A 56,663-nucleotide genomic window follows, 5' to 3' on the forward strand; every position below is an offset into this window, starting at 1 on the left:
CTGTGTTGATGTTCACTATCCTGTTTACAGAAGAATTTGAAAAAAAAACAATCAGGGGGATCTCGGAAGGCGGTCAGACGCGCACTCTCAATTGGTTTGCAGACGATCACTGGCGTTTCGAATCTTATTCGCGTCACTGGACCCCCTGTTTTAATTGGGTAATAACGACCGCCACTGGCGCGCTGCCGAAATATGAAGCACTGGGATATACCCACGCTATAAAAAGCCAATGGGCCTGCAACCACTATCGATACCAGAAGATGGATCTGCCTCTTCTCTATGACGTCACCTTCATCGGCCAGCCCCACGGGACACGCCGAGCCGTTATAGAATCACTCAGACGTGAAGGAATCGATGTGCGGGTCTGGGGAAACGGCTGGCAATCGGGACGCATCACGCAAGAAGAGATGATTCGCGTCTTCAATCAGAGCCGCATAAACCTCAATCTTTCTAATGCCTCAGCTCCTTCGACGGGTTCACTTGCCACGGCCAAGGCCTCTCTTTCGGCTGCTCTGTCGCAAGCGCTTGCAGTATTACCGGGAGGATCCATCGTCAAAAGGGCAGGCAAGAGGATGCTGTCCGTCACATCCCCGACGGGAATGGTGATCCGCGACAATGACAGTGTGCTCTCGGTCCCAGCAAGCGATCAGATCAAGGGGCGGAATTTCGAAGTACCAGGCTGTGGTGGTTTCCTGCTCACAGGCAAAGCGGACAACCTGGAGCAGTACTACCTTCCCGGAAAGGAAGTAGCATGCTTTGACGGAACGCCCGATCTGGTTGATCAAATTCGCTTCTATCTTTCCAACGAGGAGCAGCGAAGAGTCATTGCATCGGCAGGCTTTCGTCGCACTCAAGAGCAACACACGTACGTACATCGTTTTTCAGAAATCTTCGAGACCATGAACCTGCCGAGCCCATCTGTCGAATCACCAGGCACTGAGCACATAAGGCCTGGATTGACGCGAGAGATCACGTGATGGAAACGGAAACAGCCTACGTGAGTGTCATCATGGGCGTGCACAATAGCGAGCCGACGCTTCGCTCTGCCTTGGAGTCGATCCAAAAGCAGACGTTCACGGATTGGGAGTATATCATCTGTGATGATGGCTCGACAGACGCCACGTGGGACGTGCTCAAAGAGACTGCAGCGGTAGACCCCAGGCTCAAGCTGCTGAGGAACAGCACAAATCGCGGGCTGGCGTATACGCTGAACCGCTGTATCGATGCCGCTTCCGGCAGGTACCTGGCAAGACAGGATGCTGATGATACATCGGATCGGAAACGGCTGGGAGAGCTGGCTGCATACCTTGATACGCATCCGGCAGTGGCTGTGGTAGGCACCTACGCGGCACTCGTGGACGATCAAGGGAAGTTTTGGGGCGAGCTGCGACATCCCTTGAACCCTGAGAAACTGGATTGGCTCAAAGGGCCATGCGTGGTTCATCCGTCTGTAATGATGCGAAAGAAAGCCATCATTGAAGCCGGAAAATATGACGAGCATGCTATCAGACTTGAAGATTACGAACTCTGGCTCAGGCTCGTGGGCGGCGGCCACAAAATAGTAAACATTCCAGAGGACCTGTACAATCTCCACTGGGATCGGTCCGATTATTCCAGAAGACGATTCAAGTACCGCTTCGGGGAAATGCGTCTCGTCCTTCGGGCCCTGAACTCGCTTAACGCGCCGCCTTCCTGCTATGGCTATCTTCTAAAACCCTTGTTTGCAGGATTGTTGCCAAAGAGGCTTCTGTTTCAGCACCATGTCCGCAAATTTGGACATCGATAGCCAGGTTCCTCTCTGCCAACACGCACGGTCCCGCATGTCTGATACACCTTTGAGAAGAAACGGATTGTGAATAAGGATGGCCGTCCACCGTAAAGTCCTTCTCGTGTCAAACACCTCCTTCTTCCTTCACAACTTCCTCTTTGGCCTGATGAAGGAGCTCAAGAAAGAGAATTTGGATGTGGTTGCGGCAGCACCCCTTGACGTCTTCAGCGAAAGATTGAGAGAACAGGGGATCCCTCTAATTCCTGTCGCGCGGCTCAACCGAAAGGGTTCGAATCCACTGGAAGACTTTCTGCTTATGATGGAACTGCACAGAATGTATCAGAGAGAGCGACCGGATCTCGTCCTCCATTTTACGATAAAACTGAATGTCTACGGTTCAATCGCAGCGAGGCTTGCCGGTACTAACTCGATCTGCACGGTCACAGGGCTCGGCTGGCTTTTTACGGACAAAGGACTGAAGGCCAGACTTGGCAGTCTGGGTTATAAAGCACTCTATAAGATTGCATTCTCTTTTTCGAGACACGTGGTCTTCCTCAACAAGGACGACAGAGCTTTTTTTCTGAAGAACAGACTGGTTAAGAATGGTGACTCTTCGGTGATCCCGGGTTCCGGGGTAAATACTGAAATCTTCCACCCGGGCTTCTGCGAAAAAAGCACCAATAGCACCGTTCTCCCGGCTGATGCGCCTTCTTCTGTTGCTTCATTTCTGCTAATCGGAAGAATGCTCTCGGATAAAGGCGTGCGGGAGTTTGTAGAAGCTGCCTCTATAGTGAAGAGGAGCCAACCAGACGCGCAATTCTTTCTGCTTGGCCCGATGGACAAAGAAAACCGCTCTGCTATTCCGGAAGAGGTCATTGCCGATTGGCAGCATCAGGGGCTCGTTCGCTACCTTGGCAGAACGGACGATGTGCGCCCTTTCATCTGCGGAAGCAATGTGGTGGTGCTTCCCTCGTACAGGGAAGGGGTACCCAGTTCACTTCTTGAGGCAATGGCCATGGGTAAACCGGTGATCACCACGGATGCACCAGGCTGTCGGGAGGTCGTTGAGGACGGCAGGAACGGGTACCTGGCCCCTGTGAGGGATGCAGCTCGCCTGGCAGATTGCATGCTTCGCTTCGTAGAGCTTCCACACGTCGAAAGAGAAAGAATGGGAAACTATGCAAGGGCAAAGGTCCTTCGTGAATTCGACGAGAAGATTGTCACCGAGGCCTACCTGCAGCTTGTAAAAAACGCATTGCGCGGATAAGACCGCTTTTTATGTCCCTTAAGCGACTGTTCGATATATCTCTCTCCTCGCTGGGATTGATTGTCTCTCTACCCCTCTGGTTGATAATCCCGTTGGCCATCAAGTCTGAAGATGGCGGACCGATCTTTTATTTCCAGGATCGTACGGGGAAGGGTGGGCGCATATTCAAGCTTCTTAAGTTTCGCTCCATGATCGTGGACGCGGAAAAGGAGACTGGAGCAATACAGGCGACCGCTGACGATCCAAGAGTTCTGAAGATAGGCCGACTCCTGCGAGCCACTGCCATGGATGAACTGCCCCAGCTTGTCAACATCCTGAAGGGTGATATGAGCTTCGTAGGACCGCGCGCCCTGAGACCCCACGAACAGGAGGTCTTCGGAAGGAAAGACGTACTGGCCATCGATCAGATCCCCGGGCATGATCGGCGATTGACCGTGACCCCCGGTCTGACCGGCCTCGCACAGGTTTATTTGCCAGCAGATGCGCCGCGCCGCAAGAAATTCCGCGCTGACCTCTTATACATCCGCCGGCAAACGTTTTGTCTCGACCTTAAGCTGATCCTCCTTTCCTTTCTCATTACCTTTCGTGGAAAATGGGAATTTCATGGCAAGAAGGTGTAGCACAAAGCCTTTATAGACCCCCGATCGTCCACCGCAACATTCCTCACTCCACGTCCCCACCAACCGGTTTCCTCAAATAGCTCCTTATCTTTTTCTTAAACGTCTCTGCATCAGTCCGTGAGAGGTACACGCCTTTGCATACAAAACGCACCGAAACAGCTTGACATTTTCATGCAAATATAGTTAAATAGTGGCTCCAAATCCAAAGGAGGTGGTGCCGTTATGCAGTGCCAAACGATTAAACCGGGTATCGAGTGTCTTTTCATGAAGAAAGCAGGCTGTTCTTACAATGGCGGGCAGTGCTACGCTATCGTAGAGAATTGCGAAGGCTGCACGAGAGTTATAGAGGTAGAGGCGGGTAAGTTCTGCGCCAGCTTCCCCTATCCTGCCCAGAAGTGGCAGACCGCAGCGTGCTCCATGGCTACCCACATAAAGAAGGAAGTCAAGACGCAGGAGCAGAAAATAAATCCTCTCAAGGCATCCAAGAGAAACGCTGGCAAGAAGTAAACGTCATTTCGCTTGACTTGACGCCATAACTATATTATTTTTACGCACATAGAGGTTGTTATGGACACTTTTTTTCCGAGCGAGAAGAAACTGGAGAGGAAATGGTTTGTTGTTGATGCCGAGTCGGCGACGCTTGGCAGACTGTCAGCGCGTATTGCCGCTGTGCTGCGCGGAAAGCATAAGCCCACCTACACGCCGCACGCTGATACTGGCGATTTTGTGGTCGTTATCAACGCCGACAAAGTGAAGCTGACGGGGAACAAGCTTGCGGCAAAAACGTACGAGCGGTACAGCGGATACCCCGGAGGCTTGACGGTGCTGAACGCCCGCACATTGCTTGCAGCCAAGCCTGAAGAGTTGATAAGGATCGCTGTCCGGGGAATGCTCCCCAAGACTGCACTGGGACGAAGGATGTTCAAGAAGCTGAAGGTGTACAAGGGAAATGCACACCCTCACCAGGCGCAGAAGCCGGAAACAATGGATGTGAAGGAGGCCAGACGTGCCTGAGAAAAGGTACTATGCAACAGGAAAAAGAAAGACTGCTGTGGCGAGGGTCTGGATGAAACAGGGGTCGGGCCAGTATCTGATCAATGGCCGTACGGTGGAAGATTACTTTCCTCTCGAAGAGCTGCGGCTGATGCTCAATAAACCCTTCATTGTGACGGACAACGCGGAGAAGTTCGACGTGGTGGCGAATATTTACGGTGGCGGAATTGCTGCTCAAGCATGGGCCCTGGGACACGGGATCGCCAAAGCACTGATCGAATTCAACAGCGCGCTGAGAGGCGTCCTCAAGAAACAGGGGCTTGTAACCAGAGATCCGCGCGCAAAAGAAAGAAAGAAGTACGGCCAGAGAGCCGCGCGCGCTCGTTTCCAATTCTCCAAGCGCTAATCAAAAGCATAACGACAACCTAGAGATTAAGATCCATGTGGAAAGTAGGCATCCTGGGGGCGACTGGCTATACCGGCGTGGTCCTGCTTTCGCTGTTGGCAGAGCATCCTCTCGTTGACGTCAACCTCGTTACCTCGAACACGTATCGCGGCAGGAAACTCTCTGACCTTTTCCCGTCCCTCGTGAGTTTCGAGGGAACACTCGAGGCCACCGATGACGATCATCGGGGAAAGTGCGACGTCTACTTCCTCTGTTTGCCCCACGGGACCGCTGCAGCAAAGGCTCGTACGCTTTTTGACGGCAAGGCCTGTATCATCGATCTCAGCGCAGACTTCAGGTTCGAAAATCTTTCCCTGTATGAAAAACATTACGTGAAGCACGGAGCACCCGAGTTGCAGCGCGAGGCTGTGTACGGCCTTCCCGAACTGTACCGGGAACGAATAAGGAATGCGAAGCTCATAGGCAACCCCGGCTGTTATCCGACGAGCGCTATCCTCGCGCTCTACCCTCTCGTGAAGAACGGCCTTGTCGACGGCAATATCTTTGTCGATTCAAAATCCGGGGTAAGTGGCGCAGGCAGAGAGGCCAAGCTGGGCAGTCTCTTTTGTGAAGTGGCCGAGGGCTTCAGGCCTTACAACATCGGTGCCCACCGTCACGAACCTGAAATACAGAAAGAAATCTCCAAGTTTGAAAACAGCACGGTCACGTTCGTGCCCCACCTCCTACCCATCAACAGGGGCATTCTCACAACCGTCTACGGCAGACTGCGGGCAGCAGCCGCTACAGGCGAGCTTCTTGACCTTTATCGAACAACCTACCGGACTGAGCCATTCGTCCAGGTGCTGAAAGAAGGCGTGTATCCGGATACCCGCTTCACGCGATATTCAAATTTCTGCCATGTGGGTCTCAAGGCTTTTGACGACGGAAGGTTTGTAGTCGTGAGCGCTATCGACAACCTTGTTAAAGGGGCCTCGGGGCAAGCCGTGCAGAACATGAACATCGCGCTGGGCACGGATGAGAAGACCGCACTCGACCGGATGGCGCTCTATCCCTAGCCACGTTCCCGTCAAACAACAATTTCCGCACCCTTTATTGGCTATTCATCTCTGGATACTGCTGACCGCGAACGTTGAAGTACGGGCAGTTTACGTGCTTTGCAGATATATCCAGGAGATTGATTGAACAGGGCGGCTGTGATACTGTAATATAGCCTTTTAGCCGACAACTAGAAAAGCAGAGACCCACGTCATCGAATACGCGTGGATTACATAAGGAGGATCTATGACAAGCAGGTTTTGGGCGATCTTCATTGCGATACTGGTATTGCTGGGACTCTATTGGACGCGCTATCAGGTGGTAGAGTTATCCGGCGTGGGCGGCTTTTACAAGATCAATCGCTTTACAGGCCAGGCTACCCTCGTCGCAGGTACTTTTACACAACCGGTGCGTGGAATCGTGGAAACCAGGACAGAGATACAGAGACAGCAGGAGAGCAAAAAAGGAGAACCACCCGCTGCGGAGCCTCAGGTTCAGATCCCGCAAAAGGCGAAATAACGAAAGCAAAACGTTCAGCAACATAAGATGCTCTCGCGTCAATCACCTGTTGACATCTTCTGAACGAGGTCCGATTTTGTCAAGCCAGGACATGAGAAAATGTACGATGTAGCAGTTATCGGCGGCGGACCCGCAGGCTGCTACACAGCGCATGGTCTTGCACGAGAAGGTTTTGACGTCGTCGTTCTCGAGAAAAATGGGACTTGTCGACAGCCTCCGGTCTGCACGGGTGTGGTAGGCGTCGAAGCATTCGAGAAATTCAGTCTGCCGTCTGATTCAATCCTGACGCAGGTCGAGGACATAGAATTCATCTCCCCCTCCGGGAAACTTCTCCCCTACCGGCCCGGGCATGTTCAGGCGCACGTCGTGGACCGGATCAAATTCAACGAGGGGCTGCGCAAACTGGCCCTGGAGAGCGGCTCTTCGTTGCTTCAGGAGACTGCATGCCTCGATATCAGAATCACCCCGGAACATGTTGAACTCAAGACCTCTACGAGCGAAGGCCCGCTGCGGGCTCGCTCGGCAGTGCTGGCTTGCGGCTACAATCCTAAGCTGACGAGAAAACTGCACCTGGGGGACATAGCGTACGTCTACGAAGGTGCGCAGACGGAGATCCGTATGGATGGTCTTTCTGCGACAGAGATATACGTGGGTAGAAATGTCGCACCTTCCTCCTTTGCCTGGGCAGTGAACGTCAAAGACGGGAGGGCCCGCGTCGGTCTTATTACAAAGAAGGGCGCTTCGAAGTTTTTAGAGGCCTTCCTTGATAGCAACTTTCTTAAGGGACGGATAAAAGAAACCGGCACTATTTCGCACAGAACCATTCCGCTCGGCGGCCTGGAAAGGACCTATTCCGACAGACTGCTTGCAGTGGGTGAAGTGGCCGGCCAGGTGAAAACAACCACCCACGGGGGCATTTATTACGGTCTTATAGCGGCCCAGGCTGCTGCAGAAACACTGAGTCGGGCACTTCGCCTCAACGATCTTGGAGCCTCAAGGTTGAAAGATTACGAGAGAAGATGGCGTGCGTTGCTCGATCCAGAACTCTCGAAGGGTCGACTCTTTCGCAGATTCTTCGAGCGCCTCTCAGATACCCATATCGACGGCCTCTTCAGCCTTGCTCTTAAGGACGGCATTCTGGACCTCGTTCACAACAAAGCAATGTTCGACTGGCATGGCGAACTGATCGCGTCGCTGATGAAACACACCCTCATTAAAGGCTTCAGGAGCCTAACTCGTAACAAGATCAGCGGAGAAAAGGGCTCAACGCAAAAGTTGACTTACACATAGTAAACGTGATAAAAATAACAAAATCGAGCGGGAGGGTTTGTTGAAGAAAAACAAGTCGGCCATTAAAAAAGCGCGGCAGGGAGAGAAGAGTCGATTACGCAATGCCCACGTCAAATCCACTATGAAAACCAACATCAAGAAGGTGCTTGTCGCTCTGCAGGGAAAAGATAAGAATGAGCTGCAGCAGGCATTTAAGGAAGCGGTGGTCTGCATAGACAAAGCTGCATCAAAAGGCGTAATTCACAAGAACAACGCAGGGCGCCGGGTCTCGAGGCTTTCGAAGAAAGTAAACCATTCCCTCTCTTGACAGGGATACAGCCTGTCTTTCAGCTTCCAAGCGGTTTTCGAAAAGAGTCGCCCCAGATACTGGGGGTTCGCACACAGGAAGCCCGGGTAAAGTTTCTGCTCTACGTATTTCCGTCAATCTGCGTGCATGCTAAGAAACCGACTCGCCGGCCAAGAGTTGCACCTCCAGGCCGAACCGGGAAACTACTCGCGTGAAAGCAAATTGGTATAATGGTTGATCAGATTGATCGAAATCTCTTCAGGATTGAGGTGCCCCTGCCCCACAATCCTCTCAAATCGGTCAACTCCTATGTCGTGCTGGATGACCACCGAAACCTCGTCGTAGATACAGGGCTCAACCGCAAGGAATGCGAGCAGGTTTTCCTGGCTGGTCTCCATGAACTTCGTGTCGATCCCGAGCGCACGGATTTTTTCATCACCCATCTGCATGCCGATCATCTTGCCCTCGTGACAACCGTTGCGTCCGACGCATCGACAATCTACCTTAATATGCCTGATGCGCAACGTCTCGCCTTATTTTTCAACAGAAAGAATCTGGCCCATTTCGCGCGCCTCGAGGGGTTCCCCGAAAGCCAGATCGATGAAGCGCTCGACAGCCACCCGGCCTTCAAATACGGTATTGCCCAACTTCCTCACTTTGAGCCATGCGGAGAAGGCAACACCATCAGCATCGGCGACTACCGCCTGATATGCATGGAAACACCGGGCCACAGTTTCGGCCACACGTGCCTTTACGAACCCCGAAAAAAATATCTTATCGCCGGAGATCACATTCTCGGCGATATAACGCCCAATATCCAATGCTGGTTCGACGACTGGGATCCCCTGGCGAAATACCTCGAAAGCCTCGATAGAACCTATCAGCTCGAGGTTGAGCTGGTCCTTCCCGGTCACAGGAGCATTTTCAACAACTGCAAAGCGAGAATAGAGGAGCTGAAGCGCCATCACGAGGAAAGAGCCCTGGAAGCGCTGGCCATCCTCAGCGAAGGACCTCAGAATGCCTACCAGGTGGCATCCAGGATGACGTGGGATATTGTCTGCGACTCCTGGGATCTTTTTCCCGTGGCCCAGAAGTGGTTCGCCGTCGGTGAAGCAATTGCTCATCTGAGATACCTCGCGGGTATCGGCCGACTCGTCAGAGAGACCATCAGTGGGAAAGCTGTATATGCAATTGCATATTGACTAGTGTGGCGCCCGTGAACATAGTCAAGCCTACGCCGCAGGATCTAATCGCTGCCCGCGACAAGAGAGTACCGGATCTTATCGCGTTCAATCTGAAAGTACTCTTCTGCGGGATCAATCCGGGGCTTTACTCGGGTGCTGTGGGCCATCATTTTGCGCGGCCGGGCAATCGGTTCTGGCCGGCGCTGTATAAGGCGGGATTCACAGACAGGCTTCTTTCTGCCTTTGAAGAAAAGGAGCTCCTCAAGAGCGACTACGGCATAACGAATATCGTCAGGCGCTCAACAGCCAATGCTTCCGAACTTTCGAGCAGCGAATTGAAGGAAGGCGCCAAGCGCCTGACAAGGACCGTGCTCAAGTACAAACCGCGCATCACTGCCGTACTGGGAGTGGACGCCTACCGCAAGGCGTTCGATCGGCGGGAGGCAGTCCTGGGCCTGCAGAGTGAGCGGATCGGAACATCAGCTCTTTGGATACTGCCTAACCCCAGCGGCATCAACGCCCATTTCCAGTTGAAGGATCTCGCGAAATTATTTAAGGAGCTTAAAGAAGCTTCCGAGAACATGTCGACAGTGTGAGAATGCCCTCGAGTACCGAGAGGCGCTCAACCATACGCTCATACGCAGAATACGACTGCTATGCCGCGATGGAATTTCGATGCATAACGCGAAGACGAGGGGTTGCCGACCGGAGGCGTACCTTGGGGTACGCTGAGGATCGTGCGATCCCCGAAGTCGACAAAGTTAGGCGCGAAAGGCCGTCGCGGCACCTATAACGCCTTCCGGTCGATGTCGGCCAGTATAAGCGCACTAAACCTTCTCGACATCCTCCCGGCGATCCTTATCAGCGCCTGTTTTTTATTGGGATCTTCCAGATTTATGTCCTGAACGTCGTAAGGTTCCGCGTCTATCATCGACCAGTTCTTAATCAACCGACCGTCTTTCTTTGAGAGCGCCAGGCCAAGAGTAACATAGATGGTCTTCTGTATCACCAGCCCTTGCGAACTCATGGCGGTGGGCACAATCCGAGTGGTAACGATGGTGCCTTGCAACGTGTTTGACGAACCCTCTTTGTTGACACCGAAAAGACCGCTGACTATGAGTTCCCTCGTAAACTCCTCGGTGAAAAACTGCGAGATCTGAGGCTCGAAACTTTGATTCTTAAAGACAGGTACATCGAGGGTGACTACCTCCCCCTGAAAAAGACCCTTCTCACCGCTGACGATCGTGTATCCGCAGGAACCCAGCACGAAAAACAAGAGGAGTAGCGAAGCCAGCTTCGCGCACGCACATTTTGTTGAGCCGCCTAACATACTATGTTCACCAGTTTGTTTGGTATGACGATAAACTTTCGAATCTCCCGGTTGTCGATGTGCTTCTGCACTTTCTCAAGAGAGAGCACAAGCTCCTTCAGGGCCGCGCCGTCAAGATCCCGCTCTACCTCGCAGGTGTCTCTCAGTTTCCCATTCACCTGGACTGCCACAGTGACCCTCTCTTCCAGGGTATAGGCCTCGTTGTACGCTGGCCAGGGCTGGTTGATGACGCTCCCTTCTCTTCCGAGGACTTCCCACAACTCTTCTGCAATATGAGGACAGAAGGGTCCGAGCAGGATGATGAGGCGTTCGATCGCCCCTTTAAGAAACCGGAGTTCGCCTTCATTCCGCTCCACTTCTATGAATTTGTAGATGGCATTCACAAGTTCCATGATACTGGCAATAGCCGTATTAAGATGGAACCGCTCTAGATCGTCGGTCACTTTCTTTATCGTTTTGTGCACCGCAAAAAGGAGCCTGGACACATCCTTGTTTTCAGCTCCACCTGCTTCCTTCTCGATGGCCGACGCATTACTGCTAAGGGCATCAGTGCGCTCAATGACAAGCCTCCAGACTCTTTGCAGAAAGCGATAACAGCCCTCAACACCCTTGTCACTCCAGTCGAGATCTTTTTCAGGTGGGGAGGCGAAGAGACAGAAGAGACGCGCCGTATCCGCACCGTAGCGCTCGATCAGGTAGTCCGGGTCGACCACGTTTCCCTTCGACTTGCTCATTTTGGAGCCGTCCTTAATCACCATGCCCTGGGTAAGCAAGTTCTCGAAGGGCTCCCTCACCGAGACGAAGTCCAGTTCGCTCACGACCCTGTTGAAAAATCTTGAATAGAGAAGGTGGAGCACTGCGTGCTCGATGCCACCAATGTACTGATCTACAGGCATCCAGTAGTCGACACGTCTACGGTCAAGCGGCGCCTTATCATAGCCAGGGCATGCGTAGCGGAGGAAATACCAGGAGGACTCGACAAACGTGTCCATCGTATCTGTCTCTCTGCGCGCATCCCGGCCGCACGTAGGGCACTTCACCTTGTAAAACTCCTGGTATTCCGAGAGCGGCGATTTGCCCACAAGCTTAATCTGCAGGTCGAGCGGCAGCTTCACCGGCAGGTCCTCGTAAGGCACAGGCACCACACCGCAACTCTCACAATAAATGATAGGGATCGGCGCACCCCAGTAACGCTGCCTCGATATGCCCCAATCCCTGAGACGGTAGTTTATGGTCCCCTTCCCAAGCCCCTTTTCTTCCAGGTAGGCAATGATCTCGGGTATCGCTTTTCTGTTCTGCCTTCCGTTGAAGGGGCCTGAATTGACCATGGTCCCATCACCCTCATAGGCGCCTTGCATAGAAGCCGGATCAAGGGTTCCGCCATCAGGAGTGATAGTAACGATGATGGGCAAACCATATGCCTTTGCGAATTCAAAGTCGCGCTGATCGTGGGCAGGAACAGACATAATGGCGCCCGTTCCATATTCGGCGAGGACAAAATTACTCACGTATACAGGCACCCGCGCCTTGGTAAGGGGATTTATGGCGTAGGCTCCCGTAAAAACACCTTCCTTACTTCCTGACAGCTCCAGCCTGAAGCTGCGATCCTGGCTGCGCGCTCTCTCAACGAACGAGTGCACCTCTTCTTCATAGGGTGTGCCGTGCGAAAGCTCCGTGGCCAACGCATGCTCCGGAGCAAGCACCATGAATGTCACGCCGTAGAGCGTATCGGGCCGGGTTGTAAATATAGTGAGAAGACCGCCTTTCTCGAGCGGGAAATCAACCTCGACGCCGAAGCTCTTTCCGATCCAATTCTTCTGCATGTTCAGAACCCGTTCGGGCCAGCCGGGCAGCTTGTCCGCATACTCATAGAGCTCGTCGGCATATTTGGTAATAGCGAAGAACCATTGTGTCAGTTCGCTTTGTACCACCTCGTCGCCGCACCGCCAGCAACGGCCCTCCTCCACCTGTTCGTTGGCCAGGACCGTCGAACAAAGCTTGCAGTAATTAACAGGAGCATTTTTGCGGTAGACCAGTCCCTTCTCGTACATCTTCAGGAATATCCACTGCTCCCACCCGTAGTATTCCACATCGCAGGTTGCAAGCTCTCTATCCCAGTCATAACCAAAGCCAAGCCTCTTGAGCTGCGTCTTCATGTAGGCAATATTGTCGTGGGTCCATACCGCGGGCTGTATGCCATGCTGGATTGCGGCATTTTCAGCGGGCATGCCAAATGCGTCCCATCCCATGGGATGGAGTACATTGTATCCTTTCATTCGCTTATAGCGCGCAATCACGTCACCTATAGAATAGTTCCTCACGTGACCCATGTGAATCTTGCCGGAAGGGTACGGGAACATCTCGAGCAGGTAGTATTTTTGCTTTCCTGTCTCTTCCGCAGCACGGAAAGCATTGTTCGCTTCCCAGACCTTCTGCCACTTTTCCTCTATCTCTTTTGGTTCGTACGCTTTCAATTCAGAACTCCCTCAAAAGCCGGCTAAAGGCACGAGGCTCGGGGCTAACGGAAAATCAACCTTCGCCTTTCGGCCTTTAGCCTTTATCCTTTGGCCCTTAGCCGATATCCGGCAGCCTCGTTGCTTCGACCTTTGGCCTGTCCCTACATCCTCTCATTCAGCATCGCTTTGATTCTGAGTCGCAATGCATTGAGCCGTATGAAACCGCTTGCATCCTTCTGGTCGTAAACCGCATCTTTGTCGAAGGTCGCAAAGTCCTTCATATAAAGCGAGCGCTCCGACTTCCTGCCAGCCACGATGCAGTTGCCTTTATAGAGCTTCAGCTTGACGGTTCCAGTGACATTCTTCTGCGTCTCAAGGATGAATGCCCGCAGCGCCTCCATCTCCGGCGAATACCAGAATCCATAATAGATGAGCTCAGAGATTTTGGTAATGAGGCTATCGCGAAGGTGCATCACCTCTCTGTCCATAGTAATCGACTCCATCGCCCTGTGAGCAACGTGCAGCACAGTCACGCCCGGAGTTTCGTACACACCTCTCGACTTCATACCCACAAACCTGTTCTCAACCACATCGATGCGGCCGATGCCATTCTCGCCGGCTATGTGATTAAGAATCATCACTATTTCGTGCGGGGCCATTTTCTTGCCGTCAATAGCAACCGGGGTCCCGTCCACGAAATCGATTTCGATATACCGGGGAGCATCAGGTGCCTTCTCGGGAGAGAGGCTGAGGCGGAACATAGACTCGTCGGGTTCACGCCAGGGATCCTCGAGGATACCCCCCTCGTAGCTTATGTGCATCAGATTCCTGTCCATGCTGTAAGGCTTCTCTTTACTCACCGGGACATCTATTCCATGCTGTTTCGCGTAGTCAATCAACTGTTCCCGAGCCGTGAAGGACCACTCTCTCCAGGGCGCTATCACCCTTATGTGGGGCGCCAGCGCATAGCAGGTCAACTCAAAGCGCACCTGGTCGTTGCCCTTACCTGTCGCACCATGAGCGACAGCATCAGCCTGCTCCTGTTTTGCAATCTCCACCATTCTTTTCGCGATGAGGGGCCGCGCAATGGAGGTACCCATCAGATATGTTCCTTCATACACCGCGTTTGCCTTTAAGGCGAAGAAGACAAAATCCCTCGCAAATTCCTCTCGCAAATCGTCGATGTAAATCTTAGACGCACCGGTCGCAATAGCCTTTTCCCTTAACCCCTCAAGCTCTTCCTCTTGTCCCACGTCCGCGCAGAACGCGATGACCTCGCAGTTATACTGCTCCTTCAGCCACTTCACGAGAATCGAGGTGTCCAGTCCACCGGAATATGCCAGCACTACTTTCTTGACATTGTTCATCTAAACCTCCAGTATTAACCACTCCAAGAGTGCCTTTTGTGCGTGAAGCCGGTTCTCGGCCTGCGTGAAGATGACGTCCTGAAAACGCTCGAAGACAGGCTCGCTTATCTCCTCGTTCCTGTGGGCGGGCAGACAATGCATCACGATAACGTCCTTCTTCGCAACCGCCAGGAGCGCGTCGTCCACGCCGAAACCGGTGAACGCCTTTAGTCTTTCATTCTTCTCTTTTTCCATTCCCATGCTTACCCAGACATCGGTGTTAATGACGTCAGCATTATCAGCTGCTTCTCTGGGATCGTGCGTGAACAGTATATTGGCATTCTTTCGCGCCAATTTCTCAATCACCGGTGCAGGCCTGTATGCTTCTGGAAACGCAACCACAAGATTCAGGCCGAGCAGGGCCGCTGCTTCTATCCATGAATTGGCCACATTATTGGCGTCACCGATATAGGCGATTTTCAATGCACTGAAATCCCCTTTCAGCTCCCGCACCGTAAACAGGTCAGCCAGCATCTGGCAGGGATGGTAGAGGTCGGACAGCCCATTGATCACGGGTACGCTAGAGGCGCGCGCCAGTTCCTCCACAGTTTCCTGTGCGTATGTGCGGATCATGATTGCACTCACGTAGCGGCTGAGCACTTTTCCTGTATCGCCTATGGGTTCCCCTCTGCCGATCTGTGTTTCTGTCGCGCTCAAATACAAGGCGATACCGCCAAGCTCTTTCATACCCAGTTCAAAGGAAACCCTTGTCCTGGTGGAAGCCTTTTCAAAGATCATCGCCAGGCTCTTGCGTCGCAAGGGCTCGTGCTCTCTTCCGTCTTGTCTCATCCGCTTCATGAATGCAGCCCTTTCAACCAAGTGGATGCACTCATCCGCTGTCAGGTCCAGTATCTTTGTCAGATCTCTCTTCACGATTTTTGCCTTTCGAATACTCTCGCTGCTATATCCAGGAAGAGATCAACCTCTTCTTTGTCGATCACGAGGGGCGGCAGCAGTCTCAACACGTTTCCTTTCGTCGCGTAAAGAATGACCCCCTCTTTCAGAAATTCCTGCACGAGCGGCTCGCCGGGAACCGAGAGCTCGACCCCGAGAAGCAGTCCCATGCCGCGCACATCTCTGATCACAGGAAACTTCCGCTTGAGCGACAGCAAGCCTTCAACCAGGACCCTACCCATTTTCTCGCAGTTCGCAATCACACCTTCTCCGAGCAATGTGTTCATTGTAGCCACAATAGCTGAACTGGCGAGCGCATTACCACCGAACGTGGATGCGTGGGTTCCCGGCTCAAACCCCGAGGCCGCTTCTTCTGTCGCGAGAATGGCTCCGACAGGAAAGCCTCCGCCGAGAGCCTTTGCGAGGCTCACTATATCAGGCTTTATGTTGTAATGCTCATAGCCGAAGAGTCTCCCCGTCCTTCCTATTGCTGTCTGAACCTCATCCAGGATGAGAAGAATGTCCCGCTCCCCAGCCAGTTCGCGGATGAACTTTATGTACTCCCGGTCTGCGACGTAGACGCCTCCTTCAGACTGGACCAACTCGAGAATGATGGCGCAGGTCCGCTCTGAAACTGCACTCTTGAGCGCCTCACTATCATTGAAAGGCACAAAAGAAAAACCTTCGAGCAAAGGGCTGAACCCCACGTGAAACTTGGTCTGTCCTGTTGCGGAAAGTGTGGCCATGGTCCTGCCATGAAAAGAATTGTGCATGGCTATGATGTCTGCCCTGCCTTCGCCATGCTTTTTCCAGGAGTACCGCCTCGCAAGTTTTATTGCCGCCTCATTTGCCTCTGCCCCGCTGTTGCAGAAGAAGACCTTGTCGCCGAAAGAATGCTCCACCAAGACCTCTGCAGCCCGGATCTGGATTTCCGTGTAAAAAAGGTTTGATACGTGGAAAAGTCTTTGTGCCTGACCGGATAGACCTTCCGCGACGCTTTTCGGAGCGTGACCGAGATTGCAGACAGCTATTCCAGAAAGAAAGTCTAGATATCTTCTGCCGTCCATATCCCAGAGCCAGCAGCCTTCGCCCTTGGTGACGACTATGGGAAATCTCGTGTATGTATTTGCCAGATACTGCTTTGCTTTCTCAATAAGCTTTTCCTGCATTACTCCCCTCCCGAAATCTGAGTTCCAATCCCCGAATCCGTAAGCACTTCGAGAAGGAGCGCGTGCGCCACCCTGCCGTCAATAATATGTGTCTTCTTGACGCCGCCGTGAAGCGCATCGAGACAGCACTTTGTCTTGGGGATCATGCCGCCCTTTATCGTCCCATTCTTGATAAGGAGAGGCACCTCTTCCTTTTTCAGTATTGATATGGGCTTAAGGTCCTTTCCCAGAACGCCAGGAACATCCGTGAGTAAGATGAGCTTATCCGCCATGAGTTCCTTGGCAATTGCGCCCGCAGCCGTATCGGCATTGACGTTGTAGGTATGCCCGTCGGCGCCTGCAGCAAGAGGCGCCACGACCGGGATATAGCCCAGCTTTGAAATCTCCCTTAGTATCTTCACGTTGGCTTCCACGATGTCGCCCACAAAGCCGATGTCCTTCTCCACTTTCTTCGCAACGATAAGTTTGGCGTCCTTTCCGCTCATGCCCAGGGCCCGGCCGCCGCAATTGTGTATCTCCTGGACAATCTGCTTGTTGATATGGCCGGAGAGCACCATTTCGACTACCTCGAGTGTGGCTTCGTCTGTCACCCTCAGGCCTTCCACAAAACGCGTGGGGATGTCGAGCCTCGTGAGCAGCTTTTCTATCTGTGGGCCTCCGCCATGCACGATCACAGGATCTATGCCCACATACTTCAGAAGAACCACATCTTTGGCAAATTCTTTCGCAAGCTCTTCTTGTTCCATGGCGGCGCCGCCGTACTTGACAACAAAGGTCGCACCGGAGAATTGCTTGATATACGGAAGTGCTTCTAAAAGGATGTCTACTTTTTCCATCATAGGATGTACCTGCTCAAATCTTCTTTTTCCAGGAACTCACCCAGCCTTTCACGGACGTATTTCTTGGTAATCGTAATCTTTTTCTCCTTCGTCTCCGGAGCGGAAAAGGATATATCATCCAGAAGGCGCTCCATGACCGTGTAGAGTCGTCGCGCTCCTATATTTTCCGTCATTTCATTGATACGCTGGGCAATGTCGGCGAGCTCTAAAATGGCCTCTTCATCAAATGAAAGCTCTATCCCTTCAGTGGCAAGCAGCGCCCTGTACTGCTTTATCAGTGCGTTCTCCGGCTCCGTCAGGATCCTGTAAAATTCTTCCTTGTTCAAAGGATCAAGGCCCACCCGGATCGGGAAACGACCTTGCAGCTCCGGTATTAAATCAGAGGGCTTCGACATGTGGAATGCCCCGGCTGCGATGAACAAGACGTGATTCGTTTTCACCATGCCGTATTTTGTCGTAGTAGTCGTTCCTTCGACTATGGGCAGGATATCACGCTGGACGCCTTCCCTTGATACGTCAGGGCCGTGCGTGTGCTCACGGCTCGCTATCTTATCTATTTCATCAAGGAAGATGATGCCGGCCTGTTCCACCCGATCAAGAGCGTCATGCACGACTTTGTCCATGTCGATAAGCTTCTTCGACTCCTCCTGAATTAAATACTCATAGGCCTCCCTTACTTTGACCCTCCTCCTCTTCGTCTTCTTGGGCAGCATGTTGCCGAACATATCCTTAAGCTGCATGTCCATCTCTTCCATGCCCTGAGAGGAGAATATCTCAATGATGGGAAGCGCCTTCTCCGGCACCTCTATCTCAAGAACCTTCTCGTCCAGCTTGCCGTCACGAAACAGGACCCTCAATTTCTCGCGGGTGTTTTCAGGCAGCTCCGCGACCTCTTCCTGGCCGCTCTTGTTTTTCCTGTGGGGGATAAGGAGATCAAGCACCCTTTCCTCCGCAAGCTCCTTGGCCTTTTCCAGAACCCGTTCCTGCTCCTCCTTTTTCACCATGTTCACCGAGAGCTCGGTAAGGTCCCGGATCATCGATTCCACGTCTCTTCCAACGTAACCGACTTCAGTAAATCGCGTGGCCTCTATTTTAAGGAAGGGCGCATTTGCGAGCTTTGCCAGCCGCCTCGCTATTTCAGTCTTCCCGACGCCCGTCGGCCCGATCATGATGATATTCTTGGGAGCGATCTCGTCCCGCAGATCCTCCGGGATCATTTGGCGTCTCCATCTGTTCCGGAGCGCGATTGCAACAGCCCTCTTGGCGTTCTTTTGCCCGACAATGTAGCGGTCCAGTTCTTCCATTATTTCCCTTGGGATCAAGGTCCTCATTTAAAGCTCCTCTATCGTGATCTCCTGGTTTGTGTAGATGCAGATATTCGACGCGATCGCCATTGACTCCCGTGCAATCTCCAGCGCCGACAAATCCGAATGTTTTACCAGTGCCTTGGCCGCAGCTTGCGCATAAGGGCCTCCGGAGCCGATGGCCGCAATGCCGTCGTCAGGTTCTATGACATCACCCGTACCGGACAGGATGAACGTATGCTCCGCATCTGCAACGATCAGGAGCGCCTCCAGCCTTCGCAGGAGTCTGTCCGTTCTCCAGTCCTTTGCAAGCTCCACAGAAGCCCTCGTGATGTTTCCATTGAACTGCTCCAGCTTCTTTTCGAAGCGCTCCAGAAGCGTGAAGGCGTCGGCTGTCGCACCGGAAAATCCGGCCAGACATTTATTCTGGTAAAGTTTCCTCACCTTCTTCGCAGTGTGCTTCATAACCGTGGCGCCGAGAGTGACCTGCCCGTCGCCGGCCAAAACGACTCCGCCTTTGTGTCTGATACACAGTACAGTTGTCCGTCTCATGTTATTACCTTCTCGGGTGGGCTTTATCGTATACCTCCATGATCTTTTCCATGGAGATATGCGTATACTTCTGCGTTGTTGAAAGTTTCGAGTGGCCGAGGAGTTCCTGGATGCTCCTGAGATCGGCCCCCCCGCCCAGCATGTGTGTTGCAAAGGAATGGCGGATCCCATGGAGTGCAAGATCCTTCAACAAACCTGCCCTGAGTTGATGTTTCTTCATGACCTTCAGCAACCCCCGGTAAGAAAGACGCATACCTTGCGCGTTCACAAACAGAGGGCCCTTGCCGGACGCGCTCACAGCCTCATGCCTCGCGTTCAAGTAAGCCTGTATCGCATCTCGCGCCTTTTCCCCGAAGGGAAGAATCCTCTCCTTGCCGCCCTTGCCTTTCACCAGTGCCCATAAACCGTCAAGATGCACGCTCCCCCTGTCCAGCCCGAGAGCCTCGCTTGCCCGCATGCCTGTGGAGTATATCAACTCGAATATCGCACGATTTCGGAGGGACAGCCAGGAGTCTGCCGGCAGCGCATCCAGAAAAAGAAACATCTCATCCACCGTGTAGAATTTCGGGAGATGCTTCTCGACCCTCGGGTTCTTGACGAGCAGGGCCGGGTTATCATCGATGTATCCCTTCCTTTTGAGATACTTGAAATAGGACCGGATCGTTGCCACCTTTCGGGCTAGGGACGATTTCTTGAGTCCCTTATAAATGCTCACTATGTAGGCTCTGATGAGTCTATGATCTATCTGATCACCGGGACTCTTTGCCACGAAGGAGATGAAACTCTCGAGATCCCCTTCATACGCTCTGATGGTATGAGGCGAAACGCCTTTCTCGGTAGCCAGGTACTCGTAAAAGTTTTCTTTGAGGCTTATAAAGGTTTCTTTATCCATTGTGAAACTACTATTTTATAAACTTTTACCAAATAATCAAGTCGATTCCATGATTTTGTGTATCTTGAGCCAATTTAGTTCCCTCGAATAGCTACAAATTTCGGCCGCCAAGTACGTGATATTTGAACATCGTTCTCGGCTCAGGATCCACCCGCGAGAATCTGGCTGGCGACGACGGCCGGGTACCCGCAACTGGAAAGCGGTTGGGAGGGTAGAGGGGGACCGGGTACCCGCGTGCGGGTGTCCCATGGATCGATTGACTTTTCCACACAGGTGTGATAAAAATCGGGCCAACGGTGAGTGTAGCTCAGCTGGTTAGAGCACTGGGCTGTGGACCCAGGTGTCGAGGGTTCAAATCCCTTCACTCACCCCACTCCACCAAGGTATCAGTAGCCTGTCGTCAGCGACGGAACAGGAAGCAACGATTCGGGAGAAACACAGCAGATGGACAAAGCGAAACTCAGCGAAAAAATCAAAGCAGTAAGCAAGAAGGGAAAGATTTCCTGTAACCAGGCATTGAAACTGGCAGAAGAGGAAAAGGTTTCCTCACGAGAGCTTGGCAATCTGCTCAATGAGTTGAAGATAAAGGTGATGGGCTGCCAGTTGGGCTGCTTTCCTTAAGATAGGGCTGCGACAAGACAAATAAAGGCTTTTCTTTCTTGAGTCAGTACAGCCAGAACCTGTTGTGTGGTATCCCGCCCGTTGGCTTGCGTTGGGCAAGCTGTCTTTCGTAGATCGTCTTTGAATAGATGTAGAGTTCGCCCTGATAAGTGACTTCATTATAGTCGAGCGTCATAGCGCTCTGGTCGCCCACCCAGTAGTATCGTTCCACGCGCCAATCAGGTTTATGCCAGAATTCAAATCTTTCAAAGCACATGGCTTTCAGCGCTTCCCAATTTCCGAGGCCTTCGACGCCAAACACCAGAGAGGAGTAAATCCCTCTCCAGAACCCATACCGCACGTACGCGAGCTTCACATCACCCATTTGGAGTACGTCACCGTCATTCGCGTAGTAAAGCTCTGCAGGATTCCGCGGATCGTAGCTTGTCAACCTCATACCCTTCAACTCGCCCAGGTACTGTCCCCATCGAAGGCCATTGAACTGGCCAGGGTCATTCGGGAGGAAGTTCCCGCTGGAGCCAATAAGGCTCCACGCCGCGCACCCTGCAGCAGGTAAGAAAAAGACGGATATGGCCAGAACCGCGGCAATGATCGTAACAAGGCCCGTCCTGCGAGGTATCGTCGGCTTCATGCTGTTCCTCCTCCTTCTGCGAGGCGGTTGTTGATGTCCCTGCCATCGTTGGCAAGCGAGCCTCTCATCTGCAGAAACGCGTCAGATCTTTAGCCTTCCCAGAAGAGACTACTCTGCTCACCCTGCAAACTTAGCAATTATCGTTCCACAATTCGGGATCAGGAACCCCCTCCTTGCTTTTCGACATACCTTCCGATTTTCTTAAGCTCAGCGGGTGAACGAGACATATGCGATCATCCTCGTGTAAAGCTCTTCCTGTGAAGAGACCTTGACAAAAAAACAGGGGCCTGCCCAAATGGTCAGACCCCTGCGCTGTTTGTGCCACAGACTTACGCTTTTACTATCTCAAAGGTGATCTGGCCGTCATCATATTTGAGCGGGCGGGTGGTAACGGCCATGCCCACTTTCACGTCTTCCGGCTTTACATCCTTTGCAAGTCGGGCGAAAAGTTTCAGGCCGTCGCCGAAATCAACTACACCCATCGTGTACGGAGGATCTCCCTCGAAGCCGAACGGTGCATAGTAGGCGGTGGTGAAGGTTTCGAGCGTTCCTTTTTTGGGCATCTCGAACCACTCCATGTTCTTGGAAAAACATTTGGCGCAGTCCGCCCTCGGCGGAAAAAATTTCGCACCGCAATCTTTGCACAAAGTCCCTTCGATCTTTCCCTCACCGAGGAAGTCTACAAACTTTCCGGTTTTCGTCATAGCTGTAAAGCTTTTTCTTCCAAATTTTTCGAATCCCATGGTTCACCTCCCGAATATTGTAACGTTTCCGTAAAGTCCAACGCCGCCCACATTGTGGACAAGGCCGATACCAGGGTCACCGGGTACCTGCATCGGACCCGCCTCGCCACGGAGTTGCAGCACAATGGTGCGCATCTGCGATCCGCCCGTTGCGCCGATAGGGTGGCCCTTCGAGAGGAGCCCGCCATCAACATTAACCGGTATCCTTCCGTCCTTATACGTGGCCTTTTCGCGAATGAGTTGCTTCCCCTCGCCCATTGGAGCAAAACCCAGACCCTCATAGGCCATGATTTCGGCAATGGTGAAACAGTCATGGACCTCTGCTACCTTCACCTCTTTTGCAGTAATGCCTGCCATGTTGTACGCCTGGGCAGCTGCGCCGTAGCCCACGCTGAGGCCTTTTGCGAAATCGGGCCGTGCAGCCATGTTCACCGCTTCAGATGCCGCACCGATGCCAATTATCCAGATGGGCTTCTTTGAAAAGGCTTTCGCTTTCTCCTTGTTGGCGAGAATCAAGCACGAGCTTCCATCCGCATTTGCACAGGCGTCCCCTACCCGCAACGGCCAGGCAACGGGTGCTGCCATCTTTGCTTCAGGATTAGAAGGGTTAAAGTCTTCGGCTTTCACGCCCTTGCGGTAGACGGCTCTTTCGTTGATAACGCCATAGCTCGCCGACTTCAGCCTGACATTCATCAGGTCGTCGTGTGTGAGTCCGTTTTTCGCCATGTACGCCTGGGCATAGAGGGCGTAGTAGGCTGGCATCATGGTGCCGAAAGGCGCCTCCCACTGAATGTCGGCGCCGCGTCCCATTCTCTCCTGGGACTCGGCTGACGTGATCTCAGACATTTTCTGAAACCCGAGCACGCACACGACATCGTGAAGACCCGATTTTATCATGCTGTAGCCTACCTTCACACCCGCGCTGCTCGAGGAGCAGACGGTTTCGATGTAGAACGTTGGCTGCGGAATAAGACCGAGGTACTCCGCCAGCACGCCGGCTGGCGATCTCTGCTTGTCGTACTCCGGCGCTGAACAGAACACAGACGCCCCGACATCTTTCTGGGTAATGCCCGCATCCTTCATCGCCTCCCTGAAGGCCTCAAATGCCAACTCCCTGATCGATCCCTCATACCCCCTCACAAAAAAACTCTGGCCTACACCAATCACTGCTACCTCTTTTTCCATAGAATCGCCTCCTTGTTGCTTATGGTTTCTTCTTCTTATTCTTTTGGTACATGGTCACGAATTGATTGTGCTGGCTGATCTGCCTTGAGAAGACGTGGGTTCCATCATTTCTTGACACAAAGTAGAGCGCGTCGGTGGGCGCCGGGTAAAGCACTGCCATCAGGGAGCTCGTGGACGGGTTACATATCGGCCCTTTTGGCAAACCCCTGAGCCTGTATGTATTGTACGCGGTCGGCTTCTCAAGGTCAGCCCTTGTCAGCGCTTTGGGCGTCATCCCGATACCGTACATGACCGTCGGGTCAGAATCGAGACTCATGCCTTCCCGAAGCCGATTGTGGAAGACGGCAGAAATCATAGGTTTTTCAGGCTCAATCTTCGCCTCTTTCTCGATCATGGAAGCTAGAATCACAACGTCGCCGGGGGTCATGCGGAACTCGGCCATCCGCGCTCTCACATCCTCCCTCTCAAAGAAAACAAAGGTTCTTCGCACAATTCTTTCGAGGAAAGCGTCTACATCCGTTTCCTTGCTATAGAAATAGGTGTCCGGCGCAAGATAGCCTTCGAGGCTGTCGCCCGGAATGGTAAGCTTGTTCAAGAATGCAGTATCTGTGGCCAGCCGGAAAAAAGCATCTTTCTTCATGATACCTGCCTTTTCCATGGCCTCTCCAACGCCGTTAAGATTGTAGCCCTCCACAAGCGTGAGCGTGTAAATTTTCCTCTGCCCTGCTGCCATCTTTGCTGCTATCTGAGCGATGGACATCTGCGTGCTCAATTCATATTCACCCGCTATGATCTTGCCTTTATGCATCACGTATGAGCAGGCCAAGAAAAGCCACTCCGAGCGAATCAGGCCCTCTTCTTCCAGGAGATTTGCCACTTCCTTAAGATGCGTACCTCTCTTGATAACAACTGATTTGACGTTCCTTTTCGTATCCCGAGGGATGCTGGCAAAGATCACCGGCTGGCTCACCAGAAGGAGCGCAACCGCTGCGGCAATGATCCTCTTATCCCTTTTTGTGAGCATCGAGAAATCCCTGAAGGATAATTTGCGCCGCCATCATATCTATGTAGGGTTTGCGTTTCTTGTGTTTGTACTCATGCATGTCAAAGATGCGGTGAGCTTCATCTGTTGAGAATCGCTCATCCCACAGATCGACGGGCACGTGCGTCTTCTCTTCTATCTTTCTGGCAAACTCGACGATCGCTTCTGCTTTCTTCCCGATCGAGCCGTCCAGGTTCTTGGGAAGGCCGCACACGATCCGGGATACGTCGTACTCTCTTACCAATTTCTTCACCTCATCGATGTCCTGTGCCAGCGATCCTCGCTGATACAGCTTGAGAGGCTGGGCTATGCTGGCTTGAGAGTCTGAAATGGCAATGCCTATCCGTTTTTCTCCGACGTCAAGGGAGAGCGTGCGCACGGCACAGAATATCATGGCGGCTGTCGCCTGTTCAAGAACAAAAAGACGCAGACGCTCCAAGAAAACCTGGGTGCAGGATCACTGACCAGCCCGAATGAAACTCTATCATTGTCCTGCTTGCTGCATATCGTCGCGACAACCACTCCCTTTCGGACAACGTCTCTTAATCTCTTGTCTCACATACGCGTCCGGCTTCACAAGCGAAGAACCCTTAAATATCGGTCCTTTTTAGGCTATTTTTGTCTTGACATCGTTTTGCGTTGCGGATAAAATAGGACCAAATTGTAATAATTTTCACAAAATCGCAAGGAGACTATGCCCATGAAACTAGAAGGCAAGAACGCGGTGGTTACAGGGGGAGGACGGGGCGTGGGCAGGGCGATTTGCCTGGACTTCGCTAAGCAGGGCGCGAACGTTGTGGTCAATTACGCCTCCAACGACAAGGCAGCCAAGGAAGTTGTGGGTATGATTGAGGGGATGGGGCGGAAAGCGGTCGCAGTCCAGGGCGATGTCGCCAGAAAGGAGGATGCACAGAAAATCATTGAAACTTGCGTACAGAGCTTTGGCTCGGTTCATATCCTCGTGAATAACGCAGGAGTTTCAAAGCCGTCCATGCTCCACAAAATGTCAGTGGAGACATGGGATGAGGTGGTTAACATTCAGATGAGAGGGCCGTGGCTCTGCATCCAGGCAGCATCCAAGTATTTCATGGAACAGAATTACGGCCGGATTATAAACGTGACATCCGTAGCCGGCGTTGTGGGAACCATAGGTCAGATTAACTACGCGGCTGCAAAGGGAGGCGTAATCTCCTTGACCAAGTCTGCTGCAAGAGAACTGGCAAAGTTCAACGTCACCTGCAATGTCATATCGCTTGGAATTGTCACCACTGAAATGACCCACACGATATCTACCGACGAAAAATTGAAAGAGATTTACACGCGACGGATTTTGCTGGGTCGTTATGCTGAGCCGGAAGATGTATCGCCAGCCTTTACCTTCTTTGCCTCTGACGATGCCCGCTACATCACCGGTCAACTCCTGTGCGTTGACGGCGGTTACGGCATGACGTAAGAACCCGAAGAAGGCGAGTAGGAGATCAGAAGTCCCAATCACACATTTTAAGAAGGAGGTGTTTCAATGGCTGATGTACCGACGACAATAAAGACGTGGCAGATGAAGACGCCATGGGGTAAGAACAAGGAGACCGGAGAGGTCATACAGGGGAAGCTCGAACAGACAGAGATACCTGTGCCGCCCCTGAAAGAGGGTGATGTCCTCGTTCAGGTTGCAGGATGCGGCGTTTGCCATACAGACCTCGGCTATTTCTATGACGGTGTTCCGACGGTGAGCAAGCCCCCGCTGACGCTGGGCCATGAGATCGCGGGGACTGTGGTCGCAGGCGATGCAGCCTGGATCGGCAAAGAGGTGATCGTTCCTGCCGTCATGCCCTGCCGCAAATGCGCTCTTTGCAAGACGGGTCGCGGCAACCGTTGCCTTGCGCAGTTGATGCCGGGTAATTCTCTGGGTATTTACGGCGGCTTCTCCAGCCACATTCCGGTTCCCGCAATCGATCTGTGCCTGGTACAGGATAAGAAAGGTTACGCCCTGGAACAGCTGGCCGTAATTGCGGATGCAGTTACCACTCCATATCAGGCGGCGAAACGAGCAGACCTTCAGCCGGGCGACAACGTGATCGTCATCGGCGCCACCGGCGGCGTGGGCGTGTACGTGGCGCAGACCTTGAGAGCGCTGGGCGCAAAGTCTGTGATCGGTATTGCGAGAAATCCTGACAAACTGAAGAGGGCCCTGGAGTACGGCTGCGACGCCGTTATCAGCACCGTCGACAAGACAAACAAAGATGTCGTCGGCGAATGGAGAAACTATTGCAAAGCGAAGGGCGTGCCCAATACCGGTTGGAAGATTTTCGAAGTTACCGGTACTAAAGCCGGACAGGATCTCGCACTTGATCTGCTCTCCTTCGTGGGGAAACTGATCCTCGTTGGCTTCGGCATGGCCAAGAGCGAGTATATGATGTCCAAGCTGATGGCCTTTGATGCTGAGATCATAGGGACGTGGGGCTGTCTGCCTGAATATTACCCGATCGTCCTTGACATGGTTCTGAACAAGAAGATCGTGATCGACCCGTTCGTCGAAGTGAGACCGATGAGCACGATCGCGGCAACATTCGACGAGATACACAAGGCAGGATCACCTGCAAAAAGAGTTGTGTTGAAGCCAGACTTTTAAGGTTGAAACAATAAACTATCAGGAGGAGAACTATGGGACTTGAATGGATGCCAAGAGAGCACGGAAAGAAAAACCATGATCGTTATGGCACAGAGCACTGGGGGACAGAGGCACCCTGTGTCGTGTACGAGAAGAGACCACTAACGGATCCCAAAGGAAACGTGGTAAAGGGGCTTTACGTTTCGTGGATCAGACTCAACAACCCCAACCAGTACAACTCTTACACAACGGAGATGGTGAAAGGCGTCATCGCTGGTTTTGAGAACTCTTCAACAGACCGCGAAGTCGTCGCAACGGTCTTCACAGGCACAGGCCCGAACGCCTTCTGCACGGGCGGCAACACCAAAGAGTATTCCGAGTATTACAGCATGAGGCCTGAAGAGTATGGTTCCTACATGGAACTCTTCAATAACATGGTCGACTCGATCCTCATGTGCAAAAAGCCGGTCATCTGCCGGGTTAACGGTATGAGGGTTGCGGGCGGCCAGGAAATCGGCACTGCATGCGACCTGACAATCACCTCAGATCTTGCGATTTTCGGCCAGGCGGGTCCGCGCCATGGCTCTGCCCCGGTCGGCGGCGCATCCGATTTTCTGCCTTCCTATCTCAGCATCGAGGATGCGATGTGGAGCTGCGTGAGCTGCGAGATGTGGAGTGCGTACAAGATGGCGTGGAAAGGTCTGCTGACAAAAGTTCTGCCGGTTCTGAAAGACGAAAAGGGCGCCTGGGTACGAAACCCGCAGGTGATCACCGACAAGTTCATCGACAACGGCGAGATCGTGTACGGCGAAAACAAGTCCGGTGATGCGTTCAAACAGGCAAGAGCCTGGGTGAACGACAAACTGAAGAATAACGACTATGACTTTGCCCTCCTCGATGCGGAAGTCAATCGCATCGTCTGGATTTTCGCCAACCTCTTCCCCGGCTGTCTCGCAAAATCCATCGACGGTATCAGACAGAAGAAGAAATTCTTCTGGGATACAATGAAGAACGATCACCGTCACTGGCTGGCCGCCAACATGATGGGCGAGGCGTATCTTGGGTTCGGCGCATTCAACTCGAAGAAGATCACCGGCGTCGACACCATCGACTTCATCAAGTACCGTCAGCTGGTTGCCGAGGGAACACTGGTGGATACCAAGTTCATGGAAGACGTACTGGGCAAACCACAGGGCAAGTAGCGCTTTTGCACGAACACGAAAAAGGGGGCCTAGGCCCCCTTTTTCTTTCAGTTCGCCTGATGAAATGAGAATGTAGCTTTGAAAAAGGAAAATGTGGTAAATGAGAGTAACAGATTCCTTCCAGTCGCAGAAAAGCTGTTAGCCTCTGATTACGATTTGCATTCAAAATGCAGAGCAAGGCGGCAGCGAGGAGTGTTTTAGCCGGGCACCCGTGGGCAACATCTTTCCGGCGAACACAAACAACCAAAACCACGGGTGGCAGAGAAGTGCGACGCAGCGACAACGAAGGTATATGCTTCAAGGCAAATCGGTATCCCAAAGGAGGAAAGATAATGGCCTACCAACTCATTAATTACGAAAAGAAAGACAAGGTTGCCCGCATCACGCTCAACGTACCACCGCTCAACTGGATAACGATTCCCATGATTAAAGAGATCATCGACGCAGTTAAAGATGCAGGCAAGGACGAGACGCTCAAGCTGCTCATTTTCGACCACGCAGGCGAGAAAGCTTTTTCCAGTGGCGTCGATGTCGCGGATCATACCGAGGATAAAGTGGATGAAATGATCAAGACGTTCCACCAGATGTTCAGGGTCATGTACGAGATCGACATTCCTATCGTCGGACTCGTGAATGGCGTTTCCTTGGGCGGCGGCTGCGAGCTTACAAGCTTCTGCGACATCGTGCTGGCATCAGACCGCTCAAGACTTGGCCAGCCTGAGATTGCAGTCGGCGTTTTCCCGCCGGTTGCCGCTGCGTGGTTCAGCAAGATAATCGGCCTCAAGAAAACCTACGAGCTCATCCTCACCGGCAAAATGATTGGCGCACAGGAAGCAAAAGAGATCGGGCTCGTCAACGCAGTCTTCCCTGCCGCATCGTTCAGGGAAGATGTTGACAAATTCCTCGCCGAACTGTTGAACAAGAGCAGACCGATTCTCGTCTGGAGCAAACGTGCAATCAGGGCAAGCCTCGGTGCCAACTTCCCGGATAGCCTGCGTACAGCAGAAGTGCTCTACCTCGACGGGTGCATGAAGGCGGAAGACGCGAAGGAAGGTATCGCAGCCTTCATGGGAAAAAGGAAAGCGGTGTGGAAGGACAAGTAAGCCAGGAATGAGACATCGGATACAGCACACGCCTGAGACAGAGATTCAGTCCCGGCTGAAACGATTACAGCCATTGCTGGAGAAGGCCTCGCTTGACGGGGCCTTTTTCCACTACAAGATCGACTACTTCTATCTCTCGGGAACTATGCAGGACGCCTTTCTCTACGTGCGGCCTGCCGAAGAACCGATTCTCTTCGTGCGGAGGGAGCTGGAGCGGGCGCGAAGAGAGTCCCCACTGAAAACGATCGTTCCGATCAAGACCTTCAAGGACATCAAACCATTCATCGGCCGCATGAAGCGGGTCGGTCTGCAGCTCGACGTTATTCCCTACACTATGGTGCTCAAATTTAAAGAAATCCTTGGAGACGTCACGCTCTTCGATTCCTCGCCGCTCACGCAGCAGCTCAGAAAATATAAATCACCTTTTGAAATCAGTGTTCTGGAACATGCAGCGGCCATCAGCAACAAGGTCTACGACGAGATACCAAATTTTCTGAAAGAAGGCTTGCGCGAAATAGAGCTGGGAGGCATGCTGGAGAACTACGCCAAATCCCTTGGCCATGAAGGGCTCCTCAGAGTCCGATCCCTCAATTACGAGGCGTACACGTGGCACATCCTCAGCGGACGGACCGGCAGTATTGTAAGCCAGTCAGACTCGCCCATGGGTGGATTAGGGCTGTCTCCCGCTTTTCCTGTCGGCGCAAGCATGAAGAAGATGAAACGGGGTGAGCCTATTCTCGTGGACTTTGGCATCTCGTACCACGGCTACCATGTAGACCAGACCCGCATGTACGCCATAGGCTGCATGCCTGATCTCTTCGTGAAGGCGTGCGAGGTCTGCCGTGACATCCAGTACAAGGTGCTGGACAAGGCGCTCCAGGGCATGCGCACTGCCGATCTCTTCGCGTACTCGAAACAGCTCGCGGAAGATGCGGGCTTCGGAGAGAATTATCTTGGCTACGGCCATCACAAAGTAAACTTTCTCGCCCACGGCATCGGCCTTGAGCTCGCTGAGTTCCCCTTCATCGCAAGAACTCACGATTACCCGCTGGAGCCCGGTATGACATTGGCCATCGAGCCTAAAATGGTCTTCCCAAAGATAGGCTCGTGCGGCATTGAGAATACAGTGCTTCTTGAACATGGCAGCTTTCGGATACTGACCAACAGAGATGAGCAGATCACCGTTCTATGAAAATACTCTTCTCGAGCGGAACCCTCCACCAACTGCCCCTTACGGAGGTTTTTCGGCTCGCCAGGGACGCAGGCTTTGACGGCTGCGACCTTGTCATAAACAGGTCTCTTGATGGGCCCGGCTTTAAAGAAAGAATAAGCGAGGCACAACGCATTCTGCCGGTCTATTCCATCCACGCACCTTTCATGAAACTGACAACCTGGGGCACGCACGCCGATGCGCTGCGGCAAAGCATAACCACCGCCAGAGAACTCGGCATAGGCCTGGTCAATTTTCATCCACCTTCGTGGTTTCACCGCGAGTTAAGCTTCTACCGCTGGTTCAGAAAAATGGACGATTTCCAGAAAGAGCTTGACTGCGGTAACGTGCTCCTCGCCATAGAAAACATGCCGCTGATCGGAAAGAGACTGAAACTCGCCCCTTACCTGCTCAACGACTACAAGGATCTTATAGAGTTCGGCCTCAAGAAGAACCTCTACTTCACGTTCGACACAACGCACATCGCAACCTTTGACCACGACACCATAGTTGCATTCCTCAGCTTTCAAAAAACCGCGCGGCTCAAGAACATACACCTGAGCGATTCGCAAGCTTCGGAGAGCCACCTCTTTCCGGGAACGGGAGACTTGCCCATCGCACGCCTGCTCAACACCATGAGAAGGGTCGGTTACGACGGATTGGTCACACTGGAGCTGGCGCCCCGCGAACTCCCGGTCACCGAAGGGTTGCTACTTCAGTCTCTGCGATACGCTGTGCGGTTTCTGCGACTGCACCTGGGCAAGGAGGGCTATGAGTAAAATCAAGCAGACCTTCATATGCGAAGCTTGCGGCTACGAAACATACAAATGGATGGGAAAGTGTCCGAGATGCGCCTCCTGGGACACAATCAGAGAAATCAAGCTTGAGAAGGAAGCGTCAAGAAGAGAAGACAGAAGATTTGCAGTTACGCTGCGGGATGAGGAAGTAGAAGAGGAGCGGCTGCTGTTGTCAATGGAAGAGATGGACCGGGTTCTTGGAGGAGGCCTCACCAAGGGTTCCTCCATACTGCTCGGCGGCGATCCGGGCATTGGAAAGACCACCTTGTGCTTTGAGATCGCTGCCCGTGTGGTTGAAATGGGCTTCGATGTACTGTACGTTTCAGGCGAGGAGTCGCTGCGGCAGCTGGCAGGCAGAAAGAAGAGACTCGGCCTTTCGGGACCCTTTTCAACGCTCATCACAAGCAGTCTCGCCGACATCATGGACGCGATCCAGGAAAAGAGTTATGCCCTCGTCATCATTGACTCTATCCAGTCGATTTACAATACAAAGCTCCCCTTCCTGCCGGGAAGCATGAGTCAGATCCGGGATGTCTCATCAAGGCTGATCAGGGAATTAAAGGCAAGAGAGGCGTCTCACATCTTCGTGGGGCATGTCACCAAGGAAGGAGCGATCGCCGGCCCCAAGATACTGGAGCACATGGTTGACACGGTCCTTTATTTCGAAGGCGACAAAATGCTGCCTTACAGGATGCTGCGGGCCATAAAAAACAGGTACGGGCCTGTGGACGAGATAGGGCTCTTTCAGATGACCCGTGAGGGGCTGGTGAGCGCGGAGCCTTCCCTTTTCTTTATGTCGGAACGGGTGGAGGCCAGTTCGGGCACGACCCTTTTCCCCTACATTACGGGCTCAAGACCTCTCGTGATAGAAGTCCAAGCTCTTACCCCGAAGACGGTCTTTCCCATTCCCAAGAAGCTGTCCGTCGGTTACGATGTGAACAGACTATTCATTCTTGTAGCGGTGATGGAAAAGAGTCTCGGCCTCCCGTTTTCTGACAGGGATGTCTATGTCAACGTCACGGGAGGAATCAAAGTAAACGAGCCTGGTATCGACCTCGCGGTGGCAGCGGCGATCCTCTCAAGTTACAAAAACATCGGTTGGAAAGATGCGGCATTTTTCGGAGAAGTAGGCCTGACCGGCGAGGTAAGAAGAGTAGTAAATATGGAGCTTCGCGTACGGGAATGCGAAAGGCTCAAAATCAGGAAGGTGCTTTGCCCCAGGGGCCTGGATAAAGCAGTCGGGGTTGATCTTTTACCCACAAGAAACATTCGGGAGCTTGTGGAGTATCTCGCAGAAGCTGGATAGGTACTTTTACCATTGTTGACAGAAATAGTCGTGCAATGTATTCTATAGGACTATGAAGATATCCACCCAAAGCAGGTATGGCTTACGCGCGCTCTTTGACATAGCGTACCATTCGGCGGGTCTGTCCACTCAGGTAAAAGATATCTCCGCCAGACAAGGGATATCACCCAGGTATATCGAACAGATCTTCCAGAAGCTGAAACGCGCCGGCATTATCAAGAGCATCAGGGGACCCTCAGGAGGCTACTACCTGGCCAAAACCCCGGAGCAAATCAAAATCGGTGAGATCATAAGAGCCACCGAAGGCAACCTCGAACTGGTATTCTGCCTGAGCCACAACAAGACTGCCGCAAGACGCTGCGACCGGGCCGTGCACTGCGTGGCCAGAGACATTTGGAAGGAAGCATCGACTCGACTGATGGAGTATTTTGACTCCATCACCCTGCAGGACCTGTGCAAAGAGGCACAGCAGAAGGGGATTGAGCGGGTAATCGATAAGCATCTGATGTACTATATTTGACAGGATGCGGATGGGCGCCTTTTGCGCCTAACGTCGTTGCCCTTCGGCCTGTCCTGCTTCGACGTACCCCAAGGTACGCCTTCACAAGCCACGCCTCGGTTCGCCTAGTTATGCATCAAAACTCGCCCATTCGCGACACATAAAGCGTCCAGTCCTGGACTGACTCTGGTCGAGATACCGGTGGAACAGATGCCGATTCGATTTCAAGATGGACGACCCAGCCTTCAGCCGGGTACTCCGGACGGCAGCGAGGATTGCTCTAGTCGGGAACCCGTGGCCGACCCTCCTTGCCGCGTGCGTGATCAAGTGAACCACGGGTGGCACGAGGAACGCGACCCAGCGACAACCGAGGTACACGCTTGAAATCGAATCGGCGCAGCTACAGCTGTTTTGCGGCGGGTCGTACCGTGAGCACCGGGCATGGTGATTTTCGCACCACCTTCTCCGCAACACTTCCAATGAGGATATGCTCCAGACCGCCCCTGCCATGGGTGCCCATCACTACGAGATCTATCTTTTCGGTACGCACATAATCTATGATTTCTAACGAAACAACGCCTGTGTGTATTTCTTTCGTCACTGGAATGTCTTTAATCTTCTGTGCCACTTCCTCCATGTCTTTTCCTACCTCGCGCTCAATGTCCCTCTGTATGTTGACGAGGCTTTCTGCAGACAGGAAGGATTCATATGGTGTGAAATAGTCCATATTCGGGATCACGTGGAGCAGATGAATCGCGGAGCCGAATTTTACCGCTATTTGCACGGCGATATTCATGATTTCGTCCGTATAGTCTGAAAAATCAAGCGGCACCAGAATATTCCGGAACATAACACACCCCCCTTTTTAATAGGTTCTTTATATCTCGCTGCCCCTATATAGTCAACACTTTTTGTGCTATACTATCTGACCAAAACGTGCAGGCGCACGTGGGTTTTTCCTTTTATTTTTGATGCCAAAACCTTTTAATCGCCGACCATGGAAAAGCTGAAAGTATTAACGTCCACCCTTGCGGAAATTTACATTCGCCAGGGTTACCTTGACAAAGCTAAAGAAGTCTACGAGAAACTTCTGTCCAGGGATGCGGGGAATACGATCTACAAAGGAAGGGTCTCGCTTCTCGAACACGATACACCGGAGCGCAAACGGCTTCGGGTCCTCACGCAATTACTCAAGAGGCTAGAAGAGCGAAGAGATGAACGAGAAACGAGTTGACCGCGTTCTCCGCGTACTGAAGCAGATGGACGTGGACGCGATTATTCTCAGAGGCATGGACAACATCTTCTACTTGAGCGGGTTCAGGGGCTCTGAAGGTAGCCTTCTCGTGACAAAGGGAGACATAGCGCTGCTTACAGACTTCAGATATCTCACCCATGCGGCAGAGGTGACAAGGGGCATCTCCATCGTTGAAACCAGGGGTAAAGAAAACCACCTGGCTACGCTCTGTGAGCGCTACGGTATCAAGAAGTTAGGCTTTGACAGTTATAACACGACATACCAGGTTTACCAGGTGTGGTGCGAAACAGCGCCCGGCGTTGAGTTTGTTCCCATTGGATTAGAGATTGAAGCAATACGAAAACAGAAAGAGCCTGAAGAAATCATTGCTATCCGCCGGGCTATCCAGCTGGCTACGGACGCCTTCACTCACGTGCTCGGAAAAATAGCACCGGGCGTGACCGAGCGTCAGGTGGCTGCCGAACTGGACTACACCATGATGAGCCTTGGAGCCGATGGCCCCTCTTTTGAGACGATCGTTGCTTCAGGTGCGAGGGCGGCACTGCCCCATGCAAGGCCGACAGATAAGGCTTTGAAGCAGGGGGAGACAGTCATAATCGATTTTGGATGTCAGGCGGGGGGGTACACCAGCGACGAAACCTGCACCATCGCTGTCGGCGAGGTAGACGGGAAAATGCAGGAAATTTTCAGCGTGGTGGACGAGGCAAGAAAAACAGGCATCAAGGCAGTGAAGGCGGGCATGCCTATCGCTGAACTCGATACGGTTGTGAGGGGACTGGTGGAGGAACGTGGCTACGGGGAGTTTTTCCGTCACGGCACCGGGCACGGGGTAGGGATCGCGGTACACGAAGCGCCGGCCATTACCCTCAAGGCTGAAAATATACTGGAAGAGAACATGGTGATCACCATTGAGCCCGGTATTTACATACCGAACTTCGGCGGTATTCGTATGGAAGATATGGTGCTCGTAACGGAGGCAGGCGGCGAGGTGCTTACGCACCTGCGCAAGGATTTACTCCGAATCTGAGGGAGGTAGTGATGATCGTTTCCACCGCAGAGTTTAGAAAGGGCCTTAAGATTCTTGTCGACAACGAACCGTTTGTGATCGTGGAGTTCCAGCACGTGAAGCCTGGAAAAGGCGGCGCCTTTGTTAAAACGCGCATCAAGAGTCTCGTTTCCGGCAATGTGCTTGACAGGACGTTCAGGTCCGGCGACAAGGCCGAGGTGCCCGATGTGGAGCAGAAAGAAATGCAGTACCTGTACAAGGAAGAGGATCGTTACTATTTTATGGACACCGCTACCTATGATCAGACCTTCGTGCCCGAGGCTAACCTGGGCGATGCCATTAACTATCTCAAGGACGGCATGGTGATAGCCCTTTCCTTTTACAAGGGCAAGGCTATAGGCGTTGAACTTCCGAATTTTGTCGACTTGAAGGTGGTCAAGACAGAGCCGGGCATGAAAGGGGACACGGCGCAGAATGCTACGAAACCTGCGCAACTTGAATCGGGCTACACGCTGCAGGTCCCACTCTTTCTCGAAGAGGGCGAGGTAATCAAGATAGATACAAGAACTGGCCAGTACATCACCAGGGTTTCCAGGTAGGGGCGCACATGCTCATTACCTTCGAAGGAATAGAGGGAAGCGGAAAAACGACCCAGGCAGATCTGCTCCACACCTACCTCAAGGGGGAAGGATATAACGTAATCAAGACACGGGAGCCGGGCGGTACCGGCTTGGGGGAGGCCCTGCGCGACGTGTTGCTGCGCAAGGATCTGCGTGTCTTCCCCCTTTCAGAGTTGCTTGTTTTCATGGCAGTCAGAGCCCAGCACATGGAGGAGGTTATTTCCCCGGCTCTGGCTGAAGGCAAGATTGTGTTATGTGACAGGTTCGTTGACGCAACGTATGCCTACCAGGGCTACGGACGCTCCATTGATCTCGGGATCATTGAAACGTTCAACAGGCTTGTTACGAAAGGCGTACGACCCAACCTCACCATCCTCCTGGATTGCGATGTGGATCGCGCTTTTCAACGGAAGGCTGCGGCAAACCAGCAGATGGACCGGTTCGAGAGGGAGAGTCTTTCTTTCCACCGAAAAATACGGGAGGCCTACCTCAAATTGTCAGAGGAAGACAGCAAACGTTTTTTTGTGATCCAGCCGAGCGTTGATATTGGACAGGCACATCGCACAATTCGGGAGAAGGCGGAGAGCCTTCTCAAGAGTCATGGAATTTAAGGGTATAGTCGGGCATGAGCGACCGAAAGGTCTTCTCTCGTCCATATTCGAAAAGAATAGATTTCCGCACGCGCTCCTTTTTTCAGGTCCACTCGGTGTCGGTAAGTATACGATGGCTGTCGAGATTGTTAAGTACCTTTTCTGTGAAAAGGGAACCGGTTGCGGGAGTTGCCGCGCGTGCCAGAATGTGCTGCGGAACACTCACCCTGACCTCCGCATCTTGAGAGCCGAAACAACCATAGGCATAGACGAACTCCGTGGCATACGAAAAGAAGTGTACGAGCCTCCCTACGAAGCTCCTCTGCGCACTGTGATAATTGACGGGGCTGAGCAGATGACGCGCGAAGCCGCTAACGCCGTGCTCAAAACCCTGGAAGAACCACCTCCGTCCAACCTTTTCTTGCTTATAACGTCCTCCGAGAAGGATCTGCCTTTGACGATCCGCTCACGGTGCATGCACATAGGGTTCGGCCCCATTCCAGCAGAGGAGATGAAGGCTCACCTGGTTAAGACACTCAATCTCTCCGAGGCACATGCGGACCTGATGGCCTCCCTGAGCTGGGGAAGCATGAGCTCAGCATTTTTCTGGATGGATGAAGAAAACTTTGCAATCAGGAGACGACTTGCGGAACTGGTGATAGGGAAAAAGAAGGGCTTCATGGCTGCCTCCGGACTCTCGGAAATCATGGTCGGCTATGAGAATGAGGCCCGTTTGTTTCTTTACTTTCTCCTATCGCTCTTCAGGGACCTCTGGGTTATCAACCAGGTACATAATGGCGAGACCTTCACGCATGACAGCATCAATCACCTGGTAAACCGGGATCTGAAAGACTTGGTCGTGGCAGGTAGCTGGGATGAAACCTGGATCGAACGTTCTCTGCAGAAGATTCAGGAAACTCTGGAAGGGTTGCGATACAATATAAACCGTTGGCTTGCGTTCGAATCCCTGGCCCTTTCAATTACAGGATAATCATGGGACTGGTATGAAAAGCTCTTATGTGAGGTTTGACAGGCTGACAGGTGTTCTGGAGTTGGAAGTGACGGATGAAATCAAACTCGGCGATCAGATCGTCTGCGAATTGGATAAAGGCGAGATGCTCGGCGTTGTCGCAACAGAGCCGACTGACACGGCAAAAGAAGGACTGAAAAAGATACTTCGAAGGGCGACGCCTGAAGAACTGGCGGCCTATGCTGCTCTCAGGGAAAAAGGGGCGCAGGCTTTTTCTGTCTGCAGGGCGAAAATAGAAGAAATGAACCTGCCTATGAAGCTGCTGCAGGCAGAGTACGCTTTTGGCGGGTCAAAGTTGCTCTTCTACTTTTTCGCTGAAAACAGAGTTGATTTTAGAGATCTCGTCAAAGACCTTGCAAAGGAATTTAAGATTAGAATAGAGATGAGACAGGTAGGTGTCAGAGACGAGGCAAAAATTATCGGCGGCCTGGGGAACTGCGGCAACGTGGTCTGCTGCAAGAGATTTCTGAACAACTTCTCGATAGTCTCAATAAAGATGATGAAGGAGCAGAGCCTGGCGCTTAATCCGGCTAAGATTTCAGGGGTATGCGGCAGGCTCATGTGCTGCCTCTCTTACGAGCATGATATGTATCTCCAGCTGAAAAAGAATTTTCCGAAAGTGGGAAAACGCGTCAAAACGCCGCAGGGCGAGGGCAAGGTGCTGAAGCATAACGCCCTTACTGCCACGGTAACCGTCCTGCTCGACGAAGGGAAAGAGGCAACAATTCCGGTCAAGGATATCATCCACGGACAGGGACCGACAAGTCAGACCTAGAGGCACACACGTGGCAAAACACTACTACATCACGACGCCGATTTATTACATCAACGACGTGCCGCACATCGGCCATGCGTACACAACCATCGCTGCCGATATCATAGCCAGGTACAAGAGGCTTAACGGGTATGAGGTCTTCTTTTTGACCGGCGTGGATGAACACGGGCAGAAGGCGGAAAAGACAGCGGCCGAAAAGCGGGTGCACCCGAAAGAACTGGCAGACGAGATGGTCCACACATTCACGGACCTCTGGCAACAGCTCAACATTTCTAACACAGGCTTTGTCAGGACCACAGAGGAGCGGCACAGGAAGGTTGTTCAATATTTCTTCCAGAAGATCCAGGAGAAGGGAGATATCTACCTGGGTGAGTACGAGGACTGGTATTGCGTGCCCTGCGAAAGTTACTTCACGGAATTACAGCAGCAGGAAGGCAAATGCCCTGATTGCGGCCGGCTGCTCGAACGGCTCAAAGAAGAGACGTACTTCTTCAGGATGTCAAAATACACAGAGCCTTTGCTCCGTTACCTGGAGGAGCATAAACAGTTTGTTCTGCCTGACGTGCGCTATAACGAGGTGCTCAGCTTCGTGAAGGGAGGGCTGAGGGATCTCTCCATCAGCAGGACCAGTTTCAGCTGGGGTGTCCCCGTGCCCGGCGATCCGAAACACGTCATCTACGTCTGGTTTGATGCTCTCCTCAATTACCTGACTGGCATCGGCTATCTCACCGACGACCAGCTCTTGAACAACTTCTGGCCTTGTGACGCCCACCTGATCGGTAAAGATATACTCAGGTTCCATGCGGTCTATTGGCCATCCTTTCTTATGTCACTCGGTGTGGAGCTTCCCAAGAGGGTGTTTGCGCATGGATGGTGGACGGTGAACGGGCAGAAGATGTCAAAGTCCCTGGGTAACGTCGTCTCGCCGTCAGAAATCATTTCCATCTACGGAGTGGATGAATTCAGATTCTTTCTTTTCAGGGAGGTCCCTTTCGGTCTCGATGGAGATTTTTCGCGAGAAGCCATTGTCCACAGAATCAACGGAGACCTCGCGAATGATTTCGGAAATCTTGTGTCTCGAAGCGTAACAATGATTACGAAGTTCTCCAACGGAGTTCTGGAAAAGGTCGGTGAAGTGGGCGGCACCGACGAACATCTTGTCGGCCAGATCCGGAATGCTGTCGCCGAATATGAAAATGGCATGGAGAGTTTCGGCTTCCACAAGGCGCTGACATCCGCTTTCGATGTTGTTTCGCTCCTCAACAAATACGTGGACACAGAGGCACCGTGGAAACTCGCGAAGGAGAACAGGGCGAGGCTGTCAACCGTGCTCTACAACATCTGGAACGGGGTCAGAATAGCAACTCTTCTTCTCCATCCGTTCATGCCTGAGAAAACAGCCGCAATCTGGAAGGCCATAGGATTCGGGACGCCTATACAAGCCGCTTCCATGGGCCGGGAACGGGATTTCTACTACGATGGCGGAGACCTGTCGACTATTGAGAAGATTCCGCCGCTCTTTCCCAGAATAGAAAAGTGATGTTCCATTCCAAATGGGGTAGCACGTGGCTTTTACCTCGCTGAGACAGGTACTCGAATCGGTTCTCAAAGAGCGCAAGCTCGCTTCCGATATCAACGCGTACAAGATATTCCCCATGTGGGCCGAGATCGCAGGACCGACTATGGCCAACCATTGCCGGCCATCGCGGCTGCGCGACGACATACTCTACATAGAGGTAGATGATCCGGTCTGGCTTGCTCAGCTGCGCTATATGAAACAGGACATTCTGCGGAAGATAGACAGGCGCATCAAGCCCGGAGTATTCAGGGATCTAAAGTTCTTTCTTAAGTGATTCCAGCACGACCCGGTAAGGCACACCCTGCTCATCAGCGATCTTCTTCACATCTTCAAACTCTATGTGTTTCTTGATAAGCGCGCCTTTCTGGTCATAACCTTCTTTGACCTTTACCGGGCCGAACGATGTGTCACAGACTCTTTCTTTTCTCTGCAATACGCGGCGTAACTCTTTGCGCAGGCGCAGGCCGAAGGTCGTGGTCTCCTTGAGTACGCTCTCGATCACCGCATCTTTGCTCGCTGCGTTCGCTATCACTGCGAGTCTGAGGCCTACCCTGCCCTTCTTCATGTGCACCGGATAATAGAGCACATCAAGCGCTCCGGCAATCTTTATTCTTTCAGCCACTGCCCCCATGTACTCCATTTCGGCATCATCCACATCCGTTTCGATCACCCACACCTCTTCGTGGAGCTCAGACCTCTCCGCCTCCCCGATAAAGATCCTGACCACGTTCGGGGTGTCTGTCTGGTACGTACCGAAACCGACGCCGCTCGCTCGCAGCGAGAAAGGCGGGCGTGCTGCAGGATTCTTCACGTAGTGCTTGACTATCGCAGCCCCTGTGGGAGTCGTCAGCTCCAGCTCGTTGTCAAAAAAGACAAGCGGCATGCCTGAGAGAATCTCCACCGTAACCGGAGGCGGATTGGGCAAAAGACCGTGCGAGGTCCGTACAAAGCCTCTCCCCTGAGGAATCGGCCCGCAGTGAACCTCATCAACGCTGAAGTGGGACATGGCCTTAGCCGTGCAGAGAATATCGATCAGCGTATCCACGTGGGCCAGCTCATGGAAGTGCACCTTCTCCGGCTCTACCCCATGTACTTTTGCCTCTGCATTGACAAGTATAGCCAGAATAGCGCGAGCATCCTCCCGGACGCGATCTTCAACCTTCAATCCCAGTATCATCTCCTCCATCTGCCGGATGGAGAGATGTACATCACTCTTACCCATCTTCAGATAGGTCCCCTCGATCACGCCGTGCTTCTTTTTTTCGGGAGTGAGGGATGGCAGTGTAACAGGGAGCTGCTCGAGAACCTCGGTGAGTGCGTCAAACGGGCATCCCGCATCGAGAAATGCGCTGATGGTCATATCTCCGCTTATACCGAAAACAGGATCAATGTAGAGAAGCGTCATAGTCGGTTGATCAGGGTCGCAAAGTAAGCCGCGCCAAAGCCGTTATCGATATTGAAGGTGGCCACGGTCGAACACGAGTTGAGCATCGTGAGAAGCGCGGAAAGCCCGCCGAAGCTGGCCCCGTAACCGATGCTTGTGGGAATCGCTATTACGGGTGCGCCTACAATCCCTGCCACGATCGATGGCAGTGCTCCTTCCATACCGGCGGCAACGATGACCACGCGCGCCTTACGGAGAAGCGGCATACTCTGAAAAAGGCGGTGAATTCCTGCAACACCCACGTCATAGAGCTTCTCAGCCTCATTCCCGAAAAAGGTGCATGTGGCATAGGCCTCTTCTGCGACCGGAATATCGCTCGTACCTGCCGATATGATCAAAATCATGCCCTTGCCCTTGACCGCACGACCTTTCTTGATCACAAAACATTTGCCGGCTTCGTTGTACATGCCCTCCGGAAAGAGCTTCTTCAGTTTCGATCCCACGTCTTTCGCTATCCTGGTCACCAGGATATCCGACCCTTTCTTTCTCATGGAACGTATAGTTTCTGCCATGTGCTGAAGGCTTTTTCCCTCCCCGAAGAGCACCTCTTCCATACCTTTGCGCAGCGTGCGGTGATGATCGATCTTCGTGTGGACCAGATCCTGGAACGGCAGTTCCTTGAGTTGTTCCACTGCGACATCCAGTGCGACCGTACCCTTTCTGACCCCGTTCAGCAGCTTTCTCAATTTACCTTCTGTCATCTTCCACCATGAAAGCACTCTTCACGATTTTTACCTGCTCGCCGTCAAGACCCACGGCGTCAAACCGGACGTGTCTGTCAAAGCACTTGTGTTTCTTCATATACCAGAGCGCCGATTTCACCATGTGCTGCTGCTTCACTCTCGTAACCGCCGAGAGTGCGTCCCCGAACTGATCCGTGTTCCTTTTCTTCACTTCTACGAAGACAAGGTATCCGCCTTCCTCCGCTATTATGTCTATCTCTCCGAACCTGGTCGTGTGGTTCCTTTCCAGGATCTTGTAGCCTCGCTTTTTCAGTGCCTTGATTGCGGTTTCCTCACCTATGGCACCCACTTCTCTCTTATTCATCGTGTGCGTCCGGGTTGACCGTCGTTATCCCCGACTCTGTTTCAAATGCAATGTTGCACGAGTGCGTCTCTATCAGAAAAGTCTATCTTCGTCCTGCTCCTGATAGACCAGTTCTTTCACACCCCAAAACGTTTTTCGGTGGATCGGGCAAAAACCGTGAGTACGAATCGCCTCCCTGTGCTCTTCCGTCGCGTAACCTTTATGCTTCTTGAAGAGGTACTGCGGATAGAGGTTGTCATATTCTTCCATCATGTCATCTCTCGCCACTTTCGCGACGATGGACGCGCAGGCAATAAAAAAACACTTCCTGTCGCCTTTAATGAGAGTCCTGCATTTGCTGTAAGGGGGAATACCGAAAAGTCCATCTATAAGAAGCAGATCAACGGGCGTTCCGGCTGCTTTGACCGCCCGCTTCATTGAGAGCAATGTAGCATTGTGAATATTGAGCTTCTCGATCTCCCGCGGCGTTGCTACTCCAACGCCAACCCGGTAAGCATTCGACCGGATCCACGCAGAAAAGCTCTTGCGCTGCTGTTCGGTCAGCAGCTTTGAATCATTGACCGGCGCTCTCTGCGCGGGCAGACCTTGCCAGGCAACGCAGGACGACACCACCGGGCCGGCCAGCGGCCCACGTCCGGCTTCGTCCAGACCAGCCACAATCCCGGTGAGCCGGCAGTTCATCAAGCCCTTTTTTCTTTAAGCTTTGCTGCCTTTCCTTTGAGTTTTCTCAGGTAGTAGAGTTTGGCCCTTCTTACTTTCGCCTTGCTGAGGAGTTCAATGGTCTCGATGAGGGGAGAATGCACAGGAAAGGTTTTCTCAACACCAACACCGTAAGACACTTTCCTCACAGTAAAGGTGGCGCGTGTGTTGCCGCCGCGCTGCCCTATAACAACGCCTTCAAACACCTGTATTCTTTCTTTGTCCCCTTCATGGATCTTCGTATGCACTCTGACTGTATCACCCACGTCGACCCTGGGCAGGTCGAGTCTCATGTGCTCCTTCTCGAGCAGGTCTATCATCTCATTCATGGCGTCCTCCCATCATTAGGCCCCACCCTCTCGCGAGCCGTACTCGCTTGCGAGGGTTACTGCCCCAACAGTCTATCAAGAATAATACCTATAGCCACCCTGAGCGACAGGTGGTTATACTCGCCGTTACCTTTCACGGGCAGAAGCATTCTCGCGCATCGCCCGGTTACTGCAGGAGGTAAACCCCAACCGGTACCGAAAACCAAAAGCAGAGGCCTGTCGTCTCTCCTGATCCAGGTTTTCAGTTCGTCGTACGTGACCGTATTCGAACTCTGCTTCGACGACGTACCAACAACAACGGGGCTTCCATTCGCCCCGATTTCCTGCATCAATTGCTCTATATCCCCGACCACCCGGATTTTTGTCAGGGCACGAGCCCTGTCAGGGTTGTAGCGGGCACCGTAGCCTGATGTCCAATGCGCAATCAGGCGCTCAGCTATCGAGGCCTGCTTTTGCAAAGGAGTAACAATATAGCATAACTCCGCACCGAATGTCATACAACTTCTTGCGACATCGTGCAGTTCAAGGTTTGTCAGGCTTGTCGCAACAGTATTTCCGTGCTTGTCCAGAACAGGGTAGTGGATGATGGCGAGATAGACAGAACCCATGGTATGAAACAAATTCCAATTTCCAAACAATCTTGGAGACCCTAACCCGCTGGTGCTATTCTCTTTTTTGAGAATTGGAGCTTTGGCGATTGTTTAGGATTTAGGATTTCGAATTTAGAATTTTATTCGGCCAGCTCCTCCATAATTTCCCGTATCAGCCGCCTGTCCTCATCGCTCGGCTCAAAGGTTTCGAGAAGATCAGGGCGGCTCAGTATAGTCCGCCGGATAGACTCCTTCCGTCGCCAGCGGCGTATCTCCTCATGATTGCCAGACAGCAGTACGGCCGGCACCTCCATCCCCATGAAGGCCTGAGGTCTTGTGTACTGAGGGTATTCGAGGAGAGGCTCCCCGAAACTCTCATCAACAGCAGATGTCTCGTTCCCCATCACACCGGGGACAAGCCTCGCCACAGCGTCAATCACGACAAGGGCTGCTGCCTCACCTCCGGACAGCACGTAATCTCCTATCGACAACTCGTCATCAACCAGAGAGTGAACCCTTTCATCGATCCCTTCGTAGCGTCCGCATACGAGCCCTATGTGGGGCCGGAGGGCAAGATTGGCTGCAGTCTTCTGCGTGAACGTCCTGCCGTGAGGCGTCAGAAGAAGATAGCGAGGTTTTCCGAAGTGCCTGTTCACATGCTCCATGGCCCGATATATAGGCTCCGCTTTCATGACCATGCCGGCGCCTCCGCCATATGGTGCGTCGTCACAGGTCCTGTGGATGTCATCCGCAAAATCTCTTATGTTGACGATGTTAAAACTGAGAAGCCCCTTATCCCGGGCCTTTCTAAGAAGACTCTCGTTGAGAGGCGACTCGAATATAGAAGGGAATAGAGTGAGCAGAGTGAAAATCATTCAACAAGGGCACCTTCGGCTATTCTGACAGAAGCCTTATCGATATCGATGCCAAGGATGAACTCCTCGTGCATCGGGACGAGTATCTCTTTTTTGCCTTCGATCACCATGATGTCATTTGCCTTCGTGTGGACAATCTCCGTCACCCTGCCGACAGGCTCATTCTGTTCGTTAAACACCTTGAGACCTACAAGCTGATAATCGTAATACTCGCCCTCATCCAATCGCGGCAGGTCTTCTTCTCTCACGAAGAGTTCCTTGCCAATAAGAAAGGAGGCTGACTCAGGCGTCTCAACCTCCGCAAATTGTATCACGAAATAGCCGGATCGCGGCTGCACTCTAGATGGTGTTAGCTCAATCTTCTTTCCGTCACGATCTGCAAAGAGCGCTGAATACCCGCACAAATTTGATTCAGACTCATTGTAGTACCGGAATCGTACCCCCCCTCGTACGCCATGGGCGGAAAGTACCCGCCCCACCGAAATGAAACGCATTACTCTATTATCTCGAGCACCGCTCTCTTTCTCACCTTGGTCGACGCCGCGCTGAGGATGGTTCTCATCGCTCTCGCGGTCCTTCCCTGTTTCCCGATGACCTTGCCCAAATCTTCCTTCGAGACGTTGAGCTCGATCACTGACGTCTTCTCCCCTTCTATCTCGGAAACCCTAACCTGATCAGGATTATCCACCAAAGCCTTCGCTATGTACTCGATCAGCTCCTTCAACACGGCCCCACCTCCAAGCATTATTGTCTCAGCTCCTTCAGGATCCCCTCTTTTCTGAATATATCCTCAACCGTTTTGGTAGGCCTCACACCTTTTTCGTACCAGGTCTTGATCCTTTCCTTGTTGAGCACGATCGCGACCGGGTCTTTTAATGTGTCATACGATCCCACTCGCTCGATAAACCTTCCGTCCCTGGGAAACCTCTCATCCGCCACCACAATCCGATAAAAGGGTTTCTTCTTCGTCCCGTACCTCGATAACCTGAATTTTACAGCCAAGCGCCACCTCCTTATCTGAACATGAATTGCTTTGGGAGCCCTTTCGGTCCGCCGCCTTTTGAGAACTTCTTTATCATCTTTCTTGTTTCCATATAACGCCTGAGCAGTTCATTGATATCCTGAACGCGAGTCCCGCTTCCCTTTGCGATGCGTTCTCTCCTGGAACCGTCGAGAAGATGAGGCAGTAATCTTTCCCTGGGGGTCATCGAATTGATAATCGCCTCGGTTTTCTTCATCTCCTTCTCCGCCTGGGTAAAATCTATAGCCCCCTTAAACTTGGAAAGGCCGGGTATCATGCCGAGAAGGGACTCCACGCTGCCCAGCTTCTTTATCTGCTTCAACTGATCCCTAAAGTCTTCTAGAGTAAATTCATCCTTCCGGATCTTCTTTTCAAGTGCCTTTGCCTCTTTCTCGTCATAAAGTTCCTGGGCCTTCTCAACGAGAGAGACCACGTCACCCATGCCCAGGATCCTGGAGGCCATCCTCTCCGGATGAAAAACCTCGAGCGCGTCCAGCTTCTCCCCGATACCTATGAACTTAATCGGTTTACCCGTTACCGCCCTGATGGAGAGAGCAGCACCCCCGCGCGCGTCACCATCGAGCTTGGTGAGGATAAAGCCGGTGACGCCGAGACGCTCATCGAATGTTTTCGCAACACTCACCGCGTCCTGGCCTGTCATCGCGTCGAGCACGAGCAGTACTTCCCTTGATTTGAGGACCTCCTTCTGCCGAATCAACTCGACGACCATATCCTCATCAACGTGGAGCCTTCCGGCGGTGTCTACGAGAAGTGTGTCACAGCCCTTCTTCATGGCATACGCCCGGGCTTCCTCGCAGATACGGATCGGTTCCTTCTCTACCGGAGGGAACGCCTCTACGCCGATCTGCTTGCCGATCTTCAGGAGCTGGTCTATTGCGGCAGGCCTGTAAACGTCCGTCGGCACTAGAAGGGGCTTTCTGCCTTTCTTTCTGAGATAGACGGCCAGTTTGCCAGCGGTCGTGGTCTTGCCGGAACCCTGCAGCCCCGCGAGGAGTATGGGCACCGGGGATGATCCTGAAATCTCCAAAGGCTTGTTGGTCGCGCCGAGCAAATCGCAGAGCTCGTCATGCACAATCTTCACAAAGACCTGCCCGGGTGTTATGCTCGTGAGGACCTCTTCACCCAGAGCCTTTTCCTTAACTTTCTCCAGGAAATCTTTCGCCACTTTGTAGTTGACATCTGCTTCCAGGAGCGCGACGCGCACCTCACGCAGCGAGTCGTTGATATTCTTATCCGTGAGCTTCCCGTAGCCCTTGACTTTCTTAAATATGGAATCGAGCCGTTCCTGGAGTTTCTCAAACATAATTTTATAAAATAACCGATATTCCTCGATTAGTCAACGGGGAAGGGACCGACCGGCTTGCAGTGGAAATCACTTTCTGTACGTGTAATAAAACAACGCACCTTTACTACTTAGCTCAAAAGGAGGACCTATATCGGTTCATACTTGCGTGAAGACCGAAGCGGCAGCGAGGAACCGAGGCAGGCGTACAAAAAGTACGCCGACGAGCGCGACGCAGCGACAACGAAGGCATACGCGGAAATATGAACCGATATCAGGCGATCTCGGCTTCTTCCTCGTAGATGAGAATGGGCTTTTCTTGATTCAGAATAACTTCTTCACTCACCACGCATTCCTTCACATTGGAAATGGAAGGAAGCTCGTACATCACATCGAGCATGACTTTTTCCATGATGGAGCGAAGTCCCCGGGCGCCCGTCTTTTTCTTGATCGCATCCTTGGCTATGCCCCGGAGCGCGCCCTCGGTGAAGGTAAGCTTCACGTTCTCAAGCTCAAAAAGTTTCTTATACTGTTTGGAAATGGCATTTCTCGGTTTCTTGAGAATCTCCACCAGAACGTCTTCGTCCAGCTCCTCGAGGGTGGCGATGATGGGCAGCCTTCCGATAAACTCCGGAATAAGGCCATATTTCAATAGATCTTCAGGCTGAACATCTCGTATGAGCTCGCTGTACTGTTTGTCTCTCCCGCCCTCTACATCAACGCCGAAACCTATACCTTTCTTGCCGATCCTGTTGCTGATGATGGTCTCCAGGCCGTGAAATGCACCGCCGCAGATGAAGAGAATGTTGGTCGTGTCCACCTTGATGTAATCCTGCTGCGGGTGCTTCCTCCCGCCCTTCGGCGGTACGTTGGCTATAGTGCCTTCTATGATTTTGAGCAGAGCCTGCTGCACGCCTTCGCCTGACACATCACGCGTGATGGAAGGGCTGTCCGTCTTTCTCGATATTTTGTCGATTTCGTCTATGTAGACTATACCCTTCTCAGCCCTCTCTATGTTGTAGTCCGCAGCCTGAAGCAGGTTAAGAATAATGTTTTCCACATCTTCACCGACGTAACCAGCCTCGGTGAGGGTTGTCGCATCCGCAATCGTGAAGGGCACGTGAAGTATCTTAGCCAGCGTCTGCGCGAGCAATGTTTTTCCTGAGCCGGTCGGGCCCACAAGCAGAATATTACTTTTCTGTATTTCTACGTCGTCGAAGTTGACCTTCGCCTCTATTCTCTTGTAATGGTTGTACACTGCAACCGAGAGTACCTTCTTCGCAAAATCCTGACCGATCACATATTCATCGAGAATCCTTCTTATCTCATGTGGCTTGGGGATCGAAGTCTTGATGAATTCAAACCGCTCCCTCTTTGCTTCTTCCTGGATGATCTCATTGCAAAGCTCGATGCACTCGTCGCAAATATAGACCATGGGTCCCGCGATCAGCTTCTTCACTTCATCCTGGCTCTTCCCGCAGAAAGAACAATGAAGCTTCATAGTCCTTCCATTGGTCTTCTTCATCATTGTCATGTTCTCTTCTCCATAATCTGATCTATGATGTTGTATTCGAGAGCCTGCGCAGCGGTCATAAAAAAGTCTCTTTCCGTATCCTGCTGGATCTTTTCCATGGGCTGGCCCGTATGAGTCGTAAAAATCTTGTTGATCTCTTCTCTCATCCGCAATATCTCTCTAGCCTGGATATCTATGTCGGTCGCCTGTCCTTGGACACCCCCGAGTGGCTGGTGAATAAGTACCCGGGCGTGCGGCAGACCATACCTCTTCCCTTTGGACCCGCCGGCGAGCAGCACCGCTCCCATGCTGGCTGCCTGTCCGATGCATATGGTTGAGACCGGGCACTTGACGTATTGCATCGTGTCGTAGATGGCCAGACCGCTCGTGATCAAACCCCCGGGTGAGTTAATGTAGAAATGAATATCTTTTGCAGGGTCCTCAGATTCTAAGAAAAGGAGTTGGGCGATGATGAGGTTGGCGACAACGTCGTCAATGCCGGTGCCCAAAAAGACGATCCGATCTTTCAGCAGCCGGGAGTATATGTCGTACGCGCGCTCCCCTCTGCCGTCTTTCTCAATTACAATCGGCACCAGACTCATACTGTCTCCTTCAACTGTGCGCTGCCTATAAGAAGATCCATTGTCTTTTCTTCCATCAGGCTCGACCTGAGGTTATCAAGCAGGTTATGTTTTTCGTAAAGATCTTTTATATAATCATAGCCTCTCTTTGTGTCTTCTGCAATCTTTTTAATGCGCTCCTCCACATCACTATCTTCAACCTGTATGGTCTCTTCTTTTGCTATGCGGCCGAACAGCATGCCGGCCCTGATTCCCTTCTCCGCCTGCGGCTCGAGCTCTTTGCGAAGGAGGATGTCGATATTCCGCTCCTCTTCAGCGCCGAGCCTGTTCGCTTTCATGCGTGATTTTGCTTCCTGCACCATGGCCGTCAGCCGTTTTTCAAGGAGGCGGCCGGGCACAGGGATATCGGCCTTGGCAAGCAGTTGGTCGAGAATCTTGTCAGAAATCTTGTTTCTTCTCTCGTTCTCCTTCTCCTTTTGCAACTCAGCAGAGACGCTCTGTCTTAAACGATCCATGTTCTCAAAGCCAAGATCCTTCGCGAACTCATCATTAATTTCAGGCAGTCTTTTCTGCTTTACTTCTTTCAGAAGCACCTTGAATGTCGCTTTCTTTGACGCGACCTCCTTATCGGGATAGTCGGCTGCGAAGGCTATCTCTACCTCTTTCTCCTCGCCGACTTTCATGCCGATGATCGCGCTTTCAAATTCAGGCGCAAGCGTACTCGAACCAAGATCGAGGGGGTAGGCGTCGCTTTTGGCATCCTTGAGAGGCTTGCCGTCAACGAAGCCTTCATATTTTATTACGACGAAATCCCCCTTATCGGCGTCGCCGCTCTCTTTCGTCGCGACTTCGGCGTGCATCTGTTTTAATGCATCTAACCTGTTATCGACATCTTCGGAACTTATCTTTAGCGGTTCTACTTCAACTTCCAGGCCCTTGTACTGGGGCAACTCGAAATCCGGAGCCACTTCGCATTCCATGGTGTAGCCATATGTATCCTTCTCATCATAGAACGTGATCGAAGGTTCGCTTACCGGATCAACGTTCGCCTCCGAAAGCGCAGCGGCAATCGTGTCCTCCGCGATCTTTCTCTTCAGTTCGTCATCCAGGACATCTTTATAGTAGGTAGACAATACTGACCGGGGGACCTTGCCCGGCCGAAACCCTTTTATCCTTGCTTTCTTTCTCAGGTCCTCATAGATGCTGTTTTCCAATTCGCGCACGTTCTCCTCATCGAGGATCACTTCGATCTTTCTTCTGACACGGTCAACATTCTCAACCTGAACCTTCATACACGCCTCCGGGGATAACACAAACAGTAGATACGCATCTTTGGGGTTGCACTACGACGTGAAACCTGTCAGCCCGGCCTCTGCTGTTCCTTGAAAACAGTAGTATACCTGTAACTACGCAACTTATCAAGAGGTTGCGGGGTATCAGCTTCGGATGCTCCGACTGGTGATGGCTACCGGTACGATCGTGCGCTTGACGTTTCACAATACGTCCCGGATAGTCGCTAGAGGGGCCTGTCCGGCGGTGGGCGTCAGCCTTGAAAGCAGCCCCTATGTATGGTAATAAGTTAGGAAAAGGCTTGCCGTTCCAGCACGGTGAAGACCACGGAATAGGCATGAAATGTGAGATATGACGCCAACGGATGTTTCTCCACAGACCGATTTCATACGTGAGATCATCGATGACGAACTCAAACAAGGCAAGCGCGGAGGACGCGTTGCCACGCGTTTTCCACCCGAACCGAATGGCTATCTTCACATAGGCCATGCCAAGTCCGTATGTCTCAATTTCGGTATCGCAGCGCAATACAGGGGTACCTGCAACCTGCGTATGGATGATACCGATCCTGCGGGTGAGTCGCTGGAATACGTCGAGTCAATCATCAACGATGTTCACTGGCTGGGGTTTGACTGGGCGGACCGGCTGTTTTATGCGTCCGATTACTTTGAGCAGCTTTATCAATTCGCTGTCCAGCTTATCAAGTCAGGCAAGGCGTACGTCGATGGTCTCAGCGCCGACGAGATCAGGGAATACCGCGGCACCCTGACTGCGCCCGGAAAGGAAAGCCCCGATCGCAACCGCTCCGCCGAGGAGAACCTTGACCTGTTCGCCCGGATGCGGGCAGGTGAATTCGAGGACGGAAGGTATGTGCTCCGGGCGAAAATCGACATGGCCTCTCCCAACGTTGTCATGCGGGACCCTGTCATTTACCGCATAAAACGCGCACCTCATTATCGTACCGGCACCAACTGGGTGATTTACCCGATGTATGACTTTGCCCACTGCCTCTCTGATTCCGTAGAAAATATCACGCACTCCATCTGCACGCTGGAGTTCGAAAATAATCGACCCTTGTATGACTGGTTCGTGAATGAGCTCATTGAAGGGGATCGCCCGCGCCAGATCGAATTCGCCCGGTTGAATCTGAGTTATACGATCTTGAGCAAGCGCAGACTAATCCAGCTTGTTGAGCAGAACTACGTTAGCGGCTGGGACGATCCCCGCATGCCCACGGTCGCCGGCATGAGGCGGCGCGGGTATCCGCCTGAGGCGATCAGAGACTTCTGTGCAAAGATAGGCGTGGCCAAGAATGACAATCTCGTTGACATCACGCTTCTTGAGGCATGCGTGCGTGATCACCTGAACGAGCGGGCACCACGGGCTATGGCTGTTTTAAAGCCCCTTCGGGTTGTGCTCGACAATTACCCGGAGGGCCAGGTGGAAGAGTTTGAATCTGCCAATCATCCGCAGAACCCTTCGATGGGTAACCGCAAAGTGCCATTCTCAAGGATCCTCTACATCGAACAGGAGGATTTCAGCGAGAACCCGCCGAAGAAATACAAGCGTCTCGCGCCGGGCCGTGAAGTGAGGCTCCGCAACGCGTACGTCATAAAATGTGAGAGCGTCACAAAGAACGAGACCACAGGTGACGTTCTCGAGGTGCACTGCTCCTACGATCCCTCTACGCGCAACGGCCCTCCTGCCGACGGCCGCAAAGTAGAGGGTGTCGTTCACTGGGTTTCCGCTGCACACGCGATCCCTGCGGAGGTGAGGCTGTACGACAGGCTCTTCCGGGTGGCGGACCCTGCAAGCGGTTCTGATGATTTTACCAGTCTCTTGAATCCGGCATCCCTTGAAACACTTGTGCAGTGCCGGCTGGAGCCGAGCCTCGCATCGGCGCAGCCGGGCAGCGGCTACCAGTTTGAACGCCTGGGCTATTTCTGCTCCGACCTGAAAGACTCCAAACCCGACAAACTGGTGTTCAATCGCATCGTAGCACTGCGTGACTCGTGGGGTAAGATCGCGGCGCAAGGGTAGGAAATAGATTCCACGGGCAAGCCTATGGTACTCACATCACACTGCATACGTGGCTGGGGGAATTGTGACCGCGTTCGTTCTGTTGCGGCAGGGCCTCGTAGAGGAGCTTCCTGAGGCTTGCGCCGATGACCCTTTTTTCTGCGTTCAGCATCAGCACCGGCTCCCGCATTGCCTGGCCGATGAGGCGTGCATCGATTGCGGTCTGGGCTCCCACGAGCTCCTTATTGAGCAGTTCTGCGGGGCGCCTCAGGGCATTGATGTCGATAAAGGTGACGACAACGCCGTCGATCACGTTGTCCACGGTCCGGTAGGGCAGGATGCGCATTACGTACCGGTTTCCCTCCCTGGTCTGGAGCTGCACCTCTTTGGAAGTGAGCGTCTGGAGCACCTCCTGGGCATCCTTGACAAGGCCCTCGTACTGGAGGTTTGAGACGATATGAACGATGGGCCGGCCCACGTCGAATCAGCCGATCTCCAAGGAGAGGAGGTGGATATGGCAAAAAAACGACCGCCACGTAAACCATCCGCGCAGACACCCAAACGGCCTTTGTCTTCTCGCGACAGAGAGGCCGGCGTGCCTTCACCTGTTGTAAGGCAAGAAGAGGCGCTGGTGAATTGGGCCGTCAGCCCGTCCGGGCACCCAGGACCCGCCGTATGGTTTCTGCCAGTTCTTTCTTTGTTGTTGGTTTCATCACGAAGGCGCGGACACCGACTTCTCTTGCTTTTTCCGCCGATACTGTCTCACTGTGCCCGGTGCAGAGGATGATAGGGATCGTCTTGCGTACCTTGAGCATCTTCTGCGCAAGGCTTATCCCGGTGAGGTCGGGCATGGTCTGATCCGTGATAACGAGATCAAACCTGTAGGGGTCTTCAAGAAAGAGATTCCAAGCCTCCGCAACGCTTGGAGTGGCCGTCACGTGATACCCGAGGTACTCAAGCGTATCCCGTGCCATCTCCACGAGCAGCTCCTCATCATCGACAAAGAGTATCCGCTCCATGCCGGTGGGCAGCCCTGAGACCCGCGTCTCTTCCTGCTTTGCTTCCATCCTTTTGGCTTGGGGCAGGAATACCTCGAAGGTGGAGCCCTGTCCTTGTGCGCTCTGCACCGTGATACCGCCCTTATGGCTCTTGACCACCCCGTAGACCACGGCAAGGCCCATGCCGGTTCCTTTACCCCTCTCCTTAGTGGTGAAGAAGGGTTCGAATATCCTCTGCCGCACATCTTCGGCCATACCGGCACCCGTGTCCTTCACGGTCAGCTTCACGTAGGCGCCGGGCGCCATGTCAGGGTCAGGAGGGGTACTGTCTTGAGCGAAGGTAGCGGAGGAGAGCCCTATCAAGAGCTCGCCTCCGTCATCCCGCATGGCATCGGACGCGTTTGTGGCAAGGTTCATGAGGACCTGCTGCAGCTGTGTGGAGTCTGCAAGGACATAGTCGTCGCTCGTGGTGATGACAAGAGGCATCCTGATTGTGGCGGGGAGTGACGCCCTGAGCAGCGCGTGGGTCTCCTTAACGAGGTGGGCCAGACTGATCCTTTTCCGTTTTTTTTCGCTTTTGCGGCTGAAGGCGAGAATCTGTTTGATCAGGTCTCTGCCGCGAAGACCTGCCTTCAGTACCTGTTCCATCTTGTGCTGAACATGTGCGTTGTCGGCGACTTCGTCGAGCACCATCTCGGTGAAGCCGATAATAGCCGCAAGTATGTTATTGAAGTCGTGGGCGATACCGCCCCGGCGAGGGTGCCGATAGCCGCCATTCTCTGGGCCTCCTGGAGCCGCTCTTCAGAGCGCTTGCGCTCCGTGAGGTCGATCACCACCGAACGCATCACGGGGCGCTCACCGGAAACCAGGGCGACGCTCTGTAGTTCTGCGGGGAAGAGTGTACCGTCTTTCCTTCTCAGCACGAGCTCGCAGGTCCGTTTGTTCCCTGCCATGAGCACGTGGCGCCTGTGGCGGTAGAAGGCGTCCTGATAAGCCTGGTCTATAAAGGCAGACAAGGGACGGCCGATGAGATGACGTCGCTCAACCCCAAGCAGGGAGAAGGAGGTCAGGTTCGCCTCTGTTATCAGCCCGTTCTCATCGATGGTCACATAGGCGACCGGCGCAAGATCATACAAATCGAAGTATTTCTCCCTCGATGCCTCGAGTTCGATCTGGCTCTTGCGCAACTCTTCGTTCTGCATCTCCAGTTCGATCTGATGCACGGAGAGTTCGTGGGCCAGCTTGTCCGGGTCGTGCTCCCGGGGGTAAGACAACGACTGCTCAAGCGTTTCTTCTGCTTTTTTTCGTAGCTCATCCATCTGCGTTCTGCTTCTCTTGGTCATGCGTCCCTGCTTGTGCTGAAGAGGAAGGCGTCGGCCCAGGTTACCTACCGTAATATGCTAACTGTAATGCGCTAACTGCGCTTTGTCTACCGCCGACCGGACTGCGGCTGTGCGGCGCCGCCCCTCCCCGAGCACAGCCCGCGGAGCCTCCCCCTCTCGGCCGGCGGTGCGGCCTGACTCTGACTCCCTTAAAACAAAAGGGCCTCTTTGCAGAGGCCCCGTGCTCTATACAATGGCTGGGGGATAAGGATTTGAACCTTAATTCACGGAGTCAGAGTCCGTTGTCCTGCCGTTGAACGATCCCCCAAGGTTTACGAAATCGTGGGATTTGAAGTAATACCCGGCAAGAGGATTTTTACCAAAATCAGGGATATAAGTCAAATAAAAGCAGCGAGGCGATTTGATTAAGCGCCAGGGATCGGGTATCCTAATTCTCCGAACATTCAAGCTCAGTCAGACGACTGCGATGGCGATACTCTACAAAAGTACAAACGATCCCCAAGACCAGGTGAACTTTGAGACTGCCCTGCTGCGCGGCTTGGCTCCTGACTACGGCCTCTACACCGTAGCACGCGAGAATATCCCTGTGCTCGCGGGATCTGAAATAGCGGCCATGAAAGGCAGGACGTATGCCGAGATTGCCCTGCAGGTACTCTCGCCGTATCTTGCCTCTGAGATTCCGGCCGATGCGCTTCGGGCCCTTCTTGAGGACGCGTACCGTGCGGACAAGATACCCACGGAAATCCAGCACGTGACGGGCAGGACCCACATCATGTGGTTGACTAAAGGGCCTACCTACTCTTTCAAAGATTACGCAGCCCGTTTTTTTGCGAGAGCCCTCAATTATTTCCTCGGAAAGAGGGGGTTGAAGAGGAGTGTGGTGGTGGCAACCAGCGGAGATACGGGCGGCGCTGTTGCTGACGCGCTCCACGGGCTTGGCAGCGTGGACAATATCGTCTTCTTCCCAAAAGGCTCGATCAGCGAAGGCCAGCGAAGGCAGATGACAACACTGGGGGGGAACATTTACGCGTTTGAGGTGCAGGGAGATTTCGACGTGTGCCAGGCGCTTGCCAAAAACCTCCTCGGAGACAAAGCCTTCGCCGCTGAGATTTTCGAAGATCGTGAACGTTTCACGTCCGCGAATTCCATCAGCGTGGGAAGGCTGCTGCCTCAGGCGGTCTACCCCTTTTATGCATACTCGAGGGTCGCCGACTATCCGGAGCCGATGCTTGCGAGCATCCCCTCAGGAAATTTCGGTGATATGATGGGGACTGTCTTCGCGAAAGGTATGGGGCTTCCCGTGTCCCGCATTCTCGCGGGTGTCAACGAGAACACAGAATTCCCTGAGTTCCTGGAGAAGGGTGTCTATACGGTGCGGCCGTCGGTGAAGTCACCTTCGTCGGCGATGATCGTTTCGCATCCGAGCAATCTCGCAAGGCTCTTCGATTTTTATGGCGGCCACATGTACGACGAGAGAGATTCCGCCACCGGTAATGTGGTGAAGGCCGGTGTTGTTGGGAAATTACCCGATATCGAGGCTATGGGGCGGGACATCTTTTCCATCGGCATAAACAACCCTCAGCATTATCAGACCATGCG

General features: G+C 52.8%; 64 protein-coding genes and 2 tRNA genes (1 of these 66 running past the window's edge). 33 read left to right on the forward strand and 33 right to left on the reverse strand.

Annotation, left to right across the window (positions count from 1 at the left end):
- From VMT71_03110 to mug, 13 genes are all read left to right on the forward strand, one after another.
- Positions 1-977, forward strand: a 977-nt coding sequence (locus tag VMT71_03110) for a glycosyltransferase (GenBank protein ID HVN22934.1), incomplete at its 5' end; no start/stop codon positions are given.
- Entirely contained in the window at positions 977-1,786 is an 810-nt protein-coding gene (locus tag VMT71_03115) for a glycosyltransferase family 2 protein (GenBank protein HVN22935.1), read from the forward strand. The genes VMT71_03110 and VMT71_03115, both read left to right, overlap by 1 nt.
- 76 nt (positions 1,787-1,862) lie before the next feature.
- A complete protein-coding gene (locus VMT71_03120) occupies positions 1,863-3,035 on the forward strand; it encodes a glycosyltransferase family 4 protein (protein ID HVN22936.1) in 1,173 nt (390 codons plus the stop codon).
- 11 nt (positions 3,036-3,046) lie between these two features.
- Positions 3,047-3,655 carry a sugar transferase gene (locus VMT71_03125; protein ID HVN22937.1) on the forward strand — a complete coding sequence of 203 codons (609 nt, stop codon included), beginning with the start codon at positions 3,047-3,049 and terminating at the stop codon, positions 3,653-3,655.
- Between the two features lie 222 nt (positions 3,656-3,877).
- Positions 3,878-4,162, forward strand: coding sequence for a PxxKW family cysteine-rich protein (locus VMT71_03130; protein ID HVN22938.1), 285 nt, complete (start codon positions 3,878-3,880; stop codon positions 4,160-4,162).
- 60 nt (positions 4,163-4,222) lie between these two features.
- A complete protein-coding gene (rplM, locus tag VMT71_03135) occupies positions 4,223-4,669 on the forward strand; it encodes a 50S ribosomal protein L13 (protein HVN22939.1) in 447 nt (148 codons plus the stop codon).
- The gene (rpsI, locus tag VMT71_03140; GenBank protein HVN22940.1) at positions 4,662-5,054 is read left to right on the forward strand and encodes a 30S ribosomal protein S9; all 393 of its coding nucleotides are present in this window, start codon (positions 4,662-4,664) and stop codon (positions 5,052-5,054) included. Before rplM ends, rpsI begins: the two co-directional genes overlap by 8 nt.
- A 35-nt stretch (positions 5,055-5,089) precedes the next feature.
- A complete protein-coding gene (gene argC, locus VMT71_03145; GenBank protein HVN22941.1) occupies positions 5,090-6,109 on the forward strand; it encodes an N-acetyl-gamma-glutamyl-phosphate reductase in 1,020 nt (339 codons plus the stop codon).
- A 226-nt stretch (positions 6,110-6,335) separates the two neighbouring features.
- The gene (locus VMT71_03150) at positions 6,336-6,608 is read left to right on the forward strand and encodes a hypothetical protein (GenBank protein ID HVN22942.1); all 273 of its coding nucleotides are present in this window, start codon (positions 6,336-6,338) and stop codon (positions 6,606-6,608) included.
- Positions 6,609-6,707: 99 nt separating this feature from the next.
- Entirely contained in the window at positions 6,708-7,898 is a 1,191-nt protein-coding gene (locus VMT71_03155; GenBank protein HVN22943.1) for an NAD(P)/FAD-dependent oxidoreductase, read from the forward strand.
- Between the two features lie 40 nt (positions 7,899-7,938).
- Positions 7,939-8,205: a 30S ribosomal protein S20 gene (gene rpsT / locus VMT71_03160; GenBank protein HVN22944.1), complete on the forward strand. Its 267-nt coding sequence runs from the start codon at positions 7,939-7,941 to the stop codon at positions 8,203-8,205.
- 209 nt (positions 8,206-8,414) lie between these two features.
- Positions 8,415-9,386, forward strand: coding sequence for an MBL fold metallo-hydrolase (locus tag VMT71_03165; protein ID HVN22945.1), 972 nt, complete (start codon positions 8,415-8,417; stop codon positions 9,384-9,386).
- A 14-nt stretch (positions 9,387-9,400) separates the two neighbouring features.
- Positions 9,401-9,964 (forward strand): G/U mismatch-specific DNA glycosylase, encoded by a 564-nt coding sequence (gene mug / locus VMT71_03170; protein ID HVN22946.1) that lies wholly within the window; start codon positions 9,401-9,403, stop codon positions 9,962-9,964.
- A gap of 191 nt (positions 9,965-10,155) precedes the next feature.
- Here the strand turns inward: mug and lptE are convergent, their stop codons facing one another.
- From lptE to VMT71_03215, 9 genes are all read right to left on the reverse strand, one after another.
- The gene (lptE, locus tag VMT71_03175; GenBank protein HVN22947.1) at positions 10,156-10,698 is read right to left on the reverse strand and encodes an LPS assembly lipoprotein LptE; all 543 of its coding nucleotides are present in this window, start codon (positions 10,696-10,698) and stop codon (positions 10,156-10,158) included.
- Positions 10,692-13,172, reverse strand: coding sequence for a leucine--tRNA ligase (gene leuS, locus VMT71_03180; GenBank protein HVN22948.1), 2,481 nt, complete (start codon positions 13,170-13,172; stop codon positions 10,692-10,694). Before leuS ends, lptE begins: the two co-directional genes overlap by 7 nt.
- A 143-nt stretch (positions 13,173-13,315) precedes the next feature.
- On the reverse strand, positions 13,316-14,521 hold the full coding sequence (locus tag VMT71_03185; GenBank protein HVN22949.1) for an argininosuccinate synthase: 1,206 nt from the start codon (positions 14,519-14,521) through the stop codon (positions 13,316-13,318).
- Positions 14,522-15,433: an ornithine carbamoyltransferase gene (argF, locus tag VMT71_03190; protein ID HVN22950.1), complete on the reverse strand. Its 912-nt coding sequence runs from the start codon at positions 15,431-15,433 to the stop codon at positions 14,522-14,524.
- Positions 15,430-16,623 carry an aspartate aminotransferase family protein gene (locus tag VMT71_03195; GenBank protein HVN22951.1) on the reverse strand — a complete coding sequence of 398 codons (1,194 nt, stop codon included), beginning with the start codon at positions 16,621-16,623 and terminating at the stop codon, positions 15,430-15,432. The genes argF and VMT71_03195 overlap by 4 nt, the downstream gene beginning before the upstream one ends.
- Positions 16,623-17,462, reverse strand: a complete 840-nt coding sequence (gene argB, locus VMT71_03200) for an acetylglutamate kinase (GenBank protein ID HVN22952.1) — start codon at positions 17,460-17,462, stop codon at positions 16,623-16,625. Before argB ends, VMT71_03195 begins: the two co-directional genes overlap by 1 nt.
- Positions 17,459-18,793 (reverse strand): ATP-dependent protease ATPase subunit HslU, encoded by a 1,335-nt coding sequence (gene hslU / locus VMT71_03205; protein ID HVN22953.1) that lies wholly within the window; start codon positions 18,791-18,793, stop codon positions 17,459-17,461. The genes argB and hslU overlap by 4 nt, the downstream gene beginning before the upstream one ends.
- The gene (gene hslV, locus VMT71_03210) at positions 18,794-19,318 is read right to left on the reverse strand and encodes an ATP-dependent protease subunit HslV (GenBank protein HVN22954.1); all 525 of its coding nucleotides are present in this window, start codon (positions 19,316-19,318) and stop codon (positions 18,794-18,796) included.
- A 4-nt stretch (positions 19,319-19,322) separates the two neighbouring features.
- Entirely contained in the window at positions 19,323-20,210 is an 888-nt protein-coding gene (locus VMT71_03215) for a tyrosine recombinase XerC (protein HVN22955.1), read from the reverse strand.
- 296 nt (positions 20,211-20,506) lie between these two features.
- Between VMT71_03215 and VMT71_03220 the strand changes: the two genes are divergently transcribed.
- Positions 20,507-20,583, forward strand: a tRNA-His gene (locus VMT71_03220).
- A gap of 71 nt (positions 20,584-20,654) precedes the next feature.
- A complete protein-coding gene (locus VMT71_03225; GenBank protein ID HVN22956.1) occupies positions 20,655-20,831 on the forward strand; it encodes a hypothetical protein in 177 nt (58 codons plus the stop codon).
- 43 nt (positions 20,832-20,874) lie between these two features.
- On the opposite strand, the gene VMT71_03230 is transcribed toward VMT71_03225, so the two are convergent.
- The 5 genes from VMT71_03230 to ruvX form a co-directional block, all read right to left on the reverse strand.
- Entirely contained in the window at positions 20,875-21,462 is a 588-nt protein-coding gene (locus VMT71_03230) for a hypothetical protein (protein HVN22957.1), read from the reverse strand.
- Positions 21,463-21,791: 329 nt separating this feature from the next.
- Complete coding sequence (locus VMT71_03235) at positions 21,792-22,205, reverse strand: Zn-ribbon domain-containing OB-fold protein (GenBank protein ID HVN22958.1); 414 nt, start codon at positions 22,203-22,205, stop codon at positions 21,792-21,794.
- Positions 22,206-22,208: 3 nt separating this feature from the next.
- A complete protein-coding gene (locus tag VMT71_03240) occupies positions 22,209-23,390 on the reverse strand; it encodes a hypothetical protein (protein HVN22959.1) in 1,182 nt (393 codons plus the stop codon).
- 19 nt (positions 23,391-23,409) lie between these two features.
- A complete protein-coding gene (gene mltG / locus VMT71_03245) occupies positions 23,410-24,414 on the reverse strand; it encodes an endolytic transglycosylase MltG (GenBank protein ID HVN22960.1) in 1,005 nt (334 codons plus the stop codon).
- The gene (gene ruvX, locus VMT71_03250) at positions 24,395-24,871 is read right to left on the reverse strand and encodes a Holliday junction resolvase RuvX (GenBank protein ID HVN22961.1); all 477 of its coding nucleotides are present in this window, start codon (positions 24,869-24,871) and stop codon (positions 24,395-24,397) included. Before ruvX ends, mltG begins: the two co-directional genes overlap by 20 nt.
- Positions 24,872-25,132: 261 nt before the next feature.
- On the opposite strand from ruvX, the gene VMT71_03255 reads away from it, so the two are divergent.
- The 8 genes from VMT71_03255 (at position 25,133) to VMT71_03290 (ending at position 33,178) form a co-directional block, all read left to right on the forward strand.
- Positions 25,133-25,885 carry a 3-oxoacyl-ACP reductase family protein gene (locus tag VMT71_03255; protein HVN22962.1) on the forward strand — a complete coding sequence of 251 codons (753 nt, stop codon included), beginning with the start codon at positions 25,133-25,135 and terminating at the stop codon, positions 25,883-25,885.
- A 66-nt stretch (positions 25,886-25,951) separates the two neighbouring features.
- Positions 25,952-27,061, forward strand: coding sequence for a 6-hydroxycyclohex-1-ene-1-carbonyl-CoA dehydrogenase (had, locus tag VMT71_03260; GenBank protein HVN22963.1), 1,110 nt, complete (start codon positions 25,952-25,954; stop codon positions 27,059-27,061).
- Between the two features lie 32 nt (positions 27,062-27,093).
- Positions 27,094-28,242, forward strand: coding sequence for a 6-oxocyclohex-1-ene-1-carbonyl-CoA hydratase (gene oah, locus VMT71_03265; protein ID HVN22964.1), 1,149 nt, complete (start codon positions 27,094-27,096; stop codon positions 28,240-28,242).
- Between the two features lie 332 nt (positions 28,243-28,574).
- Complete coding sequence (locus tag VMT71_03270; GenBank protein HVN22965.1) at positions 28,575-29,345, forward strand: enoyl-CoA hydratase/isomerase family protein; 771 nt, start codon at positions 28,575-28,577, stop codon at positions 29,343-29,345.
- Between the two features lie 7 nt (positions 29,346-29,352).
- The gene (locus VMT71_03275) at positions 29,353-30,537 is read left to right on the forward strand and encodes a Xaa-Pro peptidase family protein (protein ID HVN22966.1); all 1,185 of its coding nucleotides are present in this window, start codon (positions 29,353-29,355) and stop codon (positions 30,535-30,537) included.
- Positions 30,534-31,334 carry a sugar phosphate isomerase/epimerase family protein gene (locus VMT71_03280; protein HVN22967.1) on the forward strand — a complete coding sequence of 267 codons (801 nt, stop codon included), beginning with the start codon at positions 30,534-30,536 and terminating at the stop codon, positions 31,332-31,334. Before VMT71_03275 ends, VMT71_03280 begins: the two co-directional genes overlap by 4 nt.
- Positions 31,327-32,658 carry a DNA repair protein RadA gene (radA, locus tag VMT71_03285; GenBank protein HVN22968.1) on the forward strand — a complete coding sequence of 444 codons (1,332 nt, stop codon included), beginning with the start codon at positions 31,327-31,329 and terminating at the stop codon, positions 32,656-32,658. The genes VMT71_03280 and radA overlap by 8 nt, the downstream gene beginning before the upstream one ends.
- A 52-nt stretch (positions 32,659-32,710) precedes the next feature.
- Positions 32,711-33,178 carry an Rrf2 family transcriptional regulator gene (locus VMT71_03290; GenBank protein ID HVN22969.1) on the forward strand — a complete coding sequence of 156 codons (468 nt, stop codon included), beginning with the start codon at positions 32,711-32,713 and terminating at the stop codon, positions 33,176-33,178.
- Positions 33,179-33,557: 379 nt separating this feature from the next.
- On the opposite strand, the gene VMT71_03295 is transcribed toward VMT71_03290, so the two are convergent.
- On the reverse strand, positions 33,558-34,007 hold the full coding sequence (locus VMT71_03295) for a universal stress protein (protein HVN22970.1): 450 nt from the start codon (positions 34,005-34,007) through the stop codon (positions 33,558-33,560).
- A gap of 147 nt (positions 34,008-34,154) precedes the next feature.
- On the opposite strand from VMT71_03295, the gene VMT71_03300 reads away from it, so the two are divergent.
- Genes VMT71_03300 through VMT71_03335 form a run of 8 tightly spaced genes read left to right on the forward strand, consistent with a single transcriptional unit; the run spans position 34,155 to position 40,286 of the window.
- The gene (locus tag VMT71_03300) at positions 34,155-34,391 is read left to right on the forward strand and encodes a tetratricopeptide repeat protein (protein HVN22971.1); all 237 of its coding nucleotides are present in this window, start codon (positions 34,155-34,157) and stop codon (positions 34,389-34,391) included.
- Positions 34,372-35,439: a Xaa-Pro peptidase family protein gene (locus VMT71_03305; protein HVN22972.1), complete on the forward strand. Its 1,068-nt coding sequence runs from the start codon at positions 34,372-34,374 to the stop codon at positions 35,437-35,439. Before VMT71_03300 ends, VMT71_03305 begins: the two co-directional genes overlap by 20 nt.
- 11 nt (positions 35,440-35,450) lie before the next feature.
- Complete coding sequence (gene efp, locus VMT71_03310) at positions 35,451-36,017, forward strand: elongation factor P (protein HVN22973.1); 567 nt, start codon at positions 35,451-35,453, stop codon at positions 36,015-36,017.
- 8 nt (positions 36,018-36,025) lie between these two features.
- Positions 36,026-36,649, forward strand: coding sequence for a dTMP kinase (tmk, locus tag VMT71_03315; protein ID HVN22974.1), 624 nt, complete (start codon positions 36,026-36,028; stop codon positions 36,647-36,649).
- Entirely contained in the window at positions 36,639-37,619 is a 981-nt protein-coding gene (gene holB, locus VMT71_03320; protein HVN22975.1) for a DNA polymerase III subunit delta', read from the forward strand. Before tmk ends, holB begins: the two co-directional genes overlap by 11 nt.
- Before the next feature lie 13 nt (positions 37,620-37,632).
- Complete coding sequence (gene ricT / locus VMT71_03325; GenBank protein HVN22976.1) at positions 37,633-38,433, forward strand: regulatory iron-sulfur-containing complex subunit RicT; 801 nt, start codon at positions 37,633-37,635, stop codon at positions 38,431-38,433.
- Between the two features lie 10 nt (positions 38,434-38,443).
- Positions 38,444-39,973 (forward strand): methionine--tRNA ligase, encoded by a 1,530-nt coding sequence (gene metG / locus VMT71_03330; GenBank protein HVN22977.1) that lies wholly within the window; start codon positions 38,444-38,446, stop codon positions 39,971-39,973.
- 25 nt (positions 39,974-39,998) lie between these two features.
- Positions 39,999-40,286: a DUF721 domain-containing protein gene (locus VMT71_03335; GenBank protein HVN22978.1), complete on the forward strand. Its 288-nt coding sequence runs from the start codon at positions 39,999-40,001 to the stop codon at positions 40,284-40,286.
- Here the strand turns inward: VMT71_03335 and larC are convergent.
- The 14 genes from larC to tig form a co-directional block, all read right to left on the reverse strand.
- On the reverse strand, positions 40,266-41,417 hold the full coding sequence (gene larC, locus VMT71_03340; GenBank protein ID HVN22979.1) for a nickel pincer cofactor biosynthesis protein LarC: 1,152 nt from the start codon (positions 41,415-41,417) through the stop codon (positions 40,266-40,268). The two genes, VMT71_03335 and larC, sit on opposite strands and share 21 nt — an antisense overlap.
- Positions 41,414-42,142 carry a nickel pincer cofactor biosynthesis protein LarB gene (gene larB / locus VMT71_03345; GenBank protein ID HVN22980.1) on the reverse strand — a complete coding sequence of 243 codons (729 nt, stop codon included), beginning with the start codon at positions 42,140-42,142 and terminating at the stop codon, positions 41,414-41,416. Before larB ends, larC begins: the two co-directional genes overlap by 4 nt.
- A gap of 1 nt (position 42,143) precedes the next feature.
- Complete coding sequence (locus tag VMT71_03350; GenBank protein HVN22981.1) at positions 42,144-42,503, reverse strand: YraN family protein; 360 nt, start codon at positions 42,501-42,503, stop codon at positions 42,144-42,146.
- A 72-nt stretch (positions 42,504-42,575) separates the two neighbouring features.
- Positions 42,576-43,184, reverse strand: coding sequence for a ribonuclease HII (locus VMT71_03355; protein HVN22982.1), 609 nt, complete (start codon positions 43,182-43,184; stop codon positions 42,576-42,578).
- Positions 43,184-43,531, reverse strand: a complete 348-nt coding sequence (rplS, locus tag VMT71_03360; protein ID HVN22983.1) for a 50S ribosomal protein L19 — start codon at positions 43,529-43,531, stop codon at positions 43,184-43,186. Before rplS ends, VMT71_03355 begins: the two co-directional genes overlap by 1 nt.
- Positions 43,532-43,587: 56 nt before the next feature.
- Positions 43,588-44,139: an RNA methyltransferase gene (locus VMT71_03365; GenBank protein ID HVN22984.1), complete on the reverse strand. Its 552-nt coding sequence runs from the start codon at positions 44,137-44,139 to the stop codon at positions 43,588-43,590.
- Between the two features lie 122 nt (positions 44,140-44,261).
- The gene (trmD, locus tag VMT71_03370) at positions 44,262-44,996 is read right to left on the reverse strand and encodes a tRNA (guanosine(37)-N1)-methyltransferase TrmD (GenBank protein HVN22985.1); all 735 of its coding nucleotides are present in this window, start codon (positions 44,994-44,996) and stop codon (positions 44,262-44,264) included.
- Positions 44,993-45,490, reverse strand: coding sequence for a ribosome maturation factor RimM (gene rimM / locus VMT71_03375; GenBank protein ID HVN22986.1), 498 nt, complete (start codon positions 45,488-45,490; stop codon positions 44,993-44,995). Before rimM ends, trmD begins: the two co-directional genes overlap by 4 nt.
- Complete coding sequence (locus VMT71_03380) at positions 45,490-45,720, reverse strand: KH domain-containing protein (protein ID HVN22987.1); 231 nt, start codon at positions 45,718-45,720, stop codon at positions 45,490-45,492. The genes rimM and VMT71_03380 overlap by 1 nt, the downstream gene beginning before the upstream one ends.
- A gap of 20 nt (positions 45,721-45,740) precedes the next feature.
- Positions 45,741-45,998 (reverse strand): 30S ribosomal protein S16, encoded by a 258-nt coding sequence (rpsP, locus tag VMT71_03385; protein ID HVN22988.1) that lies wholly within the window; start codon positions 45,996-45,998, stop codon positions 45,741-45,743.
- An 11-nt stretch (positions 45,999-46,009) separates the two neighbouring features.
- Positions 46,010-47,341, reverse strand: a complete 1,332-nt coding sequence (gene ffh / locus VMT71_03390) for a signal recognition particle protein (GenBank protein ID HVN22989.1) — start codon at positions 47,339-47,341, stop codon at positions 46,010-46,012.
- Positions 47,342-47,594: 253 nt separating this feature from the next.
- The gene (gene clpX / locus VMT71_03395; GenBank protein ID HVN22990.1) at positions 47,595-48,854 is read right to left on the reverse strand and encodes an ATP-dependent Clp protease ATP-binding subunit ClpX; all 1,260 of its coding nucleotides are present in this window, start codon (positions 48,852-48,854) and stop codon (positions 47,595-47,597) included.
- Complete coding sequence (clpP, locus tag VMT71_03400; GenBank protein HVN22991.1) at positions 48,851-49,435, reverse strand: ATP-dependent Clp endopeptidase proteolytic subunit ClpP; 585 nt, start codon at positions 49,433-49,435, stop codon at positions 48,851-48,853. The genes clpX and clpP overlap by 4 nt, the downstream gene beginning before the upstream one ends.
- Positions 49,432-50,706 (reverse strand): trigger factor, encoded by a 1,275-nt coding sequence (gene tig / locus VMT71_03405; GenBank protein ID HVN22992.1) that lies wholly within the window; start codon positions 50,704-50,706, stop codon positions 49,432-49,434. The genes clpP and tig overlap by 4 nt, the downstream gene beginning before the upstream one ends.
- 349 nt (positions 50,707-51,055) lie before the next feature.
- On the opposite strand from tig, the gene VMT71_03410 reads away from it, so the two are divergent.
- Complete coding sequence (locus VMT71_03410) at positions 51,056-52,744, forward strand: glutamine--tRNA ligase/YqeY domain fusion protein (protein ID HVN22993.1); 1,689 nt, start codon at positions 51,056-51,058, stop codon at positions 52,742-52,744.
- Between the two features lie 31 nt (positions 52,745-52,775).
- Here VMT71_03410 and VMT71_03415 read toward each other — a convergent pair whose 3' ends face one another.
- The 4 genes from VMT71_03415 to VMT71_03430 form a co-directional block, all read right to left on the reverse strand.
- The gene (locus tag VMT71_03415; protein HVN22994.1) at positions 52,776-53,201 is read right to left on the reverse strand and encodes a PAS domain-containing protein; all 426 of its coding nucleotides are present in this window, start codon (positions 53,199-53,201) and stop codon (positions 52,776-52,778) included.
- A 166-nt stretch (positions 53,202-53,367) separates the two neighbouring features.
- Positions 53,368-54,414 (reverse strand): ATP-binding protein, encoded by a 1,047-nt coding sequence (locus VMT71_03420; GenBank protein HVN22995.1) that lies wholly within the window; start codon positions 54,412-54,414, stop codon positions 53,368-53,370.
- Positions 54,354-55,064: a PAS domain S-box protein gene (locus VMT71_03425; protein ID HVN22996.1), complete on the reverse strand. Its 711-nt coding sequence runs from the start codon at positions 55,062-55,064 to the stop codon at positions 54,354-54,356. Before VMT71_03425 ends, VMT71_03420 begins: the two co-directional genes overlap by 61 nt.
- 233 nt (positions 55,065-55,297) lie before the next feature.
- Positions 55,298-55,371 (reverse strand) — tRNA-Gln (locus VMT71_03430).
- 159 nt (positions 55,372-55,530) lie between these two features.
- Here VMT71_03430 and thrC point away from each other — a divergent pair.
- Positions 55,531-56,663: the 5' portion of a threonine synthase gene (gene thrC, locus VMT71_03435; GenBank protein ID HVN22997.1), read on the forward strand. 328 nt of this gene lie beyond the right edge of the window; only the first 1,133 of its 1,461 coding nucleotides appear in the window; its start codon is at positions 55,531-55,533; the stop codon falls past the right edge of the window.

The sequence above is a fragment of the Syntrophorhabdales bacterium genome (genome assembly GCA_035541455.1).
Classification (GTDB): Bacteria; Desulfobacterota; Syntrophorhabdia; order Syntrophorhabdales; family WCHB1-27; genus JADGQN01.

Bases quoted from the DNA above. Each gene is read 5' to 3' on its own strand.
- VMT71_03275 (HVN22966.1), top strand. From the start codon at position 29,353: ATGAGACATCGGATACAGCACACGCCTGAGACAGAGATTCAGTCCCGG.
- VMT71_03185 (HVN22949.1), bottom strand. From the start codon at position 14,521: ATGAACAATGTCAAGAAAGTAGTGCTGGCATATTCCGGTGGACTGGAC.
- VMT71_03365 (HVN22984.1), bottom strand. From the start codon at position 44,139: ATGGGTTCTGTCTATCTCGCCATCATCCACTACCCTGTTCTGGACAAG.
- hslU (HVN22953.1), bottom strand. From the start codon at position 18,793: ATGAGGACCTTGATCCCAAGGGAAATAATGGAAGAACTGGACCGCTAC.
- VMT71_03240 (HVN22959.1), bottom strand. From the start codon at position 23,390: ATGGAAAAAGAGGTAGCAGTGATTGGTGTAGGCCAGAGTTTTTTTGTG.
- clpP (HVN22991.1), bottom strand. From the start codon at position 49,435: ATGAGTCTGGTGCCGATTGTAATTGAGAAAGACGGCAGAGGGGAGCGC.
- radA (HVN22968.1), top strand. From the start codon at position 31,327: ATGAGTAAAATCAAGCAGACCTTCATATGCGAAGCTTGCGGCTACGAA.
- VMT71_03130 (HVN22938.1), top strand. From the start codon at position 3,878: ATGCAGTGCCAAACGATTAAACCGGGTATCGAGTGTCTTTTCATGAAG.
- mltG (HVN22960.1), bottom strand. From the start codon at position 24,414: ATGCTCACAAAAAGGGATAAGAGGATCATTGCCGCAGCGGTTGCGCTC.
- larC (HVN22979.1), bottom strand. From the start codon at position 41,417: ATGACGCTTCTCTACATTGATCCTGTTTTCGGTATAAGCGGAGATATG.
- VMT71_03165 (HVN22945.1), top strand. From the start codon at position 8,415: ATGGTTGATCAGATTGATCGAAATCTCTTCAGGATTGAGGTGCCCCTG.
- argB (HVN22952.1), bottom strand. From the start codon at position 17,462: ATGATGGAAAAAGTAGACATCCTTTTAGAAGCACTTCCGTATATCAAG.
- VMT71_03355 (HVN22982.1), bottom strand. From the start codon at position 43,184: ATGAACTGCCGGCTCACCGGGATTGTGGCTGGTCTGGACGAAGCCGGA.
- argC (HVN22941.1), top strand. From the start codon at position 5,090: ATGTGGAAAGTAGGCATCCTGGGGGCGACTGGCTATACCGGCGTGGTC.
- rimM (HVN22986.1), bottom strand. From the start codon at position 45,490: ATGCGTTTCATTTCGGTGGGGCGGGTACTTTCCGCCCATGGCGTACGA.
- VMT71_03225 (HVN22956.1), top strand. From the start codon at position 20,655: ATGGACAAAGCGAAACTCAGCGAAAAAATCAAAGCAGTAAGCAAGAAG.
- VMT71_03230 (HVN22957.1), bottom strand. From the start codon at position 21,462: ATGAAGCCGACGATACCTCGCAGGACGGGCCTTGTTACGATCATTGCC.
- VMT71_03215 (HVN22955.1), bottom strand. From the start codon at position 20,210: ATGGATAAAGAAACCTTTATAAGCCTCAAAGAAAACTTTTACGAGTAC.
- VMT71_03280 (HVN22967.1), top strand. From the start codon at position 30,534: ATGAAAATACTCTTCTCGAGCGGAACCCTCCACCAACTGCCCCTTACG.
- VMT71_03235 (HVN22958.1), bottom strand. From the start codon at position 22,205: ATGGGATTCGAAAAATTTGGAAGAAAAAGCTTTACAGCTATGACGAAA.
- ffh (HVN22989.1), bottom strand. From the start codon at position 47,341: ATGTTTGAGAAACTCCAGGAACGGCTCGATTCCATATTTAAGAAAGTC.
- trmD (HVN22985.1), bottom strand. From the start codon at position 44,996: ATGATTTTCACTCTGCTCACTCTATTCCCTTCTATATTCGAGTCGCCT.
- VMT71_03350 (HVN22981.1), bottom strand. From the start codon at position 42,503: ATGAATAAGAGAGAAGTGGGTGCCATAGGTGAGGAAACCGCAATCAAG.
- rplS (HVN22983.1), bottom strand. From the start codon at position 43,531: ATGAATGAGATGATAGACCTGCTCGAGAAGGAGCACATGAGACTCGAC.
- efp (HVN22973.1), top strand. From the start codon at position 35,451: ATGATCGTTTCCACCGCAGAGTTTAGAAAGGGCCTTAAGATTCTTGTC.
- tig (HVN22992.1), bottom strand. From the start codon at position 50,706: ATGAAGGTTCAGGTTGAGAATGTTGACCGTGTCAGAAGAAAGATCGAA.
- VMT71_03420 (HVN22995.1), bottom strand. From the start codon at position 54,414: ATGGTGCTCGACGAAGTCGCCGACAACGCACATGTTCAGCACAAGATG.
- VMT71_03120 (HVN22936.1), top strand. From the start codon at position 1,863: ATGGCCGTCCACCGTAAAGTCCTTCTCGTGTCAAACACCTCCTTCTTC.
- lptE (HVN22947.1), bottom strand. From the start codon at position 10,698: ATGTTAGGCGGCTCAACAAAATGTGCGTGCGCGAAGCTGGCTTCGCTA.
- clpX (HVN22990.1), bottom strand. From the start codon at position 48,854: ATGACAATGATGAAGAAGACCAATGGAAGGACTATGAAGCTTCATTGT.
- VMT71_03270 (HVN22965.1), top strand. From the start codon at position 28,575: ATGGCCTACCAACTCATTAATTACGAAAAGAAAGACAAGGTTGCCCGC.
- VMT71_03300 (HVN22971.1), top strand. From the start codon at position 34,155: ATGGAAAAGCTGAAAGTATTAACGTCCACCCTTGCGGAAATTTACATT.
- rplM (HVN22939.1), top strand. From the start codon at position 4,223: ATGGACACTTTTTTTCCGAGCGAGAAGAAACTGGAGAGGAAATGGTTT.
- VMT71_03425 (HVN22996.1), bottom strand. From the start codon at position 55,064: ATGACCAAGAGAAGCAGAACGCAGATGGATGAGCTACGAAAAAAAGCA.
- holB (HVN22975.1), top strand. From the start codon at position 36,639: ATGGAATTTAAGGGTATAGTCGGGCATGAGCGACCGAAAGGTCTTCTC.
- had (HVN22963.1), top strand. From the start codon at position 25,952: ATGGCTGATGTACCGACGACAATAAAGACGTGGCAGATGAAGACGCCA.
- VMT71_03295 (HVN22970.1), bottom strand. From the start codon at position 34,007: ATGTTCCGGAATATTCTGGTGCCGCTTGATTTTTCAGACTATACGGAC.
- tmk (HVN22974.1), top strand. From the start codon at position 36,026: ATGCTCATTACCTTCGAAGGAATAGAGGGAAGCGGAAAAACGACCCAG.
- VMT71_03255 (HVN22962.1), top strand. From the start codon at position 25,133: ATGAAACTAGAAGGCAAGAACGCGGTGGTTACAGGGGGAGGACGGGGC.
- oah (HVN22964.1), top strand. From the start codon at position 27,094: ATGGGACTTGAATGGATGCCAAGAGAGCACGGAAAGAAAAACCATGAT.
- VMT71_03290 (HVN22969.1), top strand. From the start codon at position 32,711: ATGAAGATATCCACCCAAAGCAGGTATGGCTTACGCGCGCTCTTTGAC.
- VMT71_03125 (HVN22937.1), top strand. From the start codon at position 3,047: ATGTCCCTTAAGCGACTGTTCGATATATCTCTCTCCTCGCTGGGATTG.
- VMT71_03155 (HVN22943.1), top strand. From the start codon at position 6,708: ATGTACGATGTAGCAGTTATCGGCGGCGGACCCGCAGGCTGCTACACA.
- VMT71_03195 (HVN22951.1), bottom strand. From the start codon at position 16,623: ATGCAGGAAAAGCTTATTGAGAAAGCAAAGCAGTATCTGGCAAATACA.
- hslV (HVN22954.1), bottom strand. From the start codon at position 19,318: ATGAGACGGACAACTGTACTGTGTATCAGACACAAAGGCGGAGTCGTT.
- ricT (HVN22976.1), top strand. From the start codon at position 37,633: ATGAAAAGCTCTTATGTGAGGTTTGACAGGCTGACAGGTGTTCTGGAG.
- VMT71_03115 (HVN22935.1), top strand. From the start codon at position 977: ATGGAAACGGAAACAGCCTACGTGAGTGTCATCATGGGCGTGCACAAT.
- VMT71_03410 (HVN22993.1), top strand. From the start codon at position 51,056: ATGACGCCAACGGATGTTTCTCCACAGACCGATTTCATACGTGAGATC.
- VMT71_03150 (HVN22942.1), top strand. From the start codon at position 6,336: ATGACAAGCAGGTTTTGGGCGATCTTCATTGCGATACTGGTATTGCTG.
- VMT71_03305 (HVN22972.1), top strand. From the start codon at position 34,372: ATGAACGAGAAACGAGTTGACCGCGTTCTCCGCGTACTGAAGCAGATG.